Annotated in this window: 56 protein-coding genes and 3 tRNA genes (2 of these 59 cut by a window edge); 24 read left to right on the forward strand and 35 right to left on the reverse strand. The window is 55.8% G+C overall.

The features are described 5' to 3' along the window. Positions 1-1,108, forward strand: the 3' portion of a protein-coding gene (locus tag AC4IBF_RS19605; RefSeq protein WP_325814034.1) for a bifunctional 2',3'-cyclic-nucleotide 2'-phosphodiesterase/3'-nucleotidase. Its footprint begins 836 nt before the window's first position; 1,108 of the gene's 1,944 nt are visible here — the last part of the coding sequence; its start codon lies off the left edge, out of view; its stop codon occupies positions 1,106-1,108. A 91-nt stretch (positions 1,109-1,199) separates the two neighbouring features. Here AC4IBF_RS19605 and AC4IBF_RS19610 read toward each other — a convergent pair whose 3' ends face one another. Then, a complete protein-coding gene (locus AC4IBF_RS19610) occupies positions 1,200-1,586 on the reverse strand; it encodes a winged helix-turn-helix transcriptional regulator (RefSeq protein WP_111965375.1) in 387 nt (128 codons plus the stop codon). A gap of 84 nt (positions 1,587-1,670) precedes the next feature. On the opposite strand from AC4IBF_RS19610, the gene AC4IBF_RS19615 reads away from it, so the two are divergent. Then, complete coding sequence (locus AC4IBF_RS19615; RefSeq protein ID WP_491463058.1) at positions 1,671-2,519, forward strand: SDR family oxidoreductase; 849 nt, start codon at positions 1,671-1,673, stop codon at positions 2,517-2,519. An 85-nt stretch (positions 2,520-2,604) separates the two neighbouring features. On the opposite strand, the gene AC4IBF_RS19620 is transcribed toward AC4IBF_RS19615, so the two are convergent. Continuing rightward, a complete protein-coding gene (locus AC4IBF_RS19620; RefSeq protein WP_252093331.1) occupies positions 2,605-4,422 on the reverse strand; it encodes a beta-ketoacyl synthase in 1,818 nt (605 codons plus the stop codon). Between the two features lie 254 nt (positions 4,423-4,676). Between AC4IBF_RS19620 and AC4IBF_RS19625 the strand changes: the two genes are divergently transcribed. From AC4IBF_RS19625 to AC4IBF_RS19635, 3 genes are all read left to right on the forward strand, one after another. Further along, on the forward strand, positions 4,677-5,720 hold the full coding sequence (locus AC4IBF_RS19625; protein WP_232057364.1) for a GlxA family transcriptional regulator: 1,044 nt from the start codon (positions 4,677-4,679) through the stop codon (positions 5,718-5,720). 48 nt (positions 5,721-5,768) lie between these two features. Beyond that, complete coding sequence (locus tag AC4IBF_RS19630; protein WP_143344569.1) at positions 5,769-6,593, forward strand: AraC family transcriptional regulator; 825 nt, start codon at positions 5,769-5,771, stop codon at positions 6,591-6,593. A 75-nt stretch (positions 6,594-6,668) separates the two neighbouring features. Next, entirely contained in the window at positions 6,669-7,634 is a 966-nt protein-coding gene (locus AC4IBF_RS19635; RefSeq protein WP_252093330.1) for a DMT family transporter, read from the forward strand. A 79-nt stretch (positions 7,635-7,713) separates the two neighbouring features. Here the strand turns inward: AC4IBF_RS19635 and AC4IBF_RS19640 are convergent, their stop codons facing one another. Continuing rightward, on the reverse strand, positions 7,714-9,363 hold the full coding sequence (locus AC4IBF_RS19640; protein ID WP_111965380.1) for a methyl-accepting chemotaxis protein: 1,650 nt from the start codon (positions 9,361-9,363) through the stop codon (positions 7,714-7,716). Positions 9,364-9,608: 245 nt separating this feature from the next. Here AC4IBF_RS19640 and ytfE point away from each other — a divergent pair, with 245 nt between their 5' ends. Continuing rightward, positions 9,609-10,271 carry an iron-sulfur cluster repair protein YtfE gene (gene ytfE, locus AC4IBF_RS19645; protein WP_115876618.1) on the forward strand — a complete coding sequence of 221 codons (663 nt, stop codon included), beginning with the start codon at positions 9,609-9,611 and terminating at the stop codon, positions 10,269-10,271. A 96-nt stretch (positions 10,272-10,367) separates the two neighbouring features. Here the strand turns inward: ytfE and cycA are convergent, their stop codons facing one another. Next, positions 10,368-11,777 carry a D-serine/D-alanine/glycine transporter gene (cycA, locus tag AC4IBF_RS19650; RefSeq protein WP_133293635.1) on the reverse strand — a complete coding sequence of 470 codons (1,410 nt, stop codon included), beginning with the start codon at positions 11,775-11,777 and terminating at the stop codon, positions 10,368-10,370. Between the two features lie 311 nt (positions 11,778-12,088). Next, entirely contained in the window at positions 12,089-12,709 is a 621-nt protein-coding gene (gene bamJ, locus AC4IBF_RS19655; protein WP_008502892.1) for a BamJ family beta-barrel-assembly machinery protein, read from the reverse strand. A gap of 233 nt (positions 12,710-12,942) precedes the next feature. On the opposite strand from bamJ, the gene AC4IBF_RS19660 reads away from it, so the two are divergent. Then, the gene (locus AC4IBF_RS19660) at positions 12,943-13,587 is read left to right on the forward strand and encodes an OapA family protein (RefSeq protein ID WP_111965383.1); all 645 of its coding nucleotides are present in this window, start codon (positions 12,943-12,945) and stop codon (positions 13,585-13,587) included. Positions 13,588-13,655: 68 nt separating this feature from the next. Here the strand turns inward: AC4IBF_RS19660 and rplI are convergent, their stop codons facing one another. The 4 genes from rplI to rpsF are packed head-to-tail and all read right to left on the reverse strand — an operon-like array spanning position 13,656 to position 15,095. Then, entirely contained in the window at positions 13,656-14,105 is a 450-nt protein-coding gene (gene rplI / locus AC4IBF_RS19665) for a 50S ribosomal protein L9 (RefSeq protein WP_024907318.1), read from the reverse strand. A gap of 41 nt (positions 14,106-14,146) precedes the next feature. Next, positions 14,147-14,374, reverse strand: a complete 228-nt coding sequence (rpsR, locus tag AC4IBF_RS19670) for a 30S ribosomal protein S18 (protein ID WP_000135199.1) — start codon at positions 14,372-14,374, stop codon at positions 14,147-14,149. Between the two features lie 4 nt (positions 14,375-14,378). Beyond that, complete coding sequence (gene priB / locus AC4IBF_RS19675; RefSeq protein WP_008502895.1) at positions 14,379-14,693, reverse strand: primosomal replication protein N; 315 nt, start codon at positions 14,691-14,693, stop codon at positions 14,379-14,381. 6 nt (positions 14,694-14,699) lie between these two features. Then, on the reverse strand, positions 14,700-15,095 hold the full coding sequence (rpsF, locus tag AC4IBF_RS19680; RefSeq protein ID WP_014068637.1) for a 30S ribosomal protein S6: 396 nt from the start codon (positions 15,093-15,095) through the stop codon (positions 14,700-14,702). 341 nt (positions 15,096-15,436) lie between these two features. On the opposite strand from rpsF, the gene yjfY reads away from it, so the two are divergent. After that, entirely contained in the window at positions 15,437-15,712 is a 276-nt protein-coding gene (yjfY, locus tag AC4IBF_RS19685) for a DUF1471 family protein YjfY (RefSeq protein WP_010427445.1), read from the forward strand. A gap of 165 nt (positions 15,713-15,877) precedes the next feature. Here yjfY and yjfP read toward each other — a convergent pair whose 3' ends face one another. Then, a complete protein-coding gene (gene yjfP, locus AC4IBF_RS19690; protein WP_491463059.1) occupies positions 15,878-16,600 on the reverse strand; it encodes an esterase in 723 nt (240 codons plus the stop codon). A gap of 137 nt (positions 16,601-16,737) precedes the next feature. On the opposite strand from yjfP, the gene bsmA reads away from it, so the two are divergent. The 3 genes from bsmA (at position 16,738) to AC4IBF_RS19705 (ending at position 19,595) form a co-directional block, all read left to right on the forward strand. Further along, a complete protein-coding gene (gene bsmA, locus AC4IBF_RS19695) occupies positions 16,738-17,067 on the forward strand; it encodes a biofilm peroxide resistance protein BsmA (protein WP_111965385.1) in 330 nt (109 codons plus the stop codon). Between the two features lie 136 nt (positions 17,068-17,203). Further along, positions 17,204-17,491, forward strand: coding sequence for a DUF1471 family protease activator YjfN (yjfN, locus tag AC4IBF_RS19700; RefSeq protein ID WP_111965386.1), 288 nt, complete (start codon positions 17,204-17,206; stop codon positions 17,489-17,491). A gap of 172 nt (positions 17,492-17,663) precedes the next feature. Beyond that, positions 17,664-19,595 (forward strand): methyl-accepting chemotaxis protein, encoded by a 1,932-nt coding sequence (locus AC4IBF_RS19705; RefSeq protein WP_133293631.1) that lies wholly within the window; start codon positions 17,664-17,666, stop codon positions 19,593-19,595. Here the strand turns inward: AC4IBF_RS19705 and AC4IBF_RS19710 are convergent. Then, positions 19,592-21,214, reverse strand: a complete 1,623-nt coding sequence (locus AC4IBF_RS19710) for an isovaleryl-CoA dehydrogenase (RefSeq protein WP_133293630.1) — start codon at positions 21,212-21,214, stop codon at positions 19,592-19,594. The two genes, AC4IBF_RS19705 and AC4IBF_RS19710, sit on opposite strands and share 4 nt — an antisense overlap. 193 nt (positions 21,215-21,407) lie before the next feature. Between AC4IBF_RS19710 and AC4IBF_RS19715 the strand changes: the two genes are divergently transcribed. Then, the gene (locus AC4IBF_RS19715) at positions 21,408-22,682 is read left to right on the forward strand and encodes an MFS transporter (RefSeq protein WP_133293629.1); all 1,275 of its coding nucleotides are present in this window, start codon (positions 21,408-21,410) and stop codon (positions 22,680-22,682) included. 82 nt (positions 22,683-22,764) lie between these two features. Here AC4IBF_RS19715 and rlmB read toward each other — a convergent pair whose 3' ends face one another. The 14 genes from rlmB to nnr all read right to left on the reverse strand — a co-directional run bounded on the left by rlmB (position 22,765) and on the right by nnr (position 38,530). Then, positions 22,765-23,496, reverse strand: coding sequence for a 23S rRNA (guanosine(2251)-2'-O)-methyltransferase RlmB (rlmB, locus tag AC4IBF_RS19720; RefSeq protein ID WP_058840431.1), 732 nt, complete (start codon positions 23,494-23,496; stop codon positions 22,765-22,767). A gap of 66 nt (positions 23,497-23,562) precedes the next feature. Next, positions 23,563-26,004: a ribonuclease R gene (rnr, locus tag AC4IBF_RS19725; protein WP_115876625.1), complete on the reverse strand. Its 2,442-nt coding sequence runs from the start codon at positions 26,002-26,004 to the stop codon at positions 23,563-23,565. Positions 26,005-26,042: 38 nt separating this feature from the next. Beyond that, positions 26,043-26,468: a nitric oxide-sensing transcriptional repressor NsrR gene (gene nsrR, locus AC4IBF_RS19730; protein WP_111965420.1), complete on the reverse strand. Its 426-nt coding sequence runs from the start codon at positions 26,466-26,468 to the stop codon at positions 26,043-26,045. Positions 26,469-26,660: 192 nt separating this feature from the next. Beyond that, positions 26,661-27,959, reverse strand: a complete 1,299-nt coding sequence (locus tag AC4IBF_RS19735) for an adenylosuccinate synthase (protein ID WP_006178975.1) — start codon at positions 27,957-27,959, stop codon at positions 26,661-26,663. A 104-nt stretch (positions 27,960-28,063) separates the two neighbouring features. Then, positions 28,064-28,261, reverse strand: coding sequence for a DUF2065 domain-containing protein (locus AC4IBF_RS19740; RefSeq protein ID WP_003855996.1), 198 nt, complete (start codon positions 28,259-28,261; stop codon positions 28,064-28,066). 71 nt (positions 28,262-28,332) lie between these two features. After that, positions 28,333-29,337 carry a protease modulator HflC gene (gene hflC, locus AC4IBF_RS19745; RefSeq protein ID WP_111965392.1) on the reverse strand — a complete coding sequence of 335 codons (1,005 nt, stop codon included), beginning with the start codon at positions 29,335-29,337 and terminating at the stop codon, positions 28,333-28,335. Between the two features lie 2 nt (positions 29,338-29,339). Next, positions 29,340-30,596 (reverse strand): FtsH protease activity modulator HflK, encoded by a 1,257-nt coding sequence (gene hflK / locus AC4IBF_RS19750; protein ID WP_133293628.1) that lies wholly within the window; start codon positions 30,594-30,596, stop codon positions 29,340-29,342. 56 nt (positions 30,597-30,652) lie between these two features. Beyond that, positions 30,653-31,933 carry a ribosome rescue GTPase HflX gene (gene hflX, locus AC4IBF_RS19755; RefSeq protein ID WP_133293627.1) on the reverse strand — a complete coding sequence of 427 codons (1,281 nt, stop codon included), beginning with the start codon at positions 31,931-31,933 and terminating at the stop codon, positions 30,653-30,655. A gap of 74 nt (positions 31,934-32,007) precedes the next feature. Continuing rightward, the gene (gene hfq, locus AC4IBF_RS19760) at positions 32,008-32,319 is read right to left on the reverse strand and encodes an RNA chaperone Hfq (protein ID WP_023334248.1); all 312 of its coding nucleotides are present in this window, start codon (positions 32,317-32,319) and stop codon (positions 32,008-32,010) included. An 85-nt stretch (positions 32,320-32,404) separates the two neighbouring features. Further along, a complete protein-coding gene (gene miaA / locus AC4IBF_RS19765; RefSeq protein ID WP_023310135.1) occupies positions 32,405-33,355 on the reverse strand; it encodes a tRNA (adenosine(37)-N6)-dimethylallyltransferase MiaA in 951 nt (316 codons plus the stop codon). After that, positions 33,348-35,192 carry a DNA mismatch repair endonuclease MutL gene (gene mutL, locus AC4IBF_RS19770; RefSeq protein ID WP_136195718.1) on the reverse strand — a complete coding sequence of 615 codons (1,845 nt, stop codon included), beginning with the start codon at positions 35,190-35,192 and terminating at the stop codon, positions 33,348-33,350. The genes miaA and mutL overlap by 8 nt, the downstream gene beginning before the upstream one ends. Before the next feature lie 9 nt (positions 35,193-35,201). Beyond that, complete coding sequence (gene amiB / locus AC4IBF_RS19775; protein WP_136195719.1) at positions 35,202-36,536, reverse strand: N-acetylmuramoyl-L-alanine amidase AmiB; 1,335 nt, start codon at positions 36,534-36,536, stop codon at positions 35,202-35,204. Positions 36,537-36,552: 16 nt separating this feature from the next. Beyond that, a complete protein-coding gene (gene tsaE / locus AC4IBF_RS19780; RefSeq protein ID WP_136195720.1) occupies positions 36,553-37,014 on the reverse strand; it encodes a tRNA (adenosine(37)-N6)-threonylcarbamoyltransferase complex ATPase subunit type 1 TsaE in 462 nt (153 codons plus the stop codon). Beyond that, positions 37,007-38,530 (reverse strand): bifunctional ADP-dependent NAD(P)H-hydrate dehydratase/NAD(P)H-hydrate epimerase, encoded by a 1,524-nt coding sequence (nnr, locus tag AC4IBF_RS19785; RefSeq protein ID WP_143344558.1) that lies wholly within the window; start codon positions 38,528-38,530, stop codon positions 37,007-37,009. The genes tsaE and nnr overlap by 8 nt, the downstream gene beginning before the upstream one ends. Between nnr and queG the strand changes: the two genes are divergently transcribed. Next, the gene (queG, locus tag AC4IBF_RS19790; protein WP_133293623.1) at positions 38,529-39,668 is read left to right on the forward strand and encodes a tRNA epoxyqueuosine(34) reductase QueG; all 1,140 of its coding nucleotides are present in this window, start codon (positions 38,529-38,531) and stop codon (positions 39,666-39,668) included. The genes nnr and queG overlap by 2 nt on opposite strands. Positions 39,669-39,938: 270 nt before the next feature. On the opposite strand, the gene AC4IBF_RS19795 is transcribed toward queG, so the two are convergent. From AC4IBF_RS19795 to orn, 4 genes are all read right to left on the reverse strand, one after another. Continuing rightward, positions 39,939-40,014, reverse strand: a tRNA-Gly gene (locus AC4IBF_RS19795). A gap of 36 nt (positions 40,015-40,050) precedes the next feature. Further along, positions 40,051-40,126 (reverse strand) — tRNA-Gly (locus AC4IBF_RS19800). 37 nt (positions 40,127-40,163) lie between these two features. Next, positions 40,164-40,239, reverse strand: a tRNA-Gly gene (locus AC4IBF_RS19805). A 196-nt stretch (positions 40,240-40,435) separates the two neighbouring features. Further along, on the reverse strand, positions 40,436-40,981 hold the full coding sequence (gene orn, locus AC4IBF_RS19810; protein WP_023310130.1) for an oligoribonuclease: 546 nt from the start codon (positions 40,979-40,981) through the stop codon (positions 40,436-40,438). Positions 40,982-41,088: 107 nt separating this feature from the next. Between orn and rsgA the strand changes: the two genes are divergently transcribed. The 3 genes from rsgA (at position 41,089) to mscM (ending at position 46,550) form a co-directional block, all read left to right on the forward strand. After that, positions 41,089-42,141: a small ribosomal subunit biogenesis GTPase RsgA gene (rsgA, locus tag AC4IBF_RS19815; RefSeq protein WP_252093327.1), complete on the forward strand. Its 1,053-nt coding sequence runs from the start codon at positions 41,089-41,091 to the stop codon at positions 42,139-42,141. 97 nt (positions 42,142-42,238) lie between these two features. Next, positions 42,239-43,207 (forward strand): archaetidylserine decarboxylase, encoded by a 969-nt coding sequence (gene asd / locus AC4IBF_RS19820; protein WP_115876634.1) that lies wholly within the window; start codon positions 42,239-42,241, stop codon positions 43,205-43,207. A 19-nt stretch (positions 43,208-43,226) separates the two neighbouring features. Then, on the forward strand, positions 43,227-46,550 hold the full coding sequence (mscM, locus tag AC4IBF_RS19825; protein WP_115876635.1) for a miniconductance mechanosensitive channel MscM: 3,324 nt from the start codon (positions 43,227-43,229) through the stop codon (positions 46,548-46,550). 44 nt (positions 46,551-46,594) lie between these two features. Here the strand turns inward: mscM and epmA are convergent, their stop codons facing one another. Then, complete coding sequence (gene epmA / locus AC4IBF_RS19830) at positions 46,595-47,572, reverse strand: elongation factor P--(R)-beta-lysine ligase (RefSeq protein ID WP_133293621.1); 978 nt, start codon at positions 47,570-47,572, stop codon at positions 46,595-46,597. Between the two features lie 310 nt (positions 47,573-47,882). On the opposite strand from epmA, the gene frdA reads away from it, so the two are divergent. From frdA to frdD, 4 genes are read left to right on the forward strand one after another with little or no spacing between them, the layout of a single operon-like run. Next, positions 47,883-49,673, forward strand: coding sequence for a fumarate reductase (quinol) flavoprotein subunit (gene frdA, locus AC4IBF_RS19835; RefSeq protein WP_133293620.1), 1,791 nt, complete (start codon positions 47,883-47,885; stop codon positions 49,671-49,673). Beyond that, on the forward strand, positions 49,666-50,400 hold the full coding sequence (locus tag AC4IBF_RS19840; protein WP_023310124.1) for a succinate dehydrogenase/fumarate reductase iron-sulfur subunit: 735 nt from the start codon (positions 49,666-49,668) through the stop codon (positions 50,398-50,400). Before frdA ends, AC4IBF_RS19840 begins: the two co-directional genes overlap by 8 nt. Before the next feature lie 10 nt (positions 50,401-50,410). Next, on the forward strand, positions 50,411-50,806 hold the full coding sequence (gene frdC / locus AC4IBF_RS19845; RefSeq protein ID WP_111965403.1) for a fumarate reductase subunit FrdC: 396 nt from the start codon (positions 50,411-50,413) through the stop codon (positions 50,804-50,806). A gap of 10 nt (positions 50,807-50,816) precedes the next feature. Then, positions 50,817-51,176 carry a fumarate reductase subunit FrdD gene (gene frdD, locus AC4IBF_RS19850; RefSeq protein ID WP_133293619.1) on the forward strand — a complete coding sequence of 120 codons (360 nt, stop codon included), beginning with the start codon at positions 50,817-50,819 and terminating at the stop codon, positions 51,174-51,176. A gap of 29 nt (positions 51,177-51,205) precedes the next feature. Here frdD and ampR read toward each other — a convergent pair whose 3' ends face one another. After that, positions 51,206-52,081: a LysR family transcriptional regulator AmpR gene (gene ampR, locus AC4IBF_RS19855; protein WP_023293463.1), complete on the reverse strand. Its 876-nt coding sequence runs from the start codon at positions 52,079-52,081 to the stop codon at positions 51,206-51,208. Between the two features lie 132 nt (positions 52,082-52,213). Here ampR and blaACT point away from each other — a divergent pair, with 132 nt between their 5' ends. Continuing rightward, positions 52,214-53,359: an ACT family cephalosporin-hydrolyzing class C beta-lactamase gene (gene blaACT, locus AC4IBF_RS19860; protein WP_133293618.1), complete on the forward strand. Its 1,146-nt coding sequence runs from the start codon at positions 52,214-52,216 to the stop codon at positions 53,357-53,359. A gap of 131 nt (positions 53,360-53,490) precedes the next feature. Continuing rightward, positions 53,491-54,021, forward strand: coding sequence for a lipocalin family protein (locus AC4IBF_RS19865; RefSeq protein WP_045909551.1), 531 nt, complete (start codon positions 53,491-53,493; stop codon positions 54,019-54,021). Here AC4IBF_RS19865 and sugE read toward each other — a convergent pair. Beyond that, a complete protein-coding gene (gene sugE / locus AC4IBF_RS19870) occupies positions 54,018-54,335 on the reverse strand; it encodes a quaternary ammonium compound efflux SMR transporter SugE (protein ID WP_008502938.1) in 318 nt (105 codons plus the stop codon). The genes AC4IBF_RS19865 and sugE overlap by 4 nt on opposite strands. 261 nt (positions 54,336-54,596) lie before the next feature. Here sugE and AC4IBF_RS19875 point away from each other — a divergent pair, with 261 nt between their 5' ends. After that, positions 54,597-55,196 (forward strand): helix-turn-helix transcriptional regulator, encoded by a 600-nt coding sequence (locus AC4IBF_RS19875; protein WP_115876639.1) that lies wholly within the window; start codon positions 54,597-54,599, stop codon positions 55,194-55,196. Between the two features lie 35 nt (positions 55,197-55,231). On the opposite strand, the gene ecnB is transcribed toward AC4IBF_RS19875, so the two are convergent. From ecnB to efp, 3 genes are all read right to left on the reverse strand, one after another. Beyond that, the gene (gene ecnB / locus AC4IBF_RS19880) at positions 55,232-55,378 is read right to left on the reverse strand and encodes a lipoprotein toxin entericidin B (RefSeq protein ID WP_003025482.1); all 147 of its coding nucleotides are present in this window, start codon (positions 55,376-55,378) and stop codon (positions 55,232-55,234) included. Between the two features lie 108 nt (positions 55,379-55,486). Next, positions 55,487-55,618 carry an entericidin A/B family lipoprotein gene (locus AC4IBF_RS19885; RefSeq protein WP_024907352.1) on the reverse strand — a complete coding sequence of 44 codons (132 nt, stop codon included), beginning with the start codon at positions 55,616-55,618 and terminating at the stop codon, positions 55,487-55,489. 58 nt (positions 55,619-55,676) lie between these two features. Further along, complete coding sequence (gene efp, locus AC4IBF_RS19890) at positions 55,677-56,243, reverse strand: elongation factor P (protein ID WP_008502940.1); 567 nt, start codon at positions 56,241-56,243, stop codon at positions 55,677-55,679. 40 nt (positions 56,244-56,283) lie between these two features. Between efp and epmB the strand changes: the two genes are divergently transcribed. Next, positions 56,284-56,362, forward strand: partial view of an EF-P beta-lysylation protein EpmB gene (gene epmB, locus AC4IBF_RS19895; RefSeq protein WP_111965409.1) — the 5' end (the start) only. The gene runs 950 nt beyond the window's last position; only the first 79 of its 1,029 coding nucleotides appear in the window; the start codon lies at positions 56,284-56,286; its stop codon lies off the right edge, out of view.

Raw genomic sequence — 56,362 nt, forward strand, 5'->3', positions numbered from 1 at the left:
GCTCAACGGCGTGCCGTCGGTGATGCCAGGTATGTGGGGCGACCATCTTGGCGTAGTGGATCTGGTGCTGAATAACGACGGTGGCAGCTGGAAGGTGACGCAGTCAAAAGCCGAAGCGCGCCCGATCTACGACGCTGCAGCGAAAAAATCTCTGGCGGCTGAAGATAAAAAACTGGTCAACGTGCTGAAGCACGATCACGACGCCACGCGCGAATTCGTCAGCAAGCCGATCGGCAAATCCGCCGATAACATGTACAGCTTCCTCGCGCTAGTGCAGGACGACCCGACCGTTCAGGTCGTCAACATGGCGCAGAAAGCCTATGCCGAACACTTTGTGCAGGGCGATCCGGATCTGGCAAAACTGCCGGTCCTGTCAGCCGCTGCGCCATTCAAAGTGGGCGGGCGTAAGAATGACCCGGCCAGCTATGTTGAAGTCGAAAAGGGCCAGCTGACCTTCCGTAACGCCGCCGACCTCTACCTCTACCCGAACACGCTGGTCGTGGTTAAAGCCACCGGGAAAGAGGTAAAAGAGTGGCTTGAGTGTTCTGCCGGACAGTTTAACCAGATTGACCCGCACAGCAGCAAGCCGCAGTCGCTGATTAACTGGGACGGCTTCCGTACCTATAACTTCGACGTGATCGACGGCGTTAACTACCAGATTGACGTCACCCAGCCGGCGAAATATGACGGCGAGTGCCAGGCGCTTAACCCGCAGGCGGAGCGCATCAAAAACCTGACCTTCAACGGCAAGGCGATCGACCCGAATGCCACCTTCCTGGTGGCGACCAATAACTACCGTGCCTACGGCGGTAAGTTTGCCGGTACGGGAGATAGCCATATCGCCTTTGCCTCGCCGGACGAGAACCGCTCGGTGCTTGCGGCGTGGATCAGCGCGGAGTCGAAGAAGGCGGGCGAAATTCATCCTGCGGTGGATAACAACTGGCGTCTGGCACCGATCCACAGCGATACGAAACTGGATATTCGCTTTGAAACGTCGCCATCCGACAAGGCAGCCACGTTTATCAAGGAGAAGGCGCAGTATCCAATGAAACAGGTCGCGACGGATGATATTGGGTTCGCGATTTATCAGGTGGATTTAAGCAAGTAGCGGCGATTGTGCCGGGTGGCGCTTCGCTTACCCGGCCTACGGGATGAAAGAGTACGGGTAGGCCGGGTAAGGCGAAGCCGCCACCCGGCTTTTACGCCGCGCGATCGTCCCTGTTCGCCATCACCTTCGGCGTATTCACCTCAATCCAGTCAGCCAGCGCGGCAACTTTCTCGCTGACCTCAATACCCATCGGCGTCAGGCTATACTCTACGTGCGGCGGCACGACCGGATACGATACGCGATCGACAAACCCGTCCTGCTCCAGCGCCTGAAGCGACTGGGAGAGCATCTTTTCGCTAACCCCGCCCATTTTGCGGCGCAGATCGCTAAAGCGATGCGTTCCCTGGCGCAGCGCCAGCAGAATCAGTACCCCCCAGCGGCTGGTTACGTGTTTGAGCACCTCTCTTGAAGGGCACTGCTCCGCGAAAAGATTGCCATCGCGCATTTGTTCGCTGAGCGTCGGTATCATTGTTTTCATACTTACCTTTTTGTACGTACTTACTAAAAGTTAGCTATGGTGCTAGTGTGCCACAACATCAGACAAACACGAAGGAGATTCATCATGATCGCGATTACCGGCGCTACCGGCCAGCTTGGCCATCTCGTTATTGAACAGCTGCTGAAAACCGTACCGGCCAGCCAGATTGTGGCCATCGTACGTAACCCGGCGAAAGCGCAAGCCTTAAGCCAGCAGGGGATTGTGGTTCGTCAGGCTGACTACACGGATGAAGCCGCCTTCGCCGCCGCGCTGAGCGGCGTGGATAAGCTTCTGCTGATCTCTTCCAGCGAAGTCGGCCAGCGCGCGACCCAGCACCAGAACGTGATTAACGCCGCCAAAACGGCTGGGGTGAAATTTATCGCCTACACCAGCCTGCTGCATGCGGATACATCACCGCTCGGCCTGCACGTTGAACACGTTGCCACTGAAAAAGCGCTGACGGCGTCCGGGATTCCTTATGCCCTGCTGCGCAACGGCTGGTATACCGAAAACTACCTGGCGAGCGCGCCGCCTGCGCTGGAACACGGCGTGTTTATTGGTGCTGCAGGCGAAGGCAAAATTGCCTCTGCCACCCGCGCAGACTATGCCGCGGCGGCAGCCAAAGTGATTGCTGAAGAGGGCCATGCGGGCAAGGTGTATGAACTGGCGGGCGACCACGGCTGGACGCTGAGCGAACTGGCAGCTGAACTCAGCAAACAGAGCGGGAAGCCGGTCAGCTACCAGAATCTCAGTGAAGCGGATTTTGCCGCCGCGCTGAAGAGCGTCGGCCTGCCTGCCGGTCTGGCCGATATGCTGGCGGATTCCGATGTGGGCGCGTCCAAAGGGGGACTGTTTGACGATAGCCATACGCTGAGCAAACTGATCGGGCGCGCAACGACACCGCTGGCGCAGAGCATTAAAGCCATTCTTTAACGGTGTCACCGTTCTTTCCTGCGGCCGGGTGATTTCCCTTACCCGGCCCACACATATTGATTAATAATAAAAACAGATATAACAATTAAAAATCCGGGTATTCTTTTTCCGTCGCGTACGTTATCGGTTTTTCAAATCCGGGAATGGTGATGCCATCCCTGGCAATCTCAATATCTTCCTCATTTATCCCCTGCTGGCCAAACAGATAAATGACGTTGAGTTCACCCTGCGAAGCCGACTCGTCGTACGCGTTCGCCTGATGTTGCACCTCGCGGTTACGCTGCTGATAATCCGCAAATACCGCGTCCCCGTAGCGTTTGCGCAACCATTGATGGGTAAGCTTTGGCGAGTAAACCACCCCCGTGGCATTATTACCGCCAAAGCCTTTTGAATTAATAAAGGCAATTTGCCCCTGGCCTTGCTCTAATTTGTAGTCCTGAAGAGGAATGGATAAGCGTGTGTTATTCACCTGCGGCGCGATCTGGGTTACGCTTTTAATTCCCGGTAAAATGCCATAGCGGAAGACGCCGAGGCAGCTGATGAGCTGGTCGCCGCTGGCGGGTCCCAGGGAGTGACCGAGATACGATTTCACCGCCGTCACCGGCCAGTCGCGGATCGCAAAGGCTTGCGCAACGCGGTCAAAAATATCGGCCTCGGAGACGCAATTCTTCGGCGTGCTTGAACCGTGCGCCTGAATAAACGATCCCTTTTGCACCGCTTCCATTCCGACCATCGACACTGCCGAAGCCACGGCTTTCGCCATGGTGATGTAGTTCCCCGGTCCCGGTGAGGCAATAGAACGCTTAAAGCCGTCAGCGTTGATAAAGACATTCCCCACCGAACCATGGATCTCTGCCCCAAGCTGCAGCGCCAGCTCGTCGTCCATTAACACGACATACTGGCTGGATTCTGCGATCACAAAACCACAGCTGTCGCCAAAAGGACGGCTGCTGCTGCGCCAGCCGGGCGTTTCCGTTTCATCAATATGCTTAAGCTTGCTCTCCGTTGCCAGGGCGCCCATGGCGTCGAATCCTTCAATCACTTCGGAGGTGACCGGCGCTTCGGCACTGCCCACAACGGCCACGCGAATGCGCCCCGCTTTGATATCTTCGACTGCCGCATTGAGGTTATACAGAAACGTGGCGCACGCCCCCAGCGTGGCGCTGGTATGGCCAACGCTACCCAGCACATACGCATTGAGGAAATCAGCGCACATGCTGTTCAGGCCCAGCGGACACTGTTTGGCGCTGACGCGCTGGCCTTTCAGGCGCGACTGGAGCATACCGCCAAAGCCATAATCGTCGAGCTGTCCCATGATATTGCCCGAATAGACCCCGAGCTGATCCGGCGCGATCGCTGCCTGTATCTCGCGCCACGGGATCCCCAGAGCGTTGATGGCGTCCGATGCCCCGACAATCGCCATTTGTAACGCCCGCGGATGGAACTGCGAATTGTAATGGTCACCCGGCCGGAATCCCTGCGGCAGCAAACCTGCAGCCTGAACCTCCGTGCGCAACAACGCCTCAATTTTACAGTCCATCTCTCCCTGAACGGTAATACGCACGCGCCGATCCGCTAATTCCTCAACCTGCCATCCCGCCGGTAAGGGATGCGGTAACTGTCTGGCAGAGATATTAAAGCTGAATCCTTCTTCGCCAGAAACCATATTCAATTTTGCATTGCTGGTGATAGCATCGACATCAAAATAGTCGCGCGTAATTATTCTGATAAGGGTTCCTTCCAGCGTCTCGTCTTTTATCTTCTCGGCAGCCTGAGCGGGCGTAAATCTTTTACCTGAAATGTCGCAATACCCACCTTCATCATATTTAAGCACGCCCATCAGAATAGCTAACGATAATAACGTCTCCTGCCTTTCCTCTTCCGATAATGAATTAATAATCATTCGGCGAAATGCATGATGAAAAGAACTACGACCAGCTGGACTATAGCCGCCAAAAGCCGTTATTACGGGTAATTTCACCATAATTCATCCTGTAGTGGTCGTGGATTTATATTGTGCAAATGCGATAATTTCAGATATTAGTTTACAAATTACCGACAAAAGCTAATATGAAAATCCAGCCAAAATGCTGACTTTTTTGGCCAGGGCAACGATGAGTCACCAAAAATAATAGTCAAAACAGGTATTAATCGAAAATGACAAATACACAAATTGGATTTGTGTTATGTGAACGCATGCTAAGTTCCGGTCTCAGTCTGCCGATTGAAATGTGGAAAGCCGCAGCCAGCAGCTATTTAGCCGAGCAAAAAACAACATCCCACGCAGACACGCACAAAACGGAGACATCTGCGTTCAGGCTCTGTCGTCCGGAGAATATACTGAAAGTTCATACTATTGGCATAAATAACGAGCCCATCCTGACGCAAAGTGGCTTTAGCATTACCGCCGATACTACGCTTGCCGCAGACAGGCACTATGACGTTATCTATCTTCCTGCCCTGTGGCGCAACCCTCGAGCAGTGGTCAGACAAAAGCCTGAACTTCTGAAATGGTTGACCGAGCAGGCTGTGCGAGGAACCCGTATCGCCGCCGTCGGAACGGGCTGCTGTTTTCTGGCGGAGTCGGGATTGCTCAACGGAAAGCCCGCCACCACCCACTGGCACTACTTCAAACAATTCTCGCGCGACTACCCCAGCGTAAAATTACAAACCAAACATTTTCTCACGCAGGCCGATAATATTTACTGTGCCGCCAGCGTTAAGGCCCTGTCAGATCTGACGATTCATTTTATCGAAACGATATACGGGAAACGTGTAGCCACACATACTCAACGGACATTTTTTCATGAAATTCGTAGTCAGTTCGATCGCCAGTGTTACAGTGAAGAAAACAAACCCCACCCGGATGAAGATATTGTTCAAATTCAAACCTGGATAAAAGCCAACTGCGCCTCGGATATATCCATGCAGAATCTTGCCGATATGGCTGGCATGAGTTTGCGCAACTTCAACCGTCGCTTTAAAAATGCCACCGACATATCCCCCCTGCAGTATTTATTAACCGCCAGAATTGAATCCGCCATGACAATGCTGCAATCCACCAATCTGTGCATTCAGGAGATCGCGAATGCGGTGGGATATCAGGATATTGCGCACTTTAATCGCCAGTTTAAGCATAAAACAACGGTTTCACCGGGGGATTACCGTAAGACCGTCCGGGCAAAGATGTTTAGTGCATAAACGCCGGTCATCTCTGATAATGAAAAGATGACCACGAGGAGGTTTAACGTGCAAGGCGTACCGGAACAGTTTAATGATGAAAGAGACAGCGCGCGCTTTCGCCATCTGGCGCAGCTGCCGGGTCTGGAGCTGTATCACGCGCACATTTCTGACTACGCCTTTGAGCCTCACACCCATGAAGCCTTCGGGATCGGCACGATTGAAACCGGTGCCGAACGCTTTCGCTATCGCGGTACCCAGCATCTCGCGGCGGAAAAATCCGTCGTCACCATGAACCCGGACGAGATCCACACCGGTGAATCCGCCACCGAGGGCGGCTGGCGCTACCGGATGGTCTATATCGAACCCGATCTGCTTGAAGAGGTGACCGGCCTCAGGCACTGGTGGTTTAGCGACGTGACCCGCCATGACCCGTTGCGCTCACAGCAAATCGGCAGGCTGATTTACGGCCTGTGGCACACGGACGATCCGCTTGCGCAAAAAGGATTACTGCTGGATCTGATTGAGACCTTCCAGCCTCTGGCCCATCACGCGCCGGTGATTCAGGAGGGCGCGCACCGCTTCGAACGCGTACGCGAGTACCTGCACGACAACTACATGCACCCCCTGACGCTTGACGAGCTGGCCAGCGTCGTTTCACTCAGCCCGTATCATTTTCAGCGCCAGTTCAAAGCCCATTTTCACGTGACGCCGCATCAGATGCTGATGGCCATTCGCCTCTGGCGCGCCAAAGCATTCCTCACGCACGGCATGCCCGCCGCAGAGGTCGCCGCCGCAACCGGGCTGACCGATCAGTCGCATCTCACCCGCGCGTTTACCCGCCGCTACGGCATTACGCCCGTGCGCTACCAGAAGCAAGTCATCCGGCGCTAATGCGCAATCTCATACAATACGCGCGTATTTTCCCCTCCTACACTGCATACAGCGTAAATACCTGTGGATGGAAAAATGATTAGTGGAGTGTTGTATGCCCTGCTGGCCGGGATGATGTGGGGTCTGATTTTCGTCGGCCCGCTGATCGTGCCCGAGTATCCGGCAATATTGCAGTCGACCGGACGTTATCTGGCGCTGGGGCTGATTGCCCTGCCTCTGGCGTGGCTGGGACGCGCGCGCTTGCGTCAGCTCAGCCGTCAGGACTGGGCCACCGCGCTGGCGCTGACCATGATGGGTAATCTTATCTATTACGTTTGCCTCGCGAGTGCCATTCAGCGTACCGGTGCGCCGGTATCAACCATGATTATCGGCACGCTGCCGGTCGTCATCCCCGTCTTTGCTAACCTGCTCTACAGCCAGCGCGATGGCAAACTGGCGTGGACTAAAATGGCGCCGGCGCTGGTCTGCACTGCCCTGGGGCTGATATGCGTCAATATTGCCGAGCTGCGTCATGGCCAGGCGAATGTTGATCTGTGGCGTTACGGTTCTGGCATTCTGCTGGCGTTCATTTCCGTGGCGTGCTGGGCATGGTATGCCCTGCGCAACGCGCGCTGGCTGCGGGAGAATCCGGACAAACATCCGATGATGTGGGCGACGGCGCAGGCGCTGGTCACGTTGCCCGTATCCGTCGTGGGATATCTCGGCGCATGCCTCTGGCTGGGCCATCAGCAGCCGGACTTCGCCCAGCCCTTCGGGCCAAAACCGTGGGTATTTATTGGGCTGATGGTTGCGATCGCCGTGCTGTGTTCATGGGTGGGCGCGCTGTGCTGGAATATTGCCAGCCAGAAGCTGCCGACGGTGATATTAGGGCCGCTGATTGTCTTCGAAACCCTGGCCGGACTGCTTTATACCTTTCTGATGCGCCAGAGCGTACCGCCGCTGTTCACGACCTGTGGGATCGTGCTGTTGGTGGTGGGGGTAGTGATGGCGGTGAGAGCGAAGCCGGAAAAACCGAGGGTTGTTCCGGCATCGGAGATGTGAGTATTGCCCGGCGGCGCTGCGCTTGCAGGGCCTACAAAACCGTAGACCCGGTAAGGCGTAGCCGCCACCGGGCAAGCCCTTAAAACGTTTCCCAGTTCCCTTCAGACGCCGCCGCGACAGGCTGCGCTTTTGGCACATAGGTTTTTACCGGGGCCGCTTTTACCGCCTGGTTGCGGGTAATTTTGAACACCGCCACCGCTTCGTTCAGGCGTGCAGCCTGATCTTCCAGCGCCGCCGCCGCGGCCGCAGACTCCTCCACCAGCGAGGCGTTCTGCTGGGTCACGCGGTCCATCTCGGCTACCGCCTGGCCCACCTGGTCGATACCACGGCTCTGCTCGTCAGAGGCCGAAGCAATTTCGCCCATAATGTCGGTGACGCGGGTGACCGCATTAACGATCTCTGCCATCGTCTCCCCGGCTTCGTTAACCAGCTGAGAGCCCGCGTTCACGCGTTCACCGGAATCGTCGATCAGCGCTTTAATCTCTTTCGCCGCCTGGGCGCTACGCTGGGCAAGAGTACGCACTTCGCCTGCCACAACTGCAAAACCACGGCCCTGCTCGCCCGCACGCGCGGCTTCCACCGCCGCGTTCAACGCCAGGATATTCGTCTGGAAGGCAATGCCGTCGATCACGTTAGTAATTTGCGCGATTTTGCTGGAACTGGTGGCAATTTCGTCCATTGTACGCACCACGCCTTCAACCACGTTACCGCCCTTCTTCGCCGTTGAGGAGGCGTCCAGCGCCAGACGGGAAGCCTGACGCGCGTTATCGGCGTTCTGCTTCACGGTTGCCGTCAGCTGCTCCATGCTGGCTGCCGTCTCTTCCAGAGATGCGGCCTGCTGCTCGGTGCGGGAAGAGAGATCGTTACTGCCTGCAGAGATTTCGCCTGCACCGGTGTAAATGGTATCCGCGCCTTCACGCACCACGCCCACGGTGTTCGCCAGCGAGGTTTGCATCTCCTGCACGTTGCGCGCAAGGATAGCCATTTCATTATTACCGTCTGCCTGAATCGGCTGGGTGAGATCGCCTGCCGCAATAGCGCGAATATGGTTAATCACCTCTTCAAGAGGCAGCAGCAGCACGCGGCGCATGGCGATCCAGCTGGAGATAATCACCACAATCACCAGCAGCATAACCGCAGAGAGGATCCACAGGATGCGCTTGTAGTCGCTTTCATTGTCCTGGATGCCTTTATCGGTAAGCATTGCCTGCGCTTCGCGCCATTCACGATATACCGTCTGCATCGCGTTTTGTTTCTGTTCGGCATTCTGCTTGAACATATCTTCCAGATTGCCCTGGCTCAGCAGAACGTTCATTTGCGTCAGCGTTGCAGAGTAAATGCGGTACTGCTCTTCGAGTTGGTTGGTCAGGTTCTCATCCAGGCCTGGCGTGTTCGGCAGGGCATAGTATTTATCGTAATGAACCTGCGCTTCAGTCAGCAGATTTTTCGCCGTGGTCACCAGCTCATTCAGCTGACCGCCGTTAATTTGTGAGGCCATGCTGCTTTGCAGGCGCAGCATCCCGCGGTTCAGGGTGACGCGAGCCTGGTTCAGACTGATCCACGCATCGGTAAACTCCGCCACGTTCTTGCTGGAGAGCTGCGACACGGTGAAGTTGTCTTTATCGTTATTCAGGGCGTTGATAAAGATACCGGCGGAAATCACTTGCATGATGCCGAGCACAAGCAGCACCGAAATCAGAAGGGTAATGACTTTTATACGTTTAAACATGCGTTGCCTTTGTTTTATGCAGGTTTGTCTGACGTGGATATATCGGCAGGCGCGGCGGGTTGTTTACTGTTCCTCCACCTTTAAAAAGTTTCGAAACCACTTTCCTGAGCCCATTCAGAGAGTTAAAAGTGGGATTTTTTTTGTGATCCACATCTCACTTTTCCCCTTCCCTCTAAAGGGTTATAGCGCTGGCCTAAAGATGCATTTAATATGCACTTTATATTATTGATGACGAGGTAACTGCTATGGCCTTTCGCGACCAACCCCTTGGCGAGCTGGCGCTCTCCATTCCTCGCGCTTCTGCGCTGTTCCGTAAATACGATATGGACTACTGCTGCGGCGGTAAGCAAACACTGGAGCGTGCGGCCTCACGCAAAGAGCTGGACGTTGAGGTTATTGAAGCAGAGCTGGCGCAGCTGGCCGAGCAGCCCATCGACAAAGACTGGCGAACCGCCCCGCTCGCGGAAATCATCGACCATATCATCGTGCGTTATCATGACCGTCACCGTGAGCAACTGCCGGAACTGATTCTTCAGGCGACCAAAGTCGAGCGCGTCCATGCCGACAAACCTACCGTACCGCGCGGTCTGGCAAAGTACCTGACCCTGCTGCACGAAGAGCTTTCAAGCCACATGATGAAGGAAGAGCAGATCCTTTTCCCGATGATTAAACAGGGTATGGGAAGCCAGGCCATGGGGCCCATCAGCGTGATGGAAAGCGAGCATGATGACGCGGGCGAACTGCTGGAAGTGATCAAACACACCACCCACAACGTTACGCCGCCGGCAGAAGCGTGCACAACGTGGAAAGCGATGTACAACGGCATTAACGAGATGATTGACGACCTGATGGAACACATCAGTCTCGAGAACAACGTTCTGTTCCCGCGGGCATTAGCGGGGGAATAAAAAAGGCCGCTGCGGCCTGATGCCCCCCACCCCGCCCCTCTGCCACCGGAGAGGGTGCAAAAACTAAAAACGGCAACCGAAGTTGCCGTTTTGCTTTTACCGTACGCCTGCCATACGTTTCTTACCGATAAACACCCAGCCCAGCCCCAGCGCGATAAACCACAGCGGCGTGACGATGAGTGCCTGACGGGTATCATCTTCCAGCGTCAGCAGAACCAGCACGAAGACGAAGAACGCCATGCACACCCAGCACATTAGCTTGCCCAGCGGCATCTTGTAGATCGATTTCTCATGCAGATGTGGGCGCTGCTTGCGGTACACCAGATATGAACAGAGGATGATGGTCCAGACGAACATAAACAGGATCGCTGAGACCGTGGTGATCATGGTGAACGCGCCAATCACGCTTGGGTTCACGTAGAGCATCACCACGCCGCCCAGCAGGCACATGCAGGAGAAGGTCAGCCCTTTTGCCGGTACGGCACGCTTAGAGAGCTTGGCGAACGCGCTCGGCGCCACGCCTTCCTGCGCCAGGCCAAACAGCATACGGCTGGTGGAGAACACGCCGCTGTTCGCGGAAGATGCCGCAGAGGTCAGCACCACGAAGTTAATCAGGCTCGCTGCCGCAGGCAGGCCTACCAGCACGAACAGCTCAACGAACGGGCTCTTGCTTGGCACCACCGAGCTCCACGGCGTCACGGACATAATGACGATCAGCGCGAAGACGTAGAACATGATGATACGCACCGGAATGGAGTTGATGGCGCGCGGCAGGGACTTCTCCGGATCTTTGGTTTCCGCAGCGGTCGTTCCGACCAGCTCAATTCCCACAAACGCGAACACCGCGATCTGGAAGCCGGCAAAGAAGCCGCTCATGCCTTTCGGGAACCAGCCGCCGTCATTCCACAGATGGGTAAACGACGCCTGAACGCCGGTTGGTGACTGGAAGTGGGTGAGCACCATCACCAGGCCCACCACGATGAGCCCGACAATGGCCACGATTTTGATCATCGCGAACCAGAACTCCATCTCACCGAACATTTTAACGGTGGCGAGGTTAAGGCTCAGCAGCAGAACAATAACCGCCAGCGAGGCGACCCAGTCCGACAGCCCCGGGAACCAGAACTGCGCGTAGGCGGTAATCGCCACGACGTCCGCCATACCGGTGACAACCCAGCAGAACCAGTAGGTCCAGCCGGTGAAATAGCCCGCCCACGGCCCGAGCAGGTCAGAAGCGAAGTCGCTAAAGGATTTGTATTCGAGGTTTGAGAGCAGCAGTTCACCCATTGCACGCATCACGAAGAACAGCATAAAACCGATAATCATATAAACGAATATGATTGACGGCCCGGCGAGACTAATAGTTTTGCCTGACCCCATAAACAGCCCGGTACCGATGGCACCCCCGATGGCAATGAGCTGAATATGACGGTTTGTGAGATTGCGCCGTAGCGACTGTTCAGAAGACGCCCCTTCGTCGGCGACGACTTTAACCTGATCTACCATGTGATATTTTCCTGTTTATGCCTGTCTGTGTTGTTAAGGCTCTTCAGGCCTTTAAATACGTCAAAAGATGACGTTCCCTTGTAAGGGCTAATCGATATTAGGTAAGAATCGGCGGGATGAATACTATGATTTAGATATTATGTTAATAATATGTTGAAAGTGAGTGTCATATCACTCATACAGCGCGAAACAGCTCACAAAAATACACGCAACAGTTTCGTTTGCAAGATAAAATGTTGATTGCACCATAACTATAGGTTTTTACACTATTTTCCTCTCCCCAACCGGAGAGAGGAAATAAGAAAAGTCGATTACAGAATTTCCAGCAGCTCGACTTCAAAGACCAGGGTGCTGAATGGCGGGATGGACGCGCCAGCGCCGCGCTCGCCGTAGGCCAGGTTATGCGGAATAGTCAGTTCCCATTTGGAACCGACTGGCATCAGGGTCAGCGCTTCAATCCAGCCTGCGATAACGCCGTTCACCGGGAACTCAGCCGGTTCGCCGCGCGCCACGGAGCTGTCGAACACGGTACCGTCGATCAGCTTACCGGTATAGTGTACGCGAACGTGGTCGGTACGCGCCGGGATTGCGCCGTCACCCTGATTGATCACGCGGAACTGCAGACCAGACTCGGTGCTGTTCACGCCTTCACGCTCACGGTTCTCTTCCAGATATTTCACACCTTCGGCGGCCATCTCTTCAAAGCGTGCGCGACGCACGGCGTCAGCACGCTCGTGGATTTCACGCAGCGCACGGTGCACAACGTCAACCGGAACGGCAGGCTGTTTGCCTTCCAGTGCGTCAGCGATACCCGCCACCAGCGCTTCTGGTAACAGACCTTCCAGGCCGGATTCGCTCAGCTGCTGTCCTACCTGCAAGCCGATACCGTAACTTGCCTGCGCTTCGATAGTGTCAAAAGTCGGGGTGGTCATGGGTTTTCCTTCCATCACATTTAAAGTAGCGGGCAGCATATCAGCCATGCCCTTATGGGTAAAACTTTGTCTGAAGTTAAGGTGACAAACCGCGACGAAACAGAAACAATAGAGATAACCAGGATTAATCCCGAACTGATGTCACGGATGTCGGGTTTGCTACGCCGTTCAGGCAGTTAGCAAACTATACTTCGGAACACAGGATAAAAAAGACGCGGAGCAGGAGGAGTGCCATGCCCGGGCGATTTGAACTGAAACCTACCCTGGCGAAAATCTGGCAGGCGCCGGACAATTTTCGCATCATGGACCCGCTGCCTCCTCTGCATCGCAGAGGGATTATCATTGGCGCGCTGATGGTGATCGTGGGCTTCCTGCTTCCTTCCGGGAGCGATGATGTCGATACCGTACCCGTTACCCGGAATGCCCAACTGGACATTCAGTCGCAGACGCGACCGCAGCCTGACGCACAGCCGATGCAAACGCAGCTTGTCACCCCGTCTAACGATCCGGGTCAGGTTGCACCGGTTGAGCCAGAGCCCATTCAGGATGAACAACCACAGGATCAAGCCGCCGCCCCGTCTCAGCCTCAGACGCAACAGCCTACCGGCATTGAGCAACAGTGGCGTTCCTATCGCGTGGAGCCGGGAAAAACCCTGGCACAGCTGTTCCGCGACCATAACCTGCCGCCAACCGACGTGTATGCCATGGCGAAGGTGGAAGGTGCAGGTAAGCCGCTCAGTAACCTGCAGAATGGACAGATGGTGCAGGTTCGTCAGAATGCCAGCGGTGTGGTGACAGGATTAACGATTGATACAGGAAACGGACAACAGGTACTGTTTACCCGCCAGCCAGACGGCAGTTTTATCAGGGCGCGTTAAGGGCCCGGAGCTGTAAAAAGCAAAACGCCGGCACAAGGCCGGCGTTTCAACGTGAGCAGAGTAAAAAATTACTCAGCTACAACGTTAACAACCAGTTTAGCGAACACTTCGCTGTGAACCTGGAAGTCAACTTCGTGCTCACCAGTGGTACGCAGAACGCCGTTCGGCAGACGAACTTCGCTCTTAGCCACTTTAACGCCTGCAGCAGTTACTGCATCAGCGATATCGCGGGTACCGATGGAACCGAACAGTTTACCTTCGTCGCCTGATTTAGACGCGATGGTAACGGTGCCCAGTGCGTTGATTGCTTCAGCGCGAGCGTTAGCAGCCGCCAGAACGTCAGCCAGTTTGGCTTCCAGTTCAGCGCGACGTGCTTCGAAAAACTCTACGTTTTTCTTGGTAGCTGGAACAGCTTTACCCTGTGGAACCAGGAAGTTACGTGCGTAACCCGCTTTAACGTTAACCTGATCACCCAGGCTGCCCAGGTTTGCTACTTTATCAAGCAGAATAACTTGCATTACCTTATCCTCTTAAAGTCGTATTAATGGACCGTGCCCGATTACTGATGACGATCAGTGTACGGCAGCAGGGACAGGTAGCGAGCGCGTTTGATAGCGCGAGCCAGCTGACGCTGGTATTTTGCACGAGTACCGGTGATACGGCTTGGGACAATCTTACCGCTTTCGGTGATGTAGTTTTTCAGCGTTGCGATATCTTTATAGTCGATCTCTTGAACGCCTTCCGCGGTGAAACGGCAGAACTTGCGACGACGGAAATAACGTGCCATATGGCTAGTCTCCAGAATCTATCAAATCAATCTGCTCGGCATGCAGAACCATTTTGCTCAGGCCGTTCTTTGCCTTGTGGCAAGAGATGAACCCCTGAACGATTACTGCGCTACCGACCGTTAAACTGTGAGTAATGGCCTGGTTTTCGTGTCCGCTAATAATAACGGGCATTTGGCACCACGCCTGCCGGTGAAACCCGGCTTCCTCTTGCACAGAACGATGCTCAAGCACGAACTGGCAATGCGGAATTCCTGATGGACTGACCTTTCGAAGGGGAGCCCTGCATACGATGCCGGACAACGCCAGACGGTTGGTCATCAGAAATTACTCTTCAGAATCCCCAGCATCAGAATCATCTGCGGTTTCGTTTGCGAAATCATCGCGACGCTCACGGCGCTCGTCTTTCGCTTTAACCATCGGAGATGCTTCGGTAACTGCGTTTTTGGTACGCATAACCATGCTGCGGATAACGGCATCGTTGAAGCGGAAGGTAGTTTCCAGCTCATCGATAACTTCCTGCGGCGCTTCAACGTTCATCAGAACGTAGTGTGCTTTGTGCAGTTTGTTGATCGGGTAAGCCAGCTGACGGCGGCCCCAGTCTTCCAGACGGTGGATCGTACCTTCTGCACCAGTGATGGCAGCAGAGTAACGCTCGATCATACCCGGAACCTGTTCGCTCTGGTCAGGATGGACCATAAAAACGATTTCGTAATGACGCATCGAATTGCTCCTTACGGATTATTCAGCCTCCTGTCTGGGTCAGCCGAGGCCCGGGGAGGCAAGGAACGTGTTAAAGGTCGGCTGAAAAATTGACGCGTCATAATACTTGCGCGCCCCTGGAAACTCAAGCTGATTGCACAAATAATTCGCACAAAGCGCGAAGCGGGTCTAAGTAGGTGATTTAAAATTGGTCACACCCGGAAGCGTTGTTTTTTTGAACAACTGCATCAGAAATGGTCACGCATCCCCGCTGGATGAGTGATTACACTTTAATCAGAGATCGCCTGAATTAAAGAAGGAGCATCCCCCCTCTCGCAGCACGTAATCGTGGAGCGCATATCATGAAAAAAATCGCACTAGCCATAATGGCGGCGCTTTTGCTCAGTGCAAACGCGATGGCAGCCATCAAGATAGACAGCCGACAGGCCAGAAACATGGATGATGTGCAAAGCTTGGGCGTCATTTACATCAATCATAATTTCGCCACGGAAAGTGAAGCAGATCAGGCCCTAAACGAAGAAACCGATGCGCAGGGCGCAACCTATTACCACGTGATGTTAACCCGTGAGCCCGGCAGCAACGGCAACATGCACGCCAGTGCAGATATTTACCGATAACGCTTTAACGCTAGCACCAGGAAAGCCAACAACGAGAACATAGCCATAGTTGACGTTGCCCCCTGCCCGGGGGCTTTTTTTTGAGAAAGGCTCCGGAATACCATCGGTAAAAGACCCCTGAGATCCTCCTGAAACTGGAAGATCGGGAGTTAAGGTGCTGCGCATTTAAAGGTGCTGGCGGAAAAATGCCACCGTGGCGTCCAGCGCCGCTGGCGTGATGCGGTGGCGGACGCCCGCTTCCCACAGACAGGTCAGATTACCGTCCAGGCCTGCATTTATTAACGCCTGCTGCAGACGGAAGGTTCCCTCGGGCGGGACCACATCATCTGCATCACCGTGCCATAGCAGCAATGGGCGATCGGCCACGCGCGGCAATGACCGGGACACATCCCACTCTTCGAGCGTCGCGGTGATTTCCGCTAATTCCTTAGGGGGAAAGAGCGTCTTCGCCAGCGACGTAAAATAGCCCGAGCCCATCAGGCAGGCGACCGACTTCACTTCCGGATGATGCGTCATAATCCCCAGCGCCGTCATACCGCCCATCGACGCCCCGGCGACAGCCAGACGATTGTCGGCAACCAGGCCGGCCTCATAAAGCGCATCGCGCACCCCGGCAAACTCGGTCAGACTCCCGTGCAGAATGTGCCAGAACTGCCCAAGCCGCGCCTGTTCATTGCCCTTAAAGCGGGCGCCGTGGTCAGGCGCATCCGGCATCACCACGCGAAAACCCGCCTGCGCCAGCGCAACCGCAAAATAACTGTAAACCAGCTTCGATGAGGTGAACCCGTGATAAAAAACCACAACAGGCAGCGGTTTATCACGTTTACCCGCAGGCATCGCGTGTAAAATTTCATGGTCGCCGAGGTGGCGTATTTCAATTTCAATCATTGTCGACCCTGTGCGAATGTATGATTCATAATGTTGAGAACTGGGTTACGCTTTCACGTCATTTTCATTCGAAATTTACGTCCCAGATAACACTTCGGGAACATTCCCCCAAAACTAAATTCACAGACAACTACACTATGGCTATCAGGAAACGAGATATGGTTATGCGCAGGTTTGCTGCTTTAGTGCTGGTGTTTCTGCTTAGTGGCTGTAGCGCGCTGCAGGGAACGCCGCAACCCGCTCCACCGGTCGCCGATCATCCACAGGAGATTCGTCGTAATCAGACGGAAGGATTACAACGAATGGGCACGATTTCCGCGCTGGTACGCGGCTCCCCCGATGACGCAGAAGCGGCAATAAAAGCACAGGCCGTCGCCGCCAAAGCAGATTATTACGTCATCATTATGATCGACGAAACCATCATAACGGGACAGTGGTATTCACAGGCAATTTTGTACCGTAAATAATGGTTTTCCTTTGAACGAGATTTACACTGCTTTGCGTCCATAGACATTTTCCTGTCCACAATAAACTCCATGCCCGCGTCAATGGAAGGGAGTTTATTCGCGAAGGATTGCCCGGCGGATACCGGAGATATGTGAAATGGAGCTGACGATGAAACGAACTCTTGCTTTGACCTCTCTGTTGCTCTCAGCAGGCCTGGTGAGCACCACCGCGCAGTCAGCAGAATTCGCCAGTGCTGACTGTGTGACTGGCCTGAATGAAATTGGCCAGATCTCCGTGAATAATATCTCGGGGAGCCCGCAGGACGTTGAACGCGTTGTGGCATTAAAGGCCGATGAGCAGGGTGCTTCATGGTATCGCATCATCCAGATGCAGGAAGATCACCACATCGACCACTGGCGAGTACAGGCCATTCTTTACGTGTAATATCCCTCCTGATAAAAGCCACTTATTTTTAGTGGCTTTTCGTTTTTGCAAATCTTTTATCTTATGAAAAACCAATCAATAACAAGAAAATAACATTTTGTTACATTAATTCAGTAAACGTAATCCCCGCTCTGCCGTTGAAGAACCATACCTTTTCAATGATGAGCAATTTATGATCAACGTTTTTCGCCGTGCAGGCCTGGGGGCAAAGCTGTCGCTGCTTACGGGCATCAGTGTCGCCACGCTGTTTCTGCTTTTCACTTTTCTGCTCAGTCAAAAAGCCAGCCAGCAGCTTGAAGCCCTCGCCGTCGAAGATCTGCATAATCAGTCCACAGGCATGGTCGACATGGTGCAGATGTTTAATACCAGCCTGAGCGAAGAAGTCGAAAGCTACACCAAACTGTTTACGACATTTCTGCCCCAGCCTTTTAGCGTCGATACTCAGCAGCCCCGGACCATTAACGGGCTCACCGTTCCCCTACTGAAAGGGGGAGAAGCTGAACTCCATGAAAATACCTCTTTTTCCGATGATTTTCTGAGCCGTACGGGAGCAATCTCCACGCTGTTTGTACGCAGCGGTAACGACTTTGTTCGCGTCGCCACCTCCCTGCGCAAAGAGAACGGCGAGCGGGCGATGGGCACCGTGCTGGATACCGCCAGCCCGGCCTTTGCCGCAGTCAACAGAGGGGAAGTCTACCGTGGCCTGGCGCTGCTGTTTGGCAAACGCTATATCACCCAGTATCAGCCGGTTAAAAACGCCGAAGGCCAGGTCATTGCGATCGTCTTTGTTGGCGTGGACATTACGCATTCCTGGAACGTCATGCGCGAGAAAATCCTCACCCGCCGCCTGGGCGAGAGCGGCCACTTCTTCGTGCTGGATCGCAGCAAGGGCAAAACGCGCGGGCAATACCTGTTCCATGCCGGTGAAGAGGGACAGCTGCCGAAGTGGGACGGCGCGACGCAGCAACAGCTTTTGAGTGACAAGCCCGGCACGCTGGAACGCGTAAGCGACGACGGCCGCACGCTGAAAATGGCCTATACCCCGCTGCCAGGCTGGAACTGGACTATCGTCGGCGAAGTGGATAAATCGGTGCTGCTCTCAAGCGTTACCGCCATGCGCGATCGCTTCCTGCTGGCCGGCGTGGTCTTATCCATCCTGTTTGCTGGCCTGTTCGTGATTCTTATTCGCCGCGTGCTGACCCGACCGCTGCGCAATGTGATCCATCTTGCCCGGCAATATGCCGCAGGGGATCTCCGTTCCAGCCTGCCCGTGACGCGCCAGGACGAGGTCGGCCAGCTGATCGACGCCATCAACGGCATCGGCGGCGGCCTGCAAAAAATTGTCCTGCAGGTCCGCGAGGCCGCTGGCGAGATCCATTTGGGCACCAACGCGCTGGCCGCCGACACCGGCGAGATTTCAGAGCAGATCAACAAGCAGGCGAGCAGCGTGGAAGAGACCTCCGCCAGCATGGAGCAGCTGGCCGCCACCGTGCAGCAAAATGCCGCCAACATGGAGCAAACGCAGCAGCTGGTCGGTGAAACCTCGCTCGCGGTCCATCAGGGCGGTGAGACGGTCACCCACGCGGTATCGACCATGGACGATATTCGCGAAGCGTCAAAACGCATCGAAGACATCACGCGCGTGATCGAATCCATCGCTTTCCAGACCAATATTCTGGCGCTGAATGCGGCAGTGGAAGCGGCCCGCGCGGGTGAGCACGGAAAAGGGTTTGCGGTAGTCGCGCAGGAAGTTCGCGCCCTGGCGGGACGCAGCGCTAACGCGGTGAAGGAGATTGAACAGCTGATTGGCGATACGCTCAGAAAAGTGAGTGAGGGCCATGCGCTGTCTGAAAAGACCCGCCTGGCGATGGATGACATCATCATTCATATCGATAACATCAGTCAGCTGGTCACCGAGATTAACCATGCCTCACGCGAGCAGTCTGCAGGGATTGGCCAGGTTAATCTCGCCATGACCCACATTGGCGAAGCGTCGCATATCAATGCCGATCGTATCTCACGCAGCGAACAAACGGCTCAAACGCTGCGCGAGAAGGGATCACATCTGGCCCAGCTGGTGAGTCTGTTCCAGCTAAAAGACTAACCGACTCTGCCCGTCGCACGCAGCAGCAGGTCACTTTGCACCTGCTCGCTCATCAGCGTGCCGCCACGGGTATCCAGCATCATGCGGCACCACGCCTGCGCCACCGGGGGCGACGCATGCCGCAGCATCTGGCTTCCGGCACCCAGCAGGAAAAGCTGCTGCGCGATCTCCCGCCCCTGCGCCTCCTGCGGTTTACGCAGTTTTTGCTGAAGCTGTCGCCAGCTGCGGTCGAAGTGTCTGTCCTGCCCTTTCACCTGCGCAAACTCGTCGGCAAGCAGGTCGTGAATGCCCGGCTGCTTCGCCAGCACGCGCAGCACGTCCAGGCACATGATATTTCCTGACCCTTCCCAGATGCTGTTCACCGGCATCTCGCGGTACAGGCGGGGAAGTTCACTCTCTTCGCAATAACCGATCCCACCCAGCACCTCCATCGCCTCAGCGACAAACGGGATGCCCGCTTTGCACACGCTAAATTTCGCCGCCGGGGTAAACAGCCGCGCCCAGGCGGCCTCCTGCGGATCCGCGCGTTTATCCCACGCGCGGGCCAGGCGGAACAGCAGCGCCGTGTGCCCCTCCAGCACCAGCGCCATCCGGCTTAGCACTTCGCGCATGAGCGGCTGATCGATAAGATTTTTGCCGAAGGTCTGACGCTGGTGGGCATGGTACAGCGCCACCGAGAGCGCCCGACGCATCAGTCCGTGGCTGCCCAGCGCGCAGTCAAAGCGCGTCAGACCGCCCATTTTGAGGATCTGCCGTACCCCTTCGCCCTCTTCCCCCAGCAGCCAGCCGGAGGCATCAAGAAACTCCACCTCGCTGCTGGCGTTGGAGCGGTTCCCGAGCTTGTCCTTGAGGCGCTCGAGCCGGACGGCGTTGCGCTGTCCGTCAGGTAAAAAGCGCGGCACAAAAAAGCAGGACAACCCGCCCTTCGCCTGGGCCAGCACCAGATGCGCATCGCTTTGCGGGACGGAGAAAAACCATTTATGGCCCACCAACCGGTAGCTGCCGTCGCTGCATTTTTCCGCTTTGGTGGTGTTGCTCAGCACGTCCGAGCCGCCCTGTTTTTCCGTCATCCCCATACCGATCAGCAGGCCGCGCTTTTGCGCGCCAGGAGCCAGATGCGGATCGTAGCGATCGCTGAGCAGCGGCGTCAGCCAGTCGTGAAATATTTTGGGAAGCGCCTGCTGCAGGAGCGGCGTGGCGGCAAACGTCATGGTGATCGGGCAAAGCGTGCCCGCTTCCACCTGCGCATGCAGCACAAAGCGTGCGGCCCGCGCGACAAACGCCCCTTTACGCGCCTCCTCTTCCCACGCCAGGTTATGTACCCGATTGGCACACAGCCCCTGCATCAGCAGGTGCCATGCCGGGTGAAAACGCACGTCGTCCAGCCGCTCGCCCGTGGCGTCATAGCGTAACAGCTCCGGCGGATTCACGTTCGCCAGCCTGCCCAGCTCCAGCGACTCTGCGGTACCTAACTGCTGCCCGATACTGGCGAGCAGTTCGATATCCCACTCGGCCCCCTCGCGCGAAACTGCGTCACGCAGCGCGCAGTCCGAGAGGAAAAGGTTGCTGTTGGAAAGCGGTGCGGGTTGATTGAAAACGGTATGGGTCTGCCAGTGCATACTGTCTCCCTCCTTCAGTGGCAATGACGATAAGTATGGACAGACCGCGCACACGCTGCATGGGAGGGGAGTCACACGTTCACGATCCCGCTGATATCATTCGTGAAATAGCTCACAGAACATAAGAATAAACTATTTCATGACTTCGCTTTTGTTGAATAATTTATTCTTACCCTTTTCAATGAGGATCGTTATGCAACCGGATGCGCACAAGCGAGCATTAATTGCCGGCTCCATTGGTAACTTTATCGAGTGGTATGAGTTTGCGGTCTACGGTTTTCTGGCGACCGTCATTGCGAAGAACTTCTTCCAGCTTGAAGGGGAAGCTGGGCTTACCAGCCTGATTCTCACCTACGCCTCATTCGCCATCGCCTTCTTCTTCCGTCCGCTGGGTGCGGTGGTGTTTGGCCGCATCGGCGACCGAATTGGCCGAAAGCCGACGCTCATTATTGTGCTGGTACTCATGACGCTGGCCACCGCCGCCATCGGCATTGTGCCGGTCTATGCCAGCATCGGCATTGCCGCACCGCTGATCGTTACGCTGCTTCGCATCCTGCAGGGACTGTTCGCCGGCGGCGAGTACGGCGGTGCGGTCTCGCTGATGACGGAGTTCGCCCCGCGCGGCAGGCGCGGCCTCTATGGCGCGTGGCAGTCCTTTACCGTGGCGCTGGGGCTGCTGGCGGGCGCAGGCATCGTGGCGCTGCTCTCCGCCCTCCTCACGCCTGAAGCCCTGCACGACTGGGGCTGGCGCATTCCTTTCTTCCTGGCGCTGCCCATGGGTGTTGTTGCGCTGTGGCTTCGCGTCAGCATGGAGGAGACGCCCAGCTTTGTGCAGCAGCAGGACAAACCGGCTGTCGCTCAGGCGGATATTGCCGCTACGCTCAGGGCCATCGTGATGGGGATTGGGCGCGTAATGGTCTGGTCTGCGGCGGGTTACACTTACCTGGTGATTATGCCGACCTATCTCCAGTCGGCGCTACACACCGGGTTTAACCAGGCGCTGCTGATCGCGGTGATTTCGAACGTTGGGTTTGCGCTGACCATCATTCCGTCGGGGATCCTGAGCGATAGGATCGGGCGTCGCACGGTGATGATTATCGCCACCGCGCTGCTGCTGATCCTCGCCCTGCCGCTGCTGAAACTTCTGCAGGCGGAGTCCAGCACGCTGGCGGTGAAGGCTGTTGTGGTGTTGATTGCGGGCGGTCTGGTGGGCATGCTGGCGGGGCCGGGCCCGGCGATGCTCTCTGAGATGTTCCCGACGCGCGTGCGCTATACCGGGCTGGGGCTGGCCTACTCGTTATCGAACGCGATTTTCTCGGGATGCGCAGGGTTAATCATTACCGGGCTGATTAAGCAGACGGGTAACCTGGATATTCCGGCGTATTACGTGATGGCAACGGCGGTGGTGAGTATTTTCGCGCTGATGACTCTGAGGAAGGATGACCATTTGCGGTCGTTAGAGGAGTGAGGTTGTTTTGCCGGGTGGCGGCTTCGCCTTACCCGGCCTACAAAACCGTAGGCCCGGTAAGCGAAGCGCCACCGGGCGAAAATCAGCTACGCTGACGCACCGCTTCAAACAGGCAAATACCCGTCGCAACAGACACGTTCAGGGAGGACACGCTGCCCGCCATCGGGATGCTGATCAGCTCATCGCAGTGCTCGCGGGTCAGACGACGCATGCCTTCACCTTCCGCCCCCATCACCAGCGCCAGACGGCCGGTCATTTTGCTCTGGTACAGAGTATGATCCGCTTCACCGGCAGTCCCGACGATCCAGATGTTCTCTTCCTGCAGCAGGCGCATGGTGCGCGCCAGGTTGGTCACGCGGATCAGCGGAACGTTTTCCGCCGCGCCGCAGGCCACCTTCTTCGCCGTCGCGTTCAGCTGCGCGGAGCGATCTTTCGGTACGATCACCGCATGCACGCCCGCTGCATCGGCGCTGCGCAGACACGCGCCGAGGTTGTGCGGATCGGTTACGCCATCGAGGATCAGGAAGAATGGGTTATCCAGCTCAGCGATCAGATCCGGCAGATCGTTTTCCTGATACTGACGGCCCGGCTTCACGCGGGCAATGATCCCCTGGTGAACCGCGCCTTCACTTTTTTCATCCAGGAACTGGCGGTTCGCCAGCTGGATCACCACGCCCTGCGCTTCCAGGGCGTGGATCAGCGGCATCAGACGTTTATCTTCACGCCCTTTCAGAATAAACACTTCCTGAAAACGCTCCGGTGCGCGCTCGAGAAGGGCCTGCACCGCGTGGATGCCGTAAATCATTTCACTCATTGATGGTTCTCGTAATAAGTATTTCCCCTCCCCCCGTTGGGGAGAGGGTCAGGATGAGGGGAGATTTTACTCCGCCTGCTTTTTCTTGGCCGCGCGCTTCGCTTTGGTGGCGGCCGCTATTTTCTGTGTCTTCGCGGAAGGTTTCTTCGCTGAACGGGCTTCTTTCTTCGCCGCCTTCGGCTTCTGCTTCTTCTCACCGCGGAACGCGCTGTCCGGCTCGAAGTTCACCTTCTTACCGGCCTGACGGCGCTTGCCGCTCGTTTTGCCGTTTCCGCCTTTTTTCGCTCTTTCGCGTTCGGTTTTACCGACGTTACGCGGGGCGCGCTCGCTGGAGATCAGGCTGAAGTCGATTTTACGGTCGTCCATATTCACGGCCTCAACCTTCACTTCCACACGGTCGCCCAGACGATAGGTCTGGCCGCCAGATTCGCCAATCAGACGCTGGCCGACCTGGTCGAAGCGGTAGTAGTCATTATCCAGGCTGGAGACGTGCACCAGACCGTCGATGAACAGCTCGTCCAGACGAACGAAGAAGCCAAAGCCGGTCACGCTGGCAATCACACCTTTGAAGACGTTACCGACCTGGTCCAGCATAAAGTCACACTTCAGCCAGTCCGCCACGTCGCGGGTGGCTTCATCGGCACGGCGTTCGGTCATGGAGCAGTGCTGACCCAGCTGCAGCATCTCTTCCATCGAATAGTGGTAGCCACCGGTTTCGGTGGTGTTCCCTTTATGTCCCTGCTCCTGCGCCAGCAGATACTTGATCGCACGGTGCAGGGAGAGGTCAGGATAACGACGGATCGGCGACGTAAAGTGGGCGTAAGACTGCAGCGCCAGGCCGAAGTGTCCGCGGTTTTCCGGATCGTAAATCGCCTGCTTCATTGAGCGCAGCAGCATCGTCTGCAGCATTTCTGCATCAGGACGATCGCTAATGGATTCCAGCAGCTCGGCGTAATCGCGCGGCTCTGGCTTGTTGCCGCCCGGCAGCTCCAGGCCCAGTTCAGCCAGCACGGAGCGGAACGCGGTGATGGCTTCCGTCGACGGTTTATCGTGGATACGGAACAGCGCAGGCTCTTTGGCTTTCTCAACGAAGCGTGCCGCCGAGATATTCGCCAGAATCATACATTCTTCGATCAGCTTGTGCGCATCATTACGCTGGGTCTGTTCGATACGCTCAATGCGGCGCTCGGCGTTGAAGATAAATTTCGCTTCTTCACTCTCAAACGAGATCCCGCCGCGCTCTTCGCGCGCCTGATCCAGCGTTTTGTAGAGGTTATGCAGCTCTTCGATGTGTTTGACCAGCGGCGCGTACTGTTCGCGCAGATCCTGGTCGCCCTGCAGCATATGCCAGACCTTGGTATAGGTCAGACGCGCGTGCGAGCTCATCACCGCTTCGTAGAACTTGTAGCCGGTTAAGCGCCCTTTGGTGGAGATGGTCATCTCGCAAACCATACAGAGGCGATCAACCTGCGGGTTCAGGGAACACAGGCCGTTAGAGAGCACTTCCGGCAGCATCGGCACGACCTGGGACGGGAAGTAGACCGAGGTACCGCGGCTGCGCGCTTCGTTATCCAGCGGAGTGTGCGGACGAACATAGTAGCTTACGTCTGCAATAGCGACCCACAGACGCCAGCCGCCGCCGCGTTTTTTCTCGCAGTAGACGGCGTCATCGAAGTCACGGGCGTCTTCACCGTCGATCGTAACCAGCGGCAGGGAGCGGAGATCCACGCGGCCCACTTTGGATTCTTCCGGCACTTCTTCACGCAGGCTTTCGATCTGCTCTTCAACCGCTTTCGGCCAGATGTACGGAATTTCGTGGGTGCGCAGCGCCATATCAACGGCCATGCCGGTGCCCATATTATCGCCCAGCACTTCGACGATTTTACCTACCGCTTTGGTGCGACGGGTTGGGCGCTGGGTAAGTTCCACCACCACCACAAAGCCCATGCGGGCGCCCATCACTTCTTCAGGTGGGATCAGGATGTCGAAGCTCAGACGGCTGTCGTCCGGCACCACGAACCCAACGCCCGCGTCGGTAAAGTAGCGGCCGACAATCTGGCTGGTTTTTGGCACCAGAACGCGCACGACGCGCGCTTCTCGGCGACCTTTACGGTCGGCGCCCAGCGGCTGTGCCAGGATCTGGTCGCCGTGGATGCACATTTTCATCTGTTCAGATGAGAGATACAGATCGTCTTTACGGCCTTCCACGCGCAGGAAGCCGAAGCCATCGCGGTGACCAATGACGGTCCCTTTCAGCAGATCGAGGCGTTCCGGCAGCGCGTAGCACTGGCGGCGGGTAAAGACCAGTTGCCCGTCGCGCTCCATCGCGCGCAGGCGGCGGCGAAGGGCTTCAATCTGCTCTTCACCTTCAATATTTAATTCAACGGCAAGTTCTTCACGATTGGCGGGTTTTTCGCGTTTTGTTAAGTGTTCAATGATGAACTCGCGGCTGGGGATAGGATTCGCGTATTTTTCGGCTTCGCGTTCCTGGAAAGGATCGTGTGACATGTCGGTTCCTCCGTTGTCAGCTCCGGTGGAAATTTTCTTCATTCCACCAGCAATAATTTATAAAGCGGTTGATTCTCTTCAACCAAATCGGCCAGCGTGTAGTTATCCAGTTCCATGAGAAAACTTTGCACGGCCTTAGAAAGCGCCTGTTTGAGGCGGCAAGCGGGCGTGATGTGGCAGAACTCGCTGCTGCAGTTCACCAGAGACAGCGGCTCCAGTTCACGTACCACATCGCCAACACGAATACTCTGTGCCGGTTTACCGAGACGGATCCCACCATTCTTCCCGCGGACGGCAGCAACGTATCCGGCACGACTAAGTTGATTGATTATTTTGACCATATGATTACGGGATACGCCGTAGACCTCTGTCACTTCAGAGATACTGGTCATCTTCCCCTCGGGTAACGACGCCATGTAAATCAGCGCACGTAAGCCGTAATCGGTGAAACTTGTTAACTGCACATCAACCTCAGGAAAAAGGGAAATCGCGGACAAACCGCAGAGATATTCATTAATGATGATAAACCAGCCAGATAGTTAGCGGCTAATTTATTTGACAGACGGGGCGAAAAAGCGGAGATCCAGGAGCGGTCGCCGGATGGCGCTACGCTTATCCGGCCTACGGGTCTCCCCGCAGGCCAGCAGTCACGAAGATTATGCGTCGAACGGGTCGCGCAGGATCATCGTTTCAGTACGATCCGGGCCGGTAGAAATAATATCGATCGGCACTTCGGTCAGTTCTTCAATACGCTTGATGTAATCCAGCGCCGCCTGCGGCAGGCCGCTACGCTCTTTCACACCGAAGGTGGTCTCAGACCAGCCCGGCATGGTTTCGTAGATTGGCTCAATGCCTTCCCAGTCGTCAGCAGCCAGCGGAGTGGTGGTCACTTCGCGGCCATCTGGCATACGGTAGCCGACGCAGATTTTCACTTCTTTCAGGCCGTCCAGTACGTCCAGCTTGGTCAGGCAGAAGCCAGACAGGGAGTTGATCTGCACTGCACGACGCACGGCAACCGCATCCAGCCAGCCGGTACGACGGCGGCGACCGGTGGTCGCGCCAAACTCGTTACCCTGCTTGCACAGGAACTCGCCGGTTTCATCAAACAGTTCGGTCGGGAATGGACCCGCACCCACGCGAGTGGAGTACGCTTTGATGATGCCCAGGACGTAATCCACATAACGTGGACCCAGGCCAGAGCCGGTCGCCACGCCACCCGCGGTGGTGTTAGAGGAGGTGACGTACGGATAGGTACCGTGGTCGATGTCCAGCAGCGTACCCTGCGCACCTTCGAACATGACGAAATCGCCACGCTTGCGCGCCTGGTCCAGCAGATCGGACACATCAACAACCATACCGGTCAGAATGTCTGCAATCGCCATGACGTCATCCAGCACTTTCTGGTAGTCAACAGCGTCAGCTTTATAGAAGTTCACCAGCTGGAAGTTGTGATATTCCATCACTTCTTTCAGTTTTTCAGCGAAGGTCGCTTTGTCGAAGAGATCGCCCACGCGCAGACCGCGGCGTGCAACTTTATCTTCGTAAGCCGGGCCGATACCACGACCGGTGGTGCCGATCGCTTTCGCGCCACGCGCTTTCTCACGCGCTACGTCCAGCGCCACGTGATAATCCAGGATCAGCGGGCAGGCTTCGGAGAGCAGCAGACGCTCACGAACAGGGATACCACGGTCTTCCAGACCTTTCATCTCTTTCATCAGCGCCGCTGGAGACAGCACAACGCCGTTACCGATGATGCTGGTGACGTTTTCGCGAAGAATGCCTGATGGAATAAGATGGAGGACGGTTTTTTCACCGTTGATTACGAGAGTATGGCCTGCGTTGTGACCGCCCTGGTAGCGCACAACATATTTAGCCCGTTCAGTCAGAAGATCAACAATCTTCCCTTTACCTTCGTCACCCCATTGGGTGCCCAGTACGACGACGTTGTTACCCATTTTTTTCAAAATCACCGTTTGCTTAAAAATGGATTCTACCATCGCTTTTTCAGATATACAGCACTTTTTGACCTCAAAATACGCCGATTGCGCCTACTTTTTGATCAGCCAATCGTTTTCCTCAACATGTAGTAGATCACGATGCCCGCAACCACAAGACCGCCGCCAAAACGACGTAAAATATTATCCGGCAGTTGGCTCATGGTGGCGATCATTCGACGCCAGGCGCGTGGATAGAGCATCGGTCCCAGGCCTTCAAGCACCAGGACCAGGGCCAGCGCGAGCCAGATCGTTGAATTCATTTTTGTTCCTTATAAAAGAAAACCACCGCTCCGTTGAGAGCGGTGGTTTGAATACTCAAACGAGCCTGAGTTTATCGCGTTGCGTTAGTCGGCGTCTTCATATAACGGAAGAAATCGCTGTCCGGGCTAAGCACCATCACATCCTGGCTGCTCTGGAAGCTATTCTCGTAGGCACGCAGGCTACGGATAAAGGCATAGAAGTCAGGATCCTGGCTGAAGGCATCAGCAAACAGCTTCGCGGCTTCCGCATCACCTTCACCGCGCAGGATACGGCCCTGGCGCTCAGATTCCGCCAGCGTCTTGGTGACTTCGTAGTCTGCTGCAGCACGCAGCTTCTCAGCCTCTTCCTGGCCCTGTGAACGGTGACGACGGGCTACCGCTTCACGCTCGGCGCGCATACGGTTGTAAATCGCCTCGGACACTTCCACCGGCAGGTTGATCTGCTTGATACGCACGTCAACGACTTCGATACCCAGTGCAGCCATACTGTTCGGATTGATCACCGGCACTTTACCGTTGGTTTCCGCCTGAACACGTTCAGCCGCTTTGGCAATCGCATCGTCTGCTGCCGGCGTTGAAACTTCATCTTCAGTGCCCGCTGTGCCGGAGTTTAGCGCATCGCGAACTTCCAGGGTCAGACGACCACGGGAGTCGGTCACGATGTCTTTCACATCCAGACGACCAATCTCAGAACGCAGACGGTCAGAGAACTTACGTTTCAGCAGCACTTCTGCCTGAGAAACGTCACCGCCGCCCGTTGCCAGGAAGTAACGGCTGAAATCGCTGATGCGCCATTTGATATAGGAATCAACGATCAGGTCTTTCTTCTCTTTGGTCACAAAACGATCTGCCTGGTTATCCATGGTCTGGATACGCGCATCAAGCGTTTTTACGGACTGAATGAACGGCACCTTGAAGTGCAGACCCGGCTCGTAAATCACCGGGCGTTTGTCGCCATCACGCACGACGCTGCTGAACTGGAACTTGATCCCACGCTCGCCCTCTTTCACCACAAAGATCGAGGTATAAAGCACGACCAGTACGATGACGATGATCGCAATAACTGACTTACGCATCCTTATTCCCCCTGACGCTGGTAGTCGTTACGCTGCGCGTTAGCACGGCGTTGGTCCATAATGTCACCATCGTTCGAAGAAGGCGTTGTGTTCGTACTGGCGCTGCCTGTTGAGGCTGGCGGCAGACGCAGCAGGTTGTTCGCTCCGCTGGTATCTTTTGCTGCCGGTGCAGAACTGCCCTTCAGCATCTGATCCAGCGGCAGCACCATCAGGTTTCCGCCTTTACTATCGTTAACCAACACTTTGCGGGTGTGGCTCAGCACTTTTTCCATGGTCTCGATATAGAGACGCTCACGGGTAATTTCCGGCGCCGCTTTGTATTCAGGCAGGATCTTCGCAAAGCGAGCCACTTCACCCTGAGCTTCCAGGATGGTCTGGGTCTTATACGCGCGCGCTTCTTCCAGAATACGCTGCGCCTGACCGTTAGCGCGTGGCTGAACTTCGTTGGTGTACGCTTCTGCTTCACGGATGTATTGCTGTTCGTTTTCACGGGCAGCAATCGCATCGTCAAATGCGGCTTTCACCTCTTCCGGCGGACGCGCAGCCTGGAAGTTGACGTCCAGCAGGGTGATACCCATGTTGTACGGACGAATGGTCTCTTCCAGCTCGCGCTGGGTATCGCTACGAATAACGGTACGACCTTCGGTCAGGATACGGTCCATGGTGTATTTTCCGATGACACCACGCAGGGCGCTGTCAGTCGCCTGACGCAGGCTGTCATCGGCGCTGGTCACGCTAAACAGGTAACGCTCAGGATCGGTCACGCGGTACTGCACGTTCATCTCAACGCGCACCACGTTTTCGTCAGAGGTCAGCATCACGCCGGAGGCGGCCAGTTCACGGACAGATTCCACGTTTACCGCGGTCACGTCGTCAATGAAGGTTGGCTTCCAGTTCAGACCCGGCTCAACCAGATGGCTGAACTTACCGAAACGGGTGACTACGCCGCGTTCTGCTTCTTTAATGGTGTAGAACCCGCTGGCTGCCCAGATGATGACTACCGCAGCGGCCACGATGCCCACTACGCGGCCCCCCATTGGCGGGCGCGTACTCTGAGTGGAATTGCCACCCGAGCCAGAACCTTTTCCTCCGCCAAGGCCACCAAGCTTCTTGCTCAGTTTGCGGAAGATATCATCCAGATCCGGCGGCCCCTGCTCGCGACCACCTTTGTTGCCATTTCCCTCAGAGTTGCCGCCAGGTTTGCTGCTTCCCCACGGGTCGCGGTCTTGTCCGTTATTACCGGGCTGATTCCACGCCATGTATATGCTCCATATTTGTTATGCAAGGGCGAATTATTCAGGCATCCCCTTTCTGATCAGACTATATAGTCGACCAGCGCAGGTTCTTGTTTACAGAGGCGACGCCAGTCAACGATCGGCATACGCACCTGCATCCCCACGCTGCCGTCATCCTCCATCCACTCTTTTTCTATCGCCTGAAGCTGATAAAACCGGCTGCGCAGCCTGCCTTCCTGTGGCGGCAGTCGCAGCGTGTGCTGAGCTACCTCACCGGAAAGACGTTCTGTCAAAGCCTGGAAAAGCAGTGGCACACCAATACCGGTCTGGGCAGAAAGCCAGACCCGAATTGGTTTGTTTTCTTCATCTCTGTCGATACGCGGTTCGAAATCGTCCAGCACATCGATCTTGTTCATGACCAACAGCGTTGGGATCTCGTGAGCATCGATTTCTTCGAGCACCACATTCACCGCGTCAATGTTCTCCTGCACGCGCACGTCTGCTGCATCAATCACGTGCAGCAGCAGAGTCGCCTGTCGCGTCTCCTGCAGGGTGGCTTTAAACGCCGCCACAAGGTCATGCGGCAGGTGGCGAATAAAACCTACGGTATCCGCCAGCACCGTTTCACCGACGTCTGCAACGTCAATACGGCGCAGCGTAGGGTCCAGGGTCGCAAACAGCTGGTCTGCGGCATACACCTGGGCCTCAGTTATCTGGTTAAACAGGGTGGATTTACCGGCGTTGGTATAGCCCACCAGCGACACCGTCGGGATGTCGGCTTTGGTGCGCGCCCGACGCCCCTGTTCACGCTGTTTCTCTACACGTTCCAGACGTGAGAGGATCTGGGTAATTCGGCCACGCAGTAAACGACGGTCGGTTTCGAGCTGGGTTTCACCCGGACCGCGCAAACCAATCCCGCCTTTTTGTCTTTCAAGGTGTGTCCAGCCACGCACCAGACGCGTTGCCAGATGGCGCAGCTGCGCCAGCTCAACCTGCAGTTTCCCTTCATGGGTACGTGCACGCTGAGCAAAAATATCTAAAATCAAACCCGTGCGATCGATAACACGGCATTCGCAAAGGGCTTCCAGGTTGCGCTCCTGGGCTGGAGACAGCGCATGATCAAACAACACGACTGACGCGCCGGTTGCTTTTACGGCATCCGCAATTTCGACTGCTTTACCTTCACCAACAAAATACTTTGGGTGCGGCGCTTTACGGCTACCGGTAATCACCTGCATTGCTTCGACACCGGCGGAAGAGACCAGAGATTCAAACTCCTGGAGGTCTTCCATATCTTTGTCTTGCGAAAAATAGATGTGTACCAGCACCGCCTGCTCACCGGCATCATAACGGTCAAACAAGCGTAAACCTCTCTAAAAAGATCAGCGGGGAACGCAGGATCCCTGGCTCCCCGTGTGGATAACAGTGCGAAACCTTATTCGGTCTCGTCGCTGTCCTGCGCCGGCGTTGAAGAACCCTGCGCGCTGCTGCCATGATGGTAGTTACTACCAGTGCCGCCGCCAGCGTTATTGCTGTGATGAGATACCGGACGGGACGGAACAACAGTAGAAATAGCGTGCTTGTAGACCATCTGACTGACCGTGTTTTTCAACAGAATCACAAACTGATCGAAAGACTCAATCTGACCTTGCAGCTTAATACCATTCACCAAATAAATAGAAACTGGAACACGTTCCCGACGCAATGCGTTCAGGAACGGATCTTGTAAAGATTGCCCCTTAGCCATTCTATCTTTTCCTTATATGCTTGTTTTGTACTTAGAACCTTGCGATTCTGAAAAATTGCGCACGATACGCCTCAATTGTACACATTCAGTGAGCGATATCACCAACAACCTCAATCACTTCGTTTAACGCCTGTTGCGGTTTTTCACTGTCTAACCAGTGAACACCCTCCCAACCGCGCAACCAGGTGATCTGGCGCTTCGCTAACTGCCTCGTGGCGCAAACACCTCTATAAACCATTTCATCGTATGAAATCTCACCTTCAAGATACGACCACATCTGGCGGTATCCCACACAACGAATGGAAGGCATGTCCGTATGCAAATCTCCACGGGCAAAAAGCGCCCGCACTTCTGCTTCAAAATCTGAAGCTAACATCTGATGAAAACGCTGCTCAATCCGCTGATGGAGCAGTTCACGGCTCGCCGGGGCGATGGCGAACTGATGCACCTGATACGGCAGAGCGTCTCCTGACGTTTGCGTCAGTTCCGTTAAAGTTTTACCCGAAATGAAAAAAACTTCCAGTGCCCGGGAAAGCCTTTGCGGATCATTTGGATGGATCCGCGCTGCAGCAACCGGGTCAATCTCCGCCAGTTGCTGATGCAAAACGTCCCAACCCTGCTCTGCCGCCTGCTGCTCAATTTTTGCTCTTATTTCCGGATCCGCGGATGGCAGAGGTGACAACCCCTCCAGCAGCGCCTTGAAGTAGAGCATGGTTCCGCCAACCAACAGCGGTATACGCCCCGCCGCCGTTATCTCTGCCATCTCGGCTAAGGCATCCCGGCGAAAATCCGCTGCGGAGTAAGCCTGAGCCGGGTCGAGTATATCCAGCAAACGGTGCGGTGCCGCGCGCAGTTCTTCTGCGTCAGGCTTCGCCGTGCCGATATCCATCCCTCGGTAGATGAGGGCAGAGTCGACGCTAATCAACTCTACAGGCAAAACTTTACGCAACTCAATGGCTAGCGCCGTTTTGCCGGAGGCCGTTGGGCCCATTAAAAAAATTGCCTTAGGCAGGCTCGCCTTACTTGCGTCAATCATGTTTCAGGGCGTTCATCGCCGTTTGTAAATCAACAGGTTGTAATAACCCACCCGGCGGCGCTTTCACCAGATGCGGACAGAGGCGTTCAACCTCAGCCAGCACGCTGATGGCCTGTGCCATGCTCCACGGCGCGTGTTCGCTTGCCAGATGGCGGGCGATCCACTGCGCGGTGTTGGCGACATCAAACGATGTTTGCTGCGCCAGGTAGCCTATCAGTTCAGGAATCAAGTTTTGTAAATTTTGTTGGCGTAAGGGTAAAGGCACTGCACGAATTGTCACATGTTGTGGTTCGAGCACAGTTTCAATACCCATCTGCGCCAGCTGCGGCTCAGCACGCTGCAATACCCTTGTTTCATCAGGGGATATTTTCAGGCGAACCGGAATCAAGAGCGGCTGCGCACAGGCTGCATTTTCGCCAGGCGTGAGCTGCACCTGTTTAAGCCAGCGTTCGGCGACCGGCAGTGCCATAAGCATCAGTTTGCCGTCACGCTCAAGCAATGCCATGTCGGGCGCGATAATCGTCAGCACCCGGCCAAAACTTTGGCTATGCCCATCCAGAGAAGGCTGTGCGGCAGGAATGTGCTCTTTACGCTCCACGGCTGGCGTTTCCAGCAGTTTGCGGTACAACTCTCCCTGCTGCTTCTGATAACCAGGCTGGGCATTCGGGTAGTTCGCGCCCGTTGAACGCGGTGCGCTCCCTGCCGGGGAGAAACGCGGGGTCTCCGGTTCACGCGCGGCGGCAGGCTCCGCAAAATGGTTACGCCCTGCCGCCACTCGGTTTTCCGGCAGCGGACGCGGCGCTGGAGCGTCGTTTTCCAGCGGCAGCGTTGGTGCTGCCTGCTGCTGCAACACAGCGGCCACGCCCTGATAAATGAAGTCGTGAACCAGACGCGACTGGTGGAACCGCACCTCATGCTTGGCAGGATGAACGTTCACATCCACCTGATGCGGATCGATGTCCAGATAAAGGACGAAAGCAGGCTGCTGATCGGCCCCGAGCTTGTCTTCGCAGGCCTGGCGAATCGCGTGATTGATAAGACGATCGCGCATCATGCGGCCGTTCACGTAGCAATACTGAATTTCCGAGAACGCAGCACTGCTCGCGTTTGGATCGGCAACCCAGCCGCGTAAAGCCAGATCGCCGTGCTGCCACTCAATGGCCAGCGCCTGTTCCAGAAACGGCGTACCGCAGATAGCGCCCAGGCGGCGCTCTTTCTGTCCATCTTCTGCCACCGCGCGGTACTGGCGCATCACCTTGCCGTTGTGGCTGAGGTTGATGGTGACATCGAAACGGGCCAGCGCGATACGGCGAATGATCTCGTCGATATGGCCGAACTCGGTCTTCTCGGTACGCATAAACTTGCGTCGGGCGGGGGTGTTGTAGAAGAGATCTAATACTTCAAGCGTCGTCCCGACAGGATGCGCCGCCGGTTTGACCGTCACATCCATGTCGCGCCCTTCGGCGTAAGCCTGCCAGGCTTCCTGCTGTTCAGCGGTACGGGAGGTCAGCGTTAAACGCGAAACCGAGCTGATACTGGCCAGCGCTTCACCGCGAAAACCGAGGCTAATAATCGCTTCCAGATCGTCCAGAGAGGCGATTTTACTGGTGGCGTGACGAGCCAGCGCCAGCGACAGCTCCTCTTTTTTAATGCCACAGCCGTTGTCCCGAATGCGGATAAGCTTCGCGCCACCGCGTTCGATATCAATATCGATGCGGGTTGCGCCCGCATCGAGGCTGTTTTCCACCAGCTCCTTCACCACCGACGCAGGGCGTTCCACCACCTCACCGGCGGCGATTTGGTTCGCGAGCTGCGGCGGTAGAACCTGAATCGGCATGAATTCTCCTTAGTTGGTCGCGGTCATCTCACCCGGCAGCGCTGCGCTGGCCGTCTGGGCAGCGCCGCTCTGCGGCGCAGACTGCAGAGGATGCGCCTCAAAATATTTGCGTAAACCGTTATAAATCGCTTCGGCAATTTGCTGCTGGTAACTGTCGCTTCCCAACAGACGCTCTTCACCGTTGTTACTGATAAAGCCCGTCTCTACAAGGATGGACGGAATATCCGGCGAGCGCAGAACGCCGAGGCTGGCATGTTCCGGACGACGCTTATGCAGCACGCCAACGCTTTGCAGCTGGTTCAATACGTTAGTGGCGACATCATACCCGACGCGCTGAGAATGACCGAACTGTAAATCCAGCACCGCCTGGCTGAGGTACGGATCGGACTGGCTGTTCGCCAGCACGTCGCCCGCACCGCCTAGCAGTTCAGACTGCTTTTCATGCTCTTCCAGCCAGTTGGCCATTTCGCTGTTAGCGCGACGGTTCGACAGCACCCAAACCGAGGCGCCGGTGGCGCTACGATTCGGTGCGGCGTCCGCATGAATGGAGACCAGGAAGTTTGCGTTTTGCTTACGCGCCACATCCGAGCGCCCCATTACGGAGATAAAGTAATCCCCATCGCGGGTCAACACGCCTTTAAACATAGGGTCGTCATTGAGTAGCGAACGCAGTTTACGCGCGATAGCGATAGTTACGTTTTTCTCTCGCGTGCCGCCAGGACCAATCGCCCCGGGATCTTCCCCGCCGTGACCCGCATCAATGGCGATAATCACTTTGTCACCACTGACCGTCGCGCGTCGCGCGCTGGCCGCCGGACGCGTCACCGTATCGCTGCTGGTTGCCGCAGTGATGCGATCGTTCTGCGATTTAAACGGATTACGCGCAGGTTCAGCAGGACGCGGCGTATACACCGGTTCTTCCACCCGCTTCGCTACGACCGGTGGTGGCGGTGGCGGTGCGTCGGCATTGATGGTAAAGACCACCGTATAGTTCGCCCCGTTTTGCTGCTTCACCGCCTTCGTTTTGCCCTTTTCGGTCAGATCGACCACCAGGCGTAACGACTGGCTATCCTGCGGCGTACCCGAACGGATACTTTTCACCAGGTTGTTGCCGCTAAACCGCAGCGGTAATCCCTGGATCACGCCTGTCTGCTTGATATCCAGCGCCACGCTGTGGCTGTCTGGCTGTGAAAACGCATACTCAGGATCGCCCATAAAGCTGAACGTGATTCGAGCCTGGCTTTCGCCGTTAGATACCTGAATATCTGAGAGGTTTGCCGCCCCGGCCTGCGCGCACAGCAGCACGGTGGCAGCCAACACCCAACCTTTAACGCGATTTATCATCCCGTCATCCCTACGCTTAACCGGCCAGACGCGCCAGTAAGGAACTGCCTGATGAGGAAACAGCACTGATGCGTGCCTCACGCCCTTGAGCCTGGTAATTTAAGTGAATTTCGACATCCGGGTCAGGCAGCACACCCGCACCTTGTTGCGGCCACTCCACCAGGCAAATGGCGTCGTTGGCAAAATAATCACGGATCCCCATAAATTCCAGCTCCTCAGGATCCGCAAGGCGGTATAAATCGAAGTGGTACACCATGAGATTTTCAAGGGTGTACGGTTCTACCAGCGTGTAGGTTGGGCTTTTCACATTCCCGTTATGCCCTAACGCCTGCAAAAAACCCCGGCTGAAGGTGGTTTTACCCGCACCTAAATCACCATACAGATAAATGACGGTTGCCCCCTGACAGGCCTGCGCCACGCGCTTGCCGAGTTCTAAAGTGGCTTGTTCATCAGGTAAAAGAATCGCTCGATTAGTCATTTTCTACGTCAATCACATCCGGGTTAACAACACGCCGCAGCGTGCAAAAAAGATCCGTGGCCAGCATACCGCGTGTACCGTAACGCGCAGCCAGTTTATCCGCCGCGACACCGTGGGCCACGCAGCCCGCACAGGCTGCATCATAAAGGGGAAGTTTCTGTCCAAGCAATGCGCCAATGATGCCGGAAAGCACATCGCCCATTCCGCCGCTCGCCATGCCAGCATTTCCGGCATCAATAATGCCCAGCATCTCATCACTGGCAACAATGGTTCCTGCCCCTTTTAAAACAGCAACACCTCCGTAACGTTTTACCAGACGCTGAGCAGAAAGTAAGCGATCGTTTTCAATTTCTGCCACGCTGCAGTTAAGCAGGCGCGCGGCTTCGCCGGGGTGTGGTGTCAGAATGCGATTGTGACGCTTATCCGGGTTTATTGCCAGAAGGTTAAGCGCGTCGGCATCCCACAGCATCGGTTTACGAAAATTCTCGACCTTTTGCAGGGCCTGTTTACCCCATGACTGCTGCCCAAGCCCGGGGCCAATCACCACCACATCCGCCCATTCCAGGCATTCTTCAAGCGCCTGGGGCGTAAGCTCATGGACCATCAGTTCCGGCCGAGCGGTGATTATGGGCGCAATATTCTCAATGCGAGTGAGCACTCGCACTAATCCGGCACCGCTGCGCAGAGCCGCTTCACCCGTCATACGAATCGCACCAGCCGTACCGTGGTCTCCTCCCACAATCACCAGCCTGCCGTGATCGCCCTTATGGGACGTTGGTCGGCGCGGCGGGAGCCACGCTGCAAGCTGCGACGCATCAAAACGCGCCAGGTGCGTTTCCTGCCCGGACAGCCAGCTCTCCAGCCCCAGCGCATGGTGGTGCAAAACGCCAACGACGTCTCGTGCTTTACCGGTCAGTAGCCCCGGCTTGAGGGCGATGAAGGTCACCGTATGTGCAGCCTCAATGACCGCTCCCGGCGTCGCGCCGGTTTGTGCAATCAGGCCAGAGGGAATATCCAGGGCGACTACCGGCGCGGAATGTCTGTTAGCGTGTTCAATAAGCGCGGCAATATTTTCGCGCGGCGCGCTATGCAGCCCGGTGCCCAGAAGACCATCAACAATCAGATCCACCTCTTCCGGCCAGACGATATCAGGCGCATGAATTACACCGCCTGCGTTAAGCCATGCCTCCCGCGCCGCGCCAGCCTCTTCCGGCAGCGGTTTATCACTTTCGAGAGCCAGCAAGGTCACGCGGATACCGGCCACAACCGCCAAACGGGCGACGACGTAGCCGTCACCGCCGTTATTGCCGTGCCCGCACAGAATCAGCCAGTGAGCAGCCTGCGGGTACGCGCTGCGGGCAACGTTAAACGCCGCCTCACCCGCACGTAGCATCAGTTCATAGAGGGTAATCCCGAGGCTGTCTGCGGCCTCTTTTTCGGCACGCCGGAGGTCATCCGCATGCCAGATGGAATGTGGTATACTTGCGGGGTTTTTCTTCACCGTATGGTCCGTCATGTCACAGCCCCTCGATTTCAATGAATTAGCGCAAAAAATAAAACAGTGGGGTGCTGAGCTTGGCTTCCAGAAGGTGGGCATTACCGATACCGACCTTTCCGCCAGCGAGCCGAAACTGCAGGCCTGGCTGGACAAACAATACCACGGCGAAATGGAATGGATGGCGCGTCATGGCATGATGCGCGCCCGTCCTCACGAGCTTTTGCCGGGCACATTACGCGTCATCAGCGTGCGCATGAACTATCTACCCGCCAACGCGGCCTTTGCGCGCACGCTAAAAAATCCCTCTTTGGGTTACGTCAGCCGGTACGCTTTGGGTCGTGATTACCATAAGCTCTTGCGTAACCGCTTAAAAAAACTCGGGGAAACCATTCAGCAGCACTGTGTTTCGCTGAATTTTAGACCCTTTGTCGATTCTGCGCCTATTCTTGAGCGCCCGATCGCCGAAAAAGCCGGGCTTGGATGGACAGGTAAGCACTCACTTATCCTCAGCCGTGACGCCGGATCGTTCTTCTTCCTGGGCGAACTGCTGATTGATTTACCGCTGCCGGTAGACGGCCCGGTCGAAGAAGGCTGCGGGCGCTGCGTGGCCTGCATGACCATCTGCCCGACGGGTGCTATCGTCGAGCCTTACACTGTTGATGCACGCCGCTGCATCTCCTACCTCACTATCGAGCTGGAAGGGGCTATTCCAGAGGAGTTCCGGCCGCTTATCGGCAACCGCATCTACGGCTGCGACGATTGCCAGCTCATCTGCCCGTGGAACCGCTATTCGCAGCTAACGGACGAAGAGGATTTCAGCCCGCGTAAGGCGCTGCATGCGCCGCAGCTCATTGAACTGTTCGCCTGGAGCGAAGCATGGTTCCTGAAAGTGACGGAGGGTTCGGCCATTCGCCGTATTGGTCATTTGCGCTGGCTGCGTAATGTTGCCGTCGCGCTGGGGAATGCCCCGTGGGAGGAAGCGAATATACGGGCGCTTGAAAGCCGTCGAGGTGAGCACCCACTTCTTGATGAGCACATCGAGTGGGCGATTGCGCAGCAAATTGAGAAACGTAATGCCTGCGTTGTCGAGGTGCAGCTGCCGAAGAAACAGCGTCTGGTGAGGGTGATTGAAAAAGGGCTTCCGCGGGATGTCTGAACTATTCACAGCCTGTGAATAAAATTACAAACTCAAGCGCCATCTGGGCTGGAGAAGAGGTCAAGTGATCTCAATAACATTTTGAAATCAAATTTTATGTTTTAAATACAGCGCGTTATGGAGATATTATTCACCCTGCTAAGTTTTAACCCTGTTTCGGTTAAGCGCAGTTTCTGTGGATAACTCTGTTCACAAGATTATTTCAGAGACAATAGAAAACGTCCCCAGCGACGCTTTTCGCTGTGGATATTTTAGAGATGAAGAAGAATTTGGAGCGGGAAACGAGACTCGAACTCGCGACCCCGACCTTGGCAAGGTCGTGCTCTACCAACTGAGCTATTCCCGCTTGGGTGGTCCGTGCTGTGGAAGCACTTTCAAATTTTGGAGCGGGAAACGAGACTCGAACTCGCGACCCCGACCTTGGCAAGGTCGTGCTCTACCAACTGAGCTATTCCCGCTTGGGCAGTCTGTGCTGTGAAAGCACTTTTCAAATTTTGGAGCGGGAAACGAGACTCGAACTCGCGACCCCGACCTTGGCAAGGTCGTGCTCTACCAACTGAGCTATTCCCGCAAATCTGCACTGCTTTTGTTGCTGTCGTAACGTGTAATTCTCTGTCGTTACGGGAGGCGCATTATACGAGAAATCCTTTTAGCTGCAACCCCCCTTAAAGCGATTTTTTCGAAATTAAGTTCAAATGCTTATTAAATCGGCAAGCTGAACAATTTAACGACAAAAACCCGGCCACGCAAGGCGCCGGATCGCAAAATCACAGCTTAATAAAGTTTTCACGGTAGTAAGAAAGCTCCGCCACGGACTCTCGGATATCGTCCATTGCCTGGTGCGTCCCCTGCTTTTTAAAGCCGTCGAGGATTTCAGGCTTCCAGCGACGCGCCAGCTCTTTCAAAGTGCTGACATCCAGATAACGGTAGTGGAAGTAAGATTCCAGCTCCGGCATGTACTTAAACAGGAAACGGCGATCCTGGCCGATGCTATTGCCGCAGATAGGGGATTTGCCTGCCGGAACCCACTGTTTCAGGAACTCAAGCGTCGCCAGCTCCGCCTCACGGTCGCCGAACGTGCTCGCCTTCACGCGCTCCACCAGGCCACTGCCGGTGTGGGTACGCACGTTCCATTCATCCATCAAAGCCAGCTGGTCGTCGGACTGATGCACCGCAATCGTTGGCCCTTCAGCCAGGATATTCAGGTTGGCGTCCGTCACCAGAGTTGCAATTTCAATGATGCGATCGCGCTCGGGATCCAGCCCGGTCATTTCGAGATCGATCCAAATCAGGTTGTTTTCATCCGCGCTCATGTTATTTTCCACCCTTCTCGCATAACCGGCAGTAGCAGGTTAACTAGTATTAATTAGAGTGTATCATAGAGGTTTTGCCCCTTACGGGCGACCAGGAGCCAGCGCGATTGAGTAAAAATAAACTCTCCAAAGGGCAGCAGCGCCGCGTAAACGCCAACCACCAGCGCCGTCTTAAAACCACTTCGGAGAAGCCGGATTATGACGACAACCTGTTTGGTGAAGCGACAGAAGGCGTAGTCATCAGCCGTTTCGGTATGCATGCCGATGTCGAATCCGCCGACGGTGACATTCACCGTTGCAATATCCGCCGGACCATTCGTTCCCTGGTGACCGGCGATCGCGTGGTCTGGCGTCCGGGTAAAGAGGCAGCTGAAGGTGTCACGGTTAAGGGCATCGTTGAAGCCGTGCATGAACGCACGTCGGTGCTCACCCGCCCGGATTTCTACGATGGCGTAAAACCAATTGCCGCCAACATTAACCAGATCGTCATTGTTTCGGCGATTTTACCCGAACTTTCGCTCAACATTATCGACCGATACCTTGTCGCCTGCGAAACGCTGCTGGTTGAACCGATCATCGTGTTGAATAAAATCGATCTGCTGGATGACGACGGCATGGCCTTCGTGAATGAGCAGATGGATATCTACCGTAAGATCGGGTATCGCGTGCTGATGGTCTCCAGCCATACCAAAGATGGCCTTAAGCCGTTAGAAGAGGCGCTGACCGACCGTATCAGCATCTTTGCGGGCCAGTCCGGCGTAGGTAAATCGAGCCTGCTGAACAACCTGCTTGGCCTCCAGCAAGAGATCCTGACCAACGATGTGTCCAACGTCTCTGGACTGGGCCAGCACACCACCACCGCCTCGCGTCTGTATCATTTCCCGCACGGCGGCGACGTGATCGACTCCCCGGGCGTGCGTGAGTTCGGTTTGTGGCACCTTGAGCCGGAACAAATCTTTAACGGATTTGTCGAATTCCATGATTATTTAGGCGCTTGTAAATACCGCGATTGTAAACACGATAACGACCCTGGCTGCGCTATCCGTGAAGCGGTTGAGAAAGGCGAGATCGCGGAAACCCGCTTCGAGAATTACCACCGTATTCTTGAGAGCATGGAAGACGTAAAAACGCGTAAAAACTTTTCTGATTCTGATAACTGACAACTAAGCTAAGCATCGCTAAAATCGTCCCCCTTTTTCAGGTTCCGGCGGCTTAACGCCGGATCAGGAACGACAAAACAATGGCCTGGAGGCTACCTTGTTAAACGCATTTAAACTTTCGCTTCAATACATTCTGCCAAAACTGTGGCTCACTCGCCTGGCGGGCTGGGGCGCAAGCAAACGCGCGGGCTGGCTGACCAAACTGGTCATCGACCTTTTCGTAAAATATTACAAGGTCGATATGAAAGAGGCGCAAAAGCCGGATACCGCCAGCTACCGCACCTTCAACGAGTTCTTCGTGCGCCCGCTGCGTGACGAAGTGCGCCCGCTGAACACCGACCCTAACGTCCTGGTGATGCCCGCAGACGGCGTCATTAGCCAGTTGGGTAACATCGAAGACGACAAAATCCTGCAGGCGAAGGGCCATAACTACAGTCTGGAAGCGCTGCTGGCAGGTAACTACCTGATGGCGGATCTGTTCCGCAACGGTACGTTTGCCACCACCTATCTGTCACCGCGCGACTATCACCGCGTGCACATGCCGTGTAACGGTATCCTGCGTGAAATGATTTATGTCCCGGGCGACCTTTTCTCCGTCAACCACCTGACCGCGCAGAACGTGCCGAACCTGTTTGCCCGTAACGAGCGCGTCATCTGTCTGTTCGATACTGAATTTGGCCCTATGGCACAGATTCTGGTGGGTGCAACCATCGTAGGCAGCATTGAAACCGTCTGGGCCGGCACCATCACCCCACCGCGCGAAGGCGTGATCAAACGCTGGACCTGGCCTGCCGGTGAAGCGGAAGGCTCTGTGGCCCTGCTCAAAGGTCAGGAGATGGGTCGCTTTAAGCTGGGCTCCACCGTGATCAACCTGTTTGCACCTGGCAAAGTGAAACTGGCTGAACAGCTCGAAAGCCTGTCGGTCACCAAGCTGGGTCAGCCGCTGGCGGTCTCAACCGAAACCTTCGTGACGCCGGAAGCAGAACCAGCACCGCTGTCACAGGAAGAGATTAACGCCGAGCACGACGCCAGCCCGCTGGTTGACGACAAAAAAGACGAAGGCTAACAATAGAAGGATCGCTGACGTGCGCCCGATTATCGTTCTACTGATGGCCTGGTGCCTCAGCATGGGGGCGTACGCAGCGACAGCCCCCGACGCCAAACAGATAACCCAGGAACTGGAGCAGGCAAAAGCGGCCAAACCCGCTCAGCCAGAGACCGTCGAGTCGCTCCAGGCTGCCCTGAACGCGCTTGAGGAGCGGAAAGGCTCTCTTGAGCGCGCTCAGCAGTATCAGCAGGTTATCGACAACTTCCCCAAACTCTCGCAGACGCTGCGCGCGCAGCTCAATAATCTGCGTGACGAACCGCGCGATGTTCCCGCAGGGATGACCTCCGACGCGCTGAACCAGGAGATCCTGCAGGTCAGCAGCCAGCTTCTGGAAAAGAGCCGCCTTGCTCAGCAGGAGCAGGAGCGCGCGCGCGAAATTGCCGACTCCCTCAGCCAGCTTCCGCAGCAGCAAACCGACGCCCGTCGCCAGCTAAATGAAGTTGAGCGCCGCGTGGGCACGCAAAGCGGCAATACGCCACAGGCTCAGGCCCAAAATCTGGGCCTGCAGGCAGAATCTGCTCGCCTGAAGGCCCTTGTCGATGAGCTTGAGCTGGCGCAGCTTTCCGCCAATAACCGCCAGGAGCTGTCGCGGATGCGCTCTGAACTCGCTCAGAAGCAGAGCGAGCAACTGGATGCGTATCTCCAGGCCCTGCGCAATCAGCTCAACAGTCAGCGTCAACGCGAGGCGGAGCGCGCGCTGGAAAGTACCGAACTGCTGGCAGAAAACAGCGATAACTTGCCTGCCGGAATCGTCGAACAGTTTAAGGTCAACCGCGAGCTTTCTGCCGCGCTGAATCAGCAGGCGCAGCGTATGGATCTGGTTGCCTCGCAGCAGCGTCAGGCCACCAATCAAACCCTTCAGGTTCGCCAGGCGCTCAACACCCTGCGCGAGCAGTCCCAGTGGCTCGGGTCATCAAACCTGCTGGGTGAAGCGCTACGTGCCCAGGTCGCGCGCCTGCCGGAAATGCCGAAGCCGCAACAGCTGGATACCGAGATGGCCCAGCTGCGCGTTCAGCGACTGCACTTTGAAGATCTCCTTAATAAACAGCCGCAAATCCGCCAGATCCGTCAGGCTGACGGACAGCCCCTGACCAGCGAGCAAAACCGTATTCTGGAAGCCCAGCTGCGTACCCAGCGTGAACTGCTGAACTCTTTGCTCCAGGGTGGGGATACGCTGATTCTGGAGCTGACCAAGCTAAAAGTCTCCAATAGCCAGCTGGAAGATGCGCTGAAAGAGGTGAACGAGGCGACGCACCGTTATCTCTTCTGGACGTCCGACGTGCGTCCGATGACCTTCTCGTGGCCGATTGAAATTGTCCAGGACCTGCGCCGCCTGATTTCGCTGGACACCTTCAGCCAGCTGGGACAGGCCAGCGTGATGATGTTCACCAGCAAAGAGACCATTTTCCCGCTGCTGGGGGCGTTGATTCTGGTGGGCTTCAGCATTTACTCGCGCAGACATTTCACTCGCTTCCTGGAGCGTTCCAGCTCCAGGGTCGGGAAAGTCACCCAGGATCACTTCTGGCTAACGTTGCGCACCGTATTCTGGTCGATTCTTGTCGCCTCCCCGCTGCCGGTGCTGTGGATGACGCTGGGGTATGGCCTGCGGGAAGCCTGGCCCTATCCGCTCGCGGTCGCGATTGGCGATGGCGTCACCGCCACGGTGCCGCTGCTGTGGGTAGTCATGATTTGCGCCACCTTCGCGCGCCCCAATGGCCTGTTTATCACCCACTTTGGCTGGCCGCGTAATCGCGTTGCGCGCGCCATGCGTTACTACCTGATGAGCATCGGGCTGATTGTGCCGCTGATTATGGCGCTGATCATGTTCGACAATCTCAACGATCGGGAATTCTCAGGCTCGCTGGGCCGTCTCTGCTTTATGCTGATATGCGGGGCGCTGGCCATCGTCACGCTCAGCCTGAAACGCGCGGGTATTCCGCTCTATCTCGATAAATCCGGCAGCGGCGAAAACATGTTCAACCGGCTGCTCTGGAACCTGCTGCTTAGCGCGCCGCTGTTTGCGATGCTGGCGGCCGCGGTGGGCTATCTGGCAACCGCGCAGGCGCTGCTGGCAAGGCTGGAAACCTCGGTGGCCATCTGGTTCCTGCTGCTGGTGGTGTACCACGTGATCCGCCGCTGGATGCTGATCCAGCGCCGCCGTCTGGCCTTTGACCGAGCCAAGCATCGCCGGGCAGAGATCCTCGCCCAGCGCGCGCGAGGTGAGGAAGAGCCAAACCACGTCAACAGTACGGAAGGCACGACGGAGGCGGACGAGGTCGAACTGGATCTGGATGCCATCAGCACCCAGTCCCTGCGTCTGGTTCGTTCCATACTGATGCTGATTGCCCTCCTGTCGGTGATCTTCCTGTGGTCAGAGATCCACTCCGCATTCGGCTTCCTGGAGAACATCTCTCTCTGGGACGTGACGTCCACGGTGCAGGGTGTTGAAAGCCTGGAGCCGATCACCTTAGGGGCGGTGCTGATTGCCATTCTGGTGCTGATCATTACCACGCAGCTGGTGCGCAACTTCCCGGCGCTGCTGGAGCTGGCGCTGCTGCAGCATCTGGATTTAACGCCGGGGACGGGTTATGCGATTACGACCATAACCAAATATCTGATCATGCTGTTTGGCGGACTGGTTGGCTTCTCGATGATCGGTATTGAGTGGTCGAAGCTGCAGTGGCTGGTGGCGGCCCTTGGTGTAGGGTTAGGTTTTGGTTTACAGGAGATTTTCGCCAACTTCATCTCTGGCCTGATCATTCTGTTCGAAAAACCGATCCGTATTGGCGATACCGTCACGATCCGCGATCTGACCGGCAGCATCACGAAGATCAACACACGTGCGACAACGATCAGCGACTGGGATCGCAAAGAGATCATCGTACCGAATAAGGCGTTTATTACCGAGCAGTTCATCAACTGGTCGCTGTCAGACTCCGTTACCCGTGTGGTGCTGACGGTACCGGCGCCGTCGGACGCCAACAGCGAAGAGGTCACCCAGATCCTCTACACAGCCGCAGAGCGCTGCTCGCTGGTGATCGATAACCCGGCACCGGAAGTGTTCCTGGTGGATTTACAGCAGGGGATCCAGATTTTCGAGCTGCGTATCTACGCCGCCGAAATGGGCCACCGTATGCCGCTGCGCCATGAGATCCACCAGCTGATTCTGGCAGGCTTCCGCGAGCACGGTATTGATATGCCGTTCCCACCGTTCCAGATGCGTCTGGAAAGCCTGGACGGGCGTAAAACGGGAAGAACGTTGACGTCAGCGGCGCGTACGCGCCCGGCGGGGAGTTTGTAAGATAAGCAGGGCGACCCTCTCCCACGGGAGAGGGTTAACTGCCGTCAGGCGCGATCTACGGTAAACGCAATCACATCGCCAAGCTGCTCTGCGCCCAGGGCCAGCATCACCAGACGATCCACACCCAGCGCCACGCCGGAGCAATCCGGCAGACCCGCTTTTAAGGCTTCAAGCAAATTAACATCAATAGGCTGCTGCGGCAGACCGCGCGCGGCGCGCTTGCGGTTATCCTGCTCGAAGCGCTGCTGCTGCTCGCGGGCATCAGTCAGTTCGTGGAAGCCGTTCGCCAGTTCGATGCCTTTGTAATAGACCTCAAAACGCTCTGCGACACGATGATCTTCGGTACTGATCTGCGCCAGTGAAGCCTGGCTTGCCGGGAAGTGATAGACAAACGTCGGACGGTCTTTGCCAATCTGCGGTTCTACGCCGAAGGTGAACAGCAGCTGCAGCAGCGTGTCGCGATCATCTTCGTTATCCGCCACGTTGCTCAGATCCAGCTTTGCCGCTACTTCACGCAGCTGGGTTTTATCCGCCGACAGCGGATCGATTTCCAGATGGCGTTGGAAAGCCTGCTGATAGGAGAGCGTTTCGGCTTCTGAACAGTCCAGCACCTGCTGGAGCAGATCGTCCACCTCATTCATCAGGCGGTACATATCATAATGCGGGCGGTACCACTCCAGCATGGTGAATTCCGGGTTGTGGTGACGACCCATCTCTTCATTACGGAAACTGCGGCACAGCTGATAGACCGGACCACACCCCGCCGCCAGCAGGCGTTTCATGTGATATTCCGGGCTGGTCATCAGGTACAAATTCATCCCCTGAGAGTGGCCGGGGCCAACAAAACGGGTTTCAAACGGGACCAGATGAATATCCGTTACCGTTGCCTGACTCATGCACGGCGTTTCCACCTCAAGGACTCCGCGGTCGGCAAAGAAACGGCGGATCTCCGCCATAATTGCAGCGCGTTTTAACAGATTAGGGATGGATGCGCTCGGCTGCCAGGTGGCCGTTTCGCTCATGAGTTGTTCTCCGATTTCAGACAAGGGCACGAAGTCTACTCGTTAGCAGGGGCAGAGACAAATTTTGCGCAGTAAAAAAGCGCATTTCATTTAGGTGAACTTTTTCGTGACGTATTTCATCAATCTTCATGATAAATCGCCGTACAGAACAGCAAAAAAATCGAACACGTCAAATTTCCCTGACATCTACACGGTTATACTGTTTTACCCATAAAGGAGCAGTGGAAACGCTTTCGCAATCGTCCTTTTGGACGGGTGAACTACCTTTAGTTTGTCGCGTTGCGAAATAACAAAAATCTGGAGGAATGTCGTGCAAACTTTTCAAGCCGATCTTGCCGTAATAGGCGCTGGCGGGGCTGGATTACGTGCTGCGATTGCTGCAGCACAAGCTAATCCCAACGCTAAAATCGCATTGATTTCAAAAGTCTATCCAATGCGTAGCCACACTGTGGCAGCAGAAGGAGGATCCGCCGCCGTTGCGCAGGATCATGACAGCTTTGAATACCATTTCCACGACACGGTTGCAGGGGGCGACTGGCTTTGCGAACAGGATGTCGTTGACTACTTTGTGCATCATTGTCCAACGGAAATGACCCAGCTTGAACAGTGGGGATGTCCGTGGAGCCGCCGTCCGGACGGCAGCGTCAACGTTCGCCGCTTTGGCGGAATGAAGATTGAACGCACCTGGTTCGCCGCTGATAAAACCGGCTTCCACATGCTGCACACCCTGTTCCAGACCTCCCTTCAGTTCCCACAAATTCAGCGCTTCGATGAACATTTCGTCCTCGACATTCTGGTTGATGACGGACACGCGCGCGGCCTGGTGGCGATGAATATGATGGAAGGCACGCTTGTCCAGATCCGCGCCAACGCGGTAGTGATGGCGACGGGCGGTGCGGGTCGCGTTTATCGTTATAACACCAACGGCGGCATCGTCACCGGTGACGGCATGGGCATGGCGCTCAGCCATGGCGTACCCCTGCGCGATATGGAGTTCGTCCAGTATCACCCAACCGGCCTGCCAGGCTCCGGCATTCTGATGACGGAAGGCTGCCGCGGTGAAGGCGGTATTCTGGTCAACAAAAACGGCTACCGCTATCTGCAGGATTACGGCATGGGCCCGGAAACCCCGCTCGGCGAGCCGAAGAACAAATACATGGAACTTGGCCCGCGCGACAAAGTCTCTCAGGCCTTCTGGCACGAGTGGCGCAAAGGCAACACTATCTCCACGCCGCGCGGCGACGTCGTTCACCTCGACCTGCGTCATCTGGGCGAGAAGAAGCTGCTGGAACGTCTTCCGTTCATCTGCGAACTGGCAAAAGCCTACGTTGGCGTCGACCCGGTGAAAGAGCCGATTCCGGTACGTCCAACGGCGCACTACACCATGGGCGGGATCGAAACCGACCAGCAGTGCGAAACCCGAATTAAAGGCCTGTTCGCCGTCGGCGAGTGTTCCTCTGTGGGCCTGCACGGCGCCAACCGTCTTGGGTCTAACTCGCTGGCAGAGCTGGTCGTCTTTGGCCGCATGGCGGGCGAGCGCGCGATGGAGCGGGCGGCTACCGCAGGCGAAGCCAACGGTGCCGCACTGGATGCGCAGGTTACAGACGTTGAAAAACGCCTGAAAGATCTGGTGAACCAGGAGGGTAACGAGAACTGGTCTAAGATCCGCGACGAGATGGGCCTGTCGATGGAAGAAGGCTGCGGTATCTACCGTACGCCAGAGCTGATGCAAAAAACCGTCGACAAGCTGGCGGAACTGCAGGAGCGCTTCAAGCGCGTGCGCATCACCGATACCTCCAGCGTATTCAACACCGACCTGCTCTACACTATCGAGCTGGGCCACGGTCTGAACGTAGCGGAATGTATGGCGCACTCTGCGCTGGCGCGTAAAGAGTCGCGTGGAGCCCACCAGCGTCTGGACGAAGGCTGCACCGAACGTGACGACGTCAATTTCCTGAAACACACTCTCGCCTGGCGCGATGCGGATGGCACCACACGTCTGGACTACAGCGACGTGAAAATCACCACGCTGCCGCCGGCTAAGCGCGTGTACGGTGCAGAAGCAGAAGCCGCCGAGAAGAAGGAGAAGGCGAATGGCTGAGATGCAAAAAATGAAGGTTGAAGTGGTGCGCTACAATCCGGAAGTGGACGCCGCACCGCACAGCGCTTTCTATGAAGTCCCTTATGATGAGCAAACCTCCCTGCTGGATGCGCTCGGCTATATCAAAGACAACCTGGCGCCAGACCTGAGCTACCGCTGGTCCTGCCGCATGGCAATCTGCGGATCCTGCGGCATGATGGTCAACAAAGTGCCGAAGCTGGCCTGTAAGACCTTCCTGCGCGAATACACCAAGGGCATTAAGGTCGAAGCGCTGGGCAACTTCCCGATTGAACGCGATCTGGTGGTCGATATGACCCACTTTATCGAAAGCCTGGAAGCGATTAAGCCGTACATCATTGGTAACCCGCGCACGCCGGATCAGGGGCCAAACACCCAGACGCCGGCGCAGATGGCGAAATACCATCAGTTCTCAGGCTGCATCAACTGCGGTCTTTGCTACGCCGCCTGTCCACAGTTTGGCCTGAACAAGGAGTTCATCGGCCCGGCCGCCATTACCCTGGCGCACCGCTATAACGAGGACAGCCGCGATCACGGTAAAAAAGAACGTATGGCGCAGCTCAATAGCCAGAACGGCGTCTGGAGCTGTACCTTTGTGGGTTATTGCTCCGAAGTTTGTCCGAAGCACGTCGACCCGGCCGCCGCAATTCAGCAGGGTAAAGTGGAAAGCTCGAAAGACTTTCTTATCGCTACCCTGAAACCACGCTAAGGAGTGCATGATGACGACTAAACGCAAAGCCTACGTGCGGCCTGTGCCGTCAACCTGGTGGAAAAATCTGCCGTTTTATCGCTTCTACATGCTGCGTGAAGGCACGGCGGTACCGGCGGTCTGGTTCAGCCTTGAGCTGATGTACGGCGTTTTTGCCCTCAAGCATGGCCCGGAAGCCTGGGCCAGCTTCGTCGGTTTCCTGCAAAACCCGATCATTGTTGTTCTGAACCTGATCGTGCTCGCGGCCGCGCTGCTTCATACCAAAACCTGGTTTGAGCTGGCGCCAAAAGCGGCGAACATCATCGTAAAAGACGAGAAAATGGGGCCAGAGCCGGTGATTAAAGGGCTCTGGGCAGTGACGATTCTGGTCACTGTGGTCATTCTGTTTGTCGCACTGTTCTGGTAAGGAGACTACTGTGATCAATCCAAATCCAAAACGTTCTGACGAGCCGGTCTTCTGGGGTCTGTTTGGCGCAGGCGGCATGTGGAGTGCCATCATCGCCCCCGTCATCATACTGCTGGTCGGTATTATGCTACCGCTGGGGCTCTTCCCGGGAGATGCGCTGGGCTACGAACGCGTACTGGCGTTCGCGAGCAGCTTTATCGGCCGCGTGTTCATCTTCCTGATGATCGTCCTGCCGCTGTGGTGTGGCCTGCACCGTATTCACCATGCGATGCATGACCTGAAAATCCATGTCCCGAGCGGGAAATGGGTTTTCTACGGTCTGGCAACCATCCTGACCGTAGTAACGCTGATTGCCGTGGTCACCCTCTGACGCTTCAGGCCCGCCATCAGGCGGGCCTTTTATTTCTGCATCTTCCCCACCAGCCACTGGGCAAACTCGCGCATTGCGGGCGTTTCTGCCCGTGACTGCAGCCTCGTGAGCCAGTAGCTGCCGAGGTCAATCTGCGTTGCAAATGGCTGCACGATGCGCTCGCTGTTCAGCAGATGGGTGAACATATCGACAGGGGCAATCGCGATGCCCGTACCTGCCTGCGCGGCTTCCAGCATGGTGACGGACGAATCAAATACCATTACCCGGTGCGTCGGTGAAGGCGGATTTTCACCCGCAGCCTGCATCCAGGCTGTCCACTCGTCGCGCCGGTAAGAGCGCAGGAGGGTAAACTTCAGGATATCGGCAGGGGTGTGCAACGCGGCAGCAATGTCAGGTGTGCAAAGCGGCGCAAGCGGTGCGGGGCAAAGAAACGTCGCTTCCGTGCCGTGCCACGCCCCGCCGCCATAACGAATGGCGTAATCAAGTCCTTCAGCCGCCGGATCGACACGGTTGTTATGGGTGGAAAGCTGAAGATCAATATGCGGATAGCAGCGGCGGAAGTCCGCGAGCTGCGAGAATAACACCCCCGTCGCAAATGTCCCGACCACGCCAATTTTGAGCTTCTCCTGCGCGCGCTGGCTGGCAAAGCGATCCAGCATTCCGGCGATACGATCGAACGAGTCATTCAGCACCGGCAGCAAATTCTCGCCTTCGGTAGTCAACATCAGCCCTCGCGAAACGCGAACGAAAAGCTGGCAGTTAAGGTGCTGCTCCAGCGCCTTGACGTGCTGGCTAATCGCGGAATGGGTTACATTCAGCTCAATAGCGGCATGCGTAAAACTGAGGTGCCTGGCGGCGGCTTCAAACGCCCGCAGGGAATTAAGAGGAAGATAGCTGCGCGTCATGGTCTCGTCCGTTAGAAAAATTAACAGCTAATGCTAAATTTAACCGTTTGTCAGCCACAGTCAAATCTCACAGACTACAGCGGTCTGACGGGCCCGGACACTCCCTTGAACTGCTATTACGGAAGATAACTAATGATGAAAAAAACCCTAAGCTGTGCCCTGCTGCTCAGCGTTGCCAGCACTGCATTCGCCGCACCGATGTCCGAAAAACAGCTGGCTGAGGTGGTGGAACGTACCGTTACGCCGCTGATGAACGCGCAGGCCATTCCGGGTATGGCGGTGGCGGTGATTTATCAGGGTCAGCCGCACTACTTTACCTTCGGTAAAGCTGATGTTGCAGCGAACAAACCCGTCACCCCGCAAACCTTGTTCGAGCTGGGTTCGATAAGTAAAACCTTCACCGGCGTATTGGGTGGCGATGCGATTGCGCGCGGTGAAATAACGCTGGGCGATCCGGTGACCAGATACTGGCCTGAGCTCACGGGCAAGCAGTGGCAGGGCATTCGCATGCTGGATCTGGCAACCTATACCGCAGGCGGTCTGCCGTTGCAGGTGCCGGATGAGGTCACGGATACCGCCTCCCTGCTGCGCTTTTATCAAAACTGGCAGCCAAAATGGAAGCCGGGCACCACGCGTCTTTACGCTAACACCAGCATCGGTCTTTTTGGCGCGCTGGCGGTCAAACCCTCCGGCATGAGCTATGAGCAGGCCATGACGACGCGGGTCTTTAAGCCGCTCAAGCTGGACCATACCTGGATTAACGTCCCGAAAGCGGAAGAGGCGCATTACGCCTGGGGATACCGTGACGGTAAAGCGGTCCACGTTTCGCCAGGGATGCTGGACGCGGAAGCCTATGGCGTAAAAACCAACGTGCAGGATATGGCAAGCTGGGTGATGGTCAACATGATGCCGGACTCCCTTCAGGATTCCCCACTTAAGCACGGTATTGCCCTGGCACAGTCTCGCTACTGGCGCGTGGGAGCCATGTATCAAGGATTGGGCTGGGAAATGCTGAACTGGCCGGTCGACGCCCAAACGGTGGTCGGGGGCAGCGACAATAAGGTGGCGCTGGCGCCGTTGCCTGCAAGAGAAGTGAATCCACCGGCACCACCGGTTAAGGCCTCCTGGGTCCATAAAACGGGCTCTACCGGCGGATTTGGCAGCTACGTGGCATTTATTCCTGAAAAGCAGCTCGGCATTGTGATGCTGGCGAATAAAAGCTATCCGAACCCGGCACGCGTTGAGGCGGCATACCGTATCCTCGACGCGCTGCAGTAAAACATTGCCGGGTGGCGGCTTCGCTTTACCCGGCCTACAAAATCCACGGTGTGCGGCGAAATACCCCGCACACTCTTCCGCATTTTTCCTGCTGTCATCTACACTTAACAAAAAACAGTAAGGAAACTCCTATGCGCATTCTGCCTGTTATCGCCGCGGTGACAGCCGCGTTTTTAGTGGTTGCCTGCAGTTCTCCTACCCCACCGCCTGGCGTTACGGTCGTCACGCCTTTTGATGCACAACGCTTCCTTGGAACATGGTATGAAATCGCACGCCTCGACCATCGGTTTGAGCAGGGCTTAGAGAAGGTCACTGCGAATTACAGTCCGATGGATGATGGCGGTATTCAGGTGATCAACCGGGGCTATAATCCCGATCGTGAGATGTGGCAGCAGTCGGTTGGGAAAGCGTACTTCACTGGCGACCCGCGGCGGGCCGCGCTCAAGGTCTCTTTCTTTGGCCCGTTTTATGGCGGCTATAACGTGATCGCGCTCGACAGAGAGTACCGTCACGCGCTGGTCTGCGGGCCGGATCGCGACTACCTGTGGATACTCTCCCGCACGCCAACTCTTTCACCCGAAATGAAGCAGCAGATGCTGGACGTCGCGACCCGGCAAGGGTTTGATGTGTCAAAACTTATCTGGGTAAAACAACCCCATTAGTGAGTGCTGAGCTTAAGCCCAACGATCCCGGCCACAATCAACGCGAGGCTGGCAATACGCGCCAGACTCGCTGACTCGCCAAGCAGCAGAATGCCGGTGATGGCAGCTCCCACCGCGCCAATACCCGTCCAGACGGCATAAGCCGTTCCCACAGGCAGAGAGCGCATCGCCCAGGATAACAGAACGATACTGACGATCATGGCGGTAACGGTTATGACGCTGGGCGTCAGGCGGGTAAATCCGTGGGTGTACTTGAGACCAATCGCCCACACCACTTCGAGCAGACCGGCAATAAAAAGAATGATCCAGGACATTTCAGGCTCCTTAACTTAATAGAAGTTGGGGCCGTCCCCGGTGAAAGAAACGCTTACGGGTCGTCCCGTAAGGCAGAGATTACGCCCCATATTTTGGTTAGCGTGCTATTTTTTTTCAATCTTTTTTTGCTGAACACGTTAAGGCAAGAAATAGCCGCAGTATGGCGCGTAGTTCCGGCATTTAGCACTCATCCGACTTCTCTATGATGATGTGCTTTCTGATGGCAGGAAGCCAAACCACTAGCCGACTGCGAATAAAATATGTTCAAAATTCTCTTGATTGACCGTTGTCACTTTACCCGCACGGGGTTTGAAGCATGGCTCAATCATTCCGGTTTGTTCCCGGGACACTACGTTGTGACCGGGCTGAATAATCTGTTCCTTGCCAGGGAGCACATTCTGCAATGGAAACCCACGCTGGTTATCGCCGATTTGTACGGCTTCAGGCAGGATATTCATCATTTTCAGCAGCTCTCGTCTTTGCTCAACGCCAGTGAACGCTTACCGTTTATTTTGCTGCAATCGGGAGAGGACAACGGCATGACAGACTGGCTCGGACACTTCCCGGTGTGGTCGTCGCTGTTGAAAAACGCCAGTCTCGAAGAAGTGGCAACGACTATAAATGATGCATTAACCTCGCGCTCATGCGCTGAAAGGCCCACGGCAGCCGCCCCCTTGCTGACCCGGCAGGAAGAGAAAGTGCTTACATTATGGATGGACGGCGCGAGCAATCAAAAGATTGCTGCCCACCTGAGTATCAACGGAAAAACGGTCTATACCTATAAACGCAATATCCGCATGAAATTGCATATGGATACGCGTTTTTCTCCGTTCTTATCCCTGCAGGAATCAAAAAGCTGACGGTACGAAACGGCTGGTCTCGTACCGTGTGTTAATTACTGCTGAGCTTTAGTTGCCGCACCAGAGATTGCGCTACCACCTTCAGAAATATCCTGACCAACGCCACGCGTGGTATTACAGGCTGTTAATACTGAAGAAAGTACCAGGACTGAAAAGATCGCTGCAATTGTCTTCTTAACCATAATATCTTCCTTTTATAGCCAAAGTTGTTTTGTGTATAGCAACTTAAGGATAGACAAGATCCCGCCGGATGACGGAAAAGGAAGCATTTTTAGGAAAATTAGACGAACTTAGCTGGCGGCGTGAGAAATGATATGACCGAGATCCTGGATATCTTGTCCCATTCCACGGGTGGTGTTACAGCCGGAAAGCAATGCACTGGAAAGCGCTAACAGAAGCAGAATTTTAACGGTACGTTTCATCATCCCTGCCTGCAAAAATCAGGCGCAGCGGGCGCTGCGCCTTCAATCATGACGTAAATTACTTCACGCGGGACACGTATTCGCCGGAGCGGGTATCCACTTTGATCACTTCGCCAGTCTGTACGAACAGTGGAACTTTAACCACTGCGCCGGTAGACAGTTTGGCTGGTTTACCGCCGGTACCTGCGGTATCACCTTTCAGACCTGGATCGGTTTCAACGATTTCCAGTTCTACGAAGTTTGGTGGGGTCACAGCGATAGGCTGACCGTTCCACAGGGTTACGATGCACTCAGCCTGGTCCAGCAGCCATTTAGCGCTATCACCTACCGCTTTCTCATCAGCAGACAGCTGTTCGAAAGTGGAGTTGTTCATGAAATGCCAGAACTCGCCATCGTTGTACAGATAGGTCAGGTTCATATCAACAACATCAGCGCCTTCAGCGGAGTCAGTAGACTTGAAGGTTTTCTCAACACGGGTACCGGTCAGCAGACGGCGCAGCTTAACGCGTGCGAATGCCTGGCCTTTACCTGGTTTAACGAATTCGCTGGCTTCAACCGCGTACGGTTCGCCGTCCATCATGATTTTAAGACCAGCACGAAAATCGTTGCTATAGTACGTTGCCATAAGGCCCTCTAAATTTGTTAACTGGTAGCTAAGCCACAAAATGGCGCATATTGTAACCCTAAACACCCCGTCCAGAGAAGATTGGTTATCGCAACTTGCCGATGTAATCACCAGTCCTG

It is taken from the genome of Enterobacter sp. Taxon_8, assembly GCF_058354585.1.

What these genes read in the sequence shown, in the direction of transcription:
- nnr (WP_143344558.1), bottom strand. Translation starts at nt 38,530, where the DNA reads ATGACGGACCATACGGTGAAGAAAAACCCCGCAAGTATACCACATTCC.
- amiB (WP_136195719.1), bottom strand. Translation starts at nt 36,536, where the DNA reads ATGATAAATCGCGTTAAAGGTTGGGTGTTGGCTGCCACCGTGCTGCTG.
- queG (WP_133293623.1), top strand. Translation starts at nt 38,529, where the DNA reads ATGTCACAGCCCCTCGATTTCAATGAATTAGCGCAAAAAATAAAACAG.
- AC4IBF_RS19740 (WP_003855996.1), bottom strand. Translation starts at nt 28,261, where the DNA reads ATGAATTCAACGATCTGGCTCGCGCTGGCCCTGGTCCTGGTGCTTGAA.
- rpsF (WP_014068637.1), bottom strand. Translation starts at nt 15,095, where the DNA reads ATGCGTCATTACGAAATCGTTTTTATGGTCCATCCTGACCAGAGCGAA.
- yjfN (WP_111965386.1), top strand. Translation starts at nt 17,204, where the DNA reads ATGGAGCTGACGATGAAACGAACTCTTGCTTTGACCTCTCTGTTGCTC.
- priB (WP_008502895.1), bottom strand. Translation starts at nt 14,693, where the DNA reads ATGACCAACCGTCTGGCGTTGTCCGGCATCGTATGCAGGGCTCCCCTT.
- mutL (WP_136195718.1), bottom strand. Translation starts at nt 35,192, where the DNA reads ATGCCGATTCAGGTTCTACCGCCGCAGCTCGCGAACCAAATCGCCGCC.
- AC4IBF_RS19735 (WP_006178975.1), bottom strand. Translation starts at nt 27,959, where the DNA reads ATGGGTAACAACGTCGTCGTACTGGGCACCCAATGGGGTGACGAAGGT.
- bamJ (WP_008502892.1), bottom strand. Translation starts at nt 12,709, where the DNA reads ATGACCACCCCGACTTTTGACACTATCGAAGCGCAGGCAAGTTACGGT.
- hflC (WP_111965392.1), bottom strand. Translation starts at nt 29,337, where the DNA reads ATGCGTAAGTCAGTTATTGCGATCATCGTCATCGTACTGGTCGTGCTT.
- rnr (WP_115876625.1), bottom strand. Translation starts at nt 26,004, where the DNA reads ATGTCACACGATCCTTTCCAGGAACGCGAAGCCGAAAAATACGCGAAT.
- miaA (WP_023310135.1), bottom strand. Translation starts at nt 33,355, where the DNA reads ATGATTGACGCAAGTAAGGCGAGCCTGCCTAAGGCAATTTTTTTAATG.
- orn (WP_023310130.1), bottom strand. Translation starts at nt 40,981, where the DNA reads ATGAGCGCGGATGAAAACAACCTGATTTGGATCGATCTCGAAATGACC.
- AC4IBF_RS19615 (WP_491463058.1), top strand. Translation starts at nt 1,671, where the DNA reads ATGATCGCGATTACCGGCGCTACCGGCCAGCTTGGCCATCTCGTTATT.
- yjfY (WP_010427445.1), top strand. Translation starts at nt 15,437, where the DNA reads ATGAAAAAAATCGCACTAGCCATAATGGCGGCGCTTTTGCTCAGTGCA.
- tsaE (WP_136195720.1), bottom strand. Translation starts at nt 37,014, where the DNA reads ATGACTAATCGAGCGATTCTTTTACCTGATGAACAAGCCACTTTAGAA.
- sugE (WP_008502938.1), bottom strand. Translation starts at nt 54,335, where the DNA reads ATGTCCTGGATCATTCTTTTTATTGCCGGTCTGCTCGAAGTGGTGTGG.
- AC4IBF_RS19635 (WP_252093330.1), top strand. Translation starts at nt 6,669, where the DNA reads ATGATTAGTGGAGTGTTGTATGCCCTGCTGGCCGGGATGATGTGGGGT.
- AC4IBF_RS19610 (WP_111965375.1), bottom strand. Translation starts at nt 1,586, where the DNA reads ATGAAAACAATGATACCGACGCTCAGCGAACAAATGCGCGATGGCAAT.
- AC4IBF_RS19885 (WP_024907352.1), bottom strand. Translation starts at nt 55,618, where the DNA reads ATGAAACGTACCGTTAAAATTCTGCTTCTGTTAGCGCTTTCCAGTGCA.
- rplI (WP_024907318.1), bottom strand. Translation starts at nt 14,105, where the DNA reads ATGCAAGTTATTCTGCTTGATAAAGTAGCAAACCTGGGCAGCCTGGGT.
- rpsR (WP_000135199.1), bottom strand. Translation starts at nt 14,374, where the DNA reads ATGGCACGTTATTTCCGTCGTCGCAAGTTCTGCCGTTTCACCGCGGAA.
- blaACT (WP_133293618.1), top strand. Translation starts at nt 52,214, where the DNA reads ATGATGAAAAAAACCCTAAGCTGTGCCCTGCTGCTCAGCGTTGCCAGC.
- AC4IBF_RS19625 (WP_232057364.1), top strand. Translation starts at nt 4,677, where the DNA reads ATGACAAATACACAAATTGGATTTGTGTTATGTGAACGCATGCTAAGT.
- AC4IBF_RS19865 (WP_045909551.1), top strand. Translation starts at nt 53,491, where the DNA reads ATGCGCATTCTGCCTGTTATCGCCGCGGTGACAGCCGCGTTTTTAGTG.
- ecnB (WP_003025482.1), bottom strand. Translation starts at nt 55,378, where the DNA reads ATGGTTAAGAAGACAATTGCAGCGATCTTTTCAGTCCTGGTACTTTCT.
- yjfP (WP_491463059.1), bottom strand. Translation starts at nt 16,600, where the DNA reads ATGATTGAAATTGAAATACGCCACCTCGGCGACCATGAAATTTTACAC.
- rlmB (WP_058840431.1), bottom strand. Translation starts at nt 23,496, where the DNA reads ATGAGTGAAATGATTTACGGCATCCACGCGGTGCAGGCCCTTCTCGAG.
- AC4IBF_RS19705 (WP_133293631.1), top strand. Translation starts at nt 17,664, where the DNA reads ATGATCAACGTTTTTCGCCGTGCAGGCCTGGGGGCAAAGCTGTCGCTG.
- AC4IBF_RS19715 (WP_133293629.1), top strand. Translation starts at nt 21,408, where the DNA reads ATGCAACCGGATGCGCACAAGCGAGCATTAATTGCCGGCTCCATTGGT.
- bsmA (WP_111965385.1), top strand. Translation starts at nt 16,738, where the DNA reads ATGGCTATCAGGAAACGAGATATGGTTATGCGCAGGTTTGCTGCTTTA.
- ytfE (WP_115876618.1), top strand. Translation starts at nt 9,609, where the DNA reads ATGGCCTTTCGCGACCAACCCCTTGGCGAGCTGGCGCTCTCCATTCCT.
- hflK (WP_133293628.1), bottom strand. Translation starts at nt 30,596, where the DNA reads ATGGCGTGGAATCAGCCCGGTAATAACGGACAAGACCGCGACCCGTGG.
- AC4IBF_RS19875 (WP_115876639.1), top strand. Translation starts at nt 54,597, where the DNA reads ATGTTCAAAATTCTCTTGATTGACCGTTGTCACTTTACCCGCACGGGG.
- efp (WP_008502940.1), bottom strand. Translation starts at nt 56,243, where the DNA reads ATGGCAACGTACTATAGCAACGATTTTCGTGCTGGTCTTAAAATCATG.
- AC4IBF_RS19640 (WP_111965380.1), bottom strand. Translation starts at nt 9,363, where the DNA reads ATGTTTAAACGTATAAAAGTCATTACCCTTCTGATTTCGGTGCTGCTT.
- AC4IBF_RS19840 (WP_023310124.1), top strand. Translation starts at nt 49,666, where the DNA reads ATGGCTGAGATGCAAAAAATGAAGGTTGAAGTGGTGCGCTACAATCCG.
- AC4IBF_RS19710 (WP_133293630.1), bottom strand. Translation starts at nt 21,214, where the DNA reads ATGCACTGGCAGACCCATACCGTTTTCAATCAACCCGCACCGCTTTCC.
- ampR (WP_023293463.1), bottom strand. Translation starts at nt 52,081, where the DNA reads ATGACGCGCAGCTATCTTCCTCTTAATTCCCTGCGGGCGTTTGAAGCC.
- frdC (WP_111965403.1), top strand. Translation starts at nt 50,411, where the DNA reads ATGACGACTAAACGCAAAGCCTACGTGCGGCCTGTGCCGTCAACCTGG.
- cycA (WP_133293635.1), bottom strand. Translation starts at nt 11,777, where the DNA reads ATGGTAGATCAGGTTAAAGTCGTCGCCGACGAAGGGGCGTCTTCTGAA.
- AC4IBF_RS19620 (WP_252093331.1), bottom strand. Translation starts at nt 4,422, where the DNA reads ATGATTATTAATTCATTATCGGAAGAGGAAAGGCAGGAGACGTTATTA.
- hfq (WP_023334248.1), bottom strand. Translation starts at nt 32,319, where the DNA reads ATGGCTAAGGGGCAATCTTTACAAGATCCGTTCCTGAACGCATTGCGT.
- AC4IBF_RS19660 (WP_111965383.1), top strand. Translation starts at nt 12,943, where the DNA reads ATGCCCGGGCGATTTGAACTGAAACCTACCCTGGCGAAAATCTGGCAG.
- epmA (WP_133293621.1), bottom strand. Translation starts at nt 47,572, where the DNA reads ATGAGCGAAACGGCCACCTGGCAGCCGAGCGCATCCATCCCTAATCTG.